The sequence below is a fragment of the Arthrobacter mobilis genome (assembly GCF_012395835.1).
GTDB lineage: Bacteria > Actinomycetota > Actinomycetes > Actinomycetales > Micrococcaceae > Crystallibacter > Crystallibacter mobilis.
Genome location: NZ_JAAZSQ010000028.1, coordinates 1406 through 42883 on the forward strand (window position 1 = coordinate 1406; position 41478 = coordinate 42883).

Sequence of the window (41478 nt, forward strand, 5' to 3'; positions counted from 1 at the left end):
GGGCACTGCCCCGTGATCCCCACCGAGGATAGTCTGCATCCGCTTCAGCCTCTCTTTGTCGCCGCGTTCCCTGCGGCGGTCTTCACGCACTTGTTTTCCGGAATGGTCCGGCTGCCTCAGACGCTGGAGTAGCCGCCGTCGATCAGGATGTTCTCGCCCGTGATCATGCCGGCATTCGCCCCGGCGAGAAAGGCGATCAGGGCGGCGACCTCTTCGGGCTGGGCGAAGCGCCCCACCGGGATGAGCTTCTTCATGGCCTCGCCCTTCTCCCCGGCCCATGCCTGCTTGCCCAGCGGTGTTTCCACCACCGTCGGGGAGACGGCGTTGACCGTCACGCCCTGGGGCGCCCATTCCATGGACAGGACCTTGGTCATCCCGACCACCCCTGCCTTGCTCGCGCAGTAGGCCACGTGCTGGTCCAGGCCGATGACGCTGGCCTGCGAGGCGAGGTTGATGATCCGGCCGTATCCCTTGTCCGTCATAACCCGGCCGGCCGCCTGCGCCATCTTGAAGCTGGCGCTGAGGTTGACGCCGATGGTGGCTTCCCACATCCGCTCGGACAGCTCCAGGGCCTTGTCCAGCAGCACCACGCCTGCCGAATTGACCAGGATGTCCACGGTCCCGGCCACCAGGACGGCCTCGTCCACGACCTTCTGCGCCGCGCCTTCGGCAGTCAGGTCCTGGGCAATGCCGTGGTGGCCGCCGCCGGGCAGTTCGGCCATGGCGGCAGTGACCGAGTCGCTGAGGTCGACGCCGACGATCCTGGCGCCCCGTTCGGCGAAGTACCGGGCCACCGAATTGCCGATGCCGCTGGCGGCGCCGGTGATGATCGCTACCTGGCCGGAGAATTCCTGGTCCACGCTCATCCTTCGTAGCTGCTGATCGCGCCGACCTTCACCGCGGAGGCGCTCTCCGGGTCGAAGGTGTAGGTCAGCCACTCGCGCACCAGGCGCCGGGCCAGCTCGACGCCGACCACGCGCTGGCCCAGGCACAGCACCTGCGCATCGTTGCTGAGCACGGAGCGCTCCACGGAGAACGAATCATGGGCCGTGACGGCACGGATGCCCTTGACCTTGTTGGCCGCGATGGCCACGCCCAGCCCCGTGCCGCACACCAGCAGGGCCCGGTCCGCCTTGCCTTCGGCCACCAGCATGGCCGCGGTGACGGCAATGTGCGGGTAGTCGGTGTGTCCGTCGGCGTCCACCCCGACGTCGGTCACGGACGCGACCGCGGGGTTTTCCTGCAGGTCCCGTTTCAGGATTTCCTTGTAGTCGAAGCCGGCGTCGTCGGAGCCGACGACGAGGCGGAGTTTGCCATCCATGGGATCAGTTCCTTTCAGTACCGTCAGCGACGGCCGAGTGCGGTCACAATGAGGCCCAGCGAGGTCGCTCCCGCATCGGGAGTGCCCAGGCTCTTTTCGGCCAGCGGCCGGGCGCGGCCCAGCCGAGGTTTCAGGTTGGCGGTGGCCGCTGCCGCCTCGGTGGCCGTCCGGGCCGCCGCCTGCCAGGCCTCGGGCAGGGGGCTGCCGCCGCCGACCGCGGTACGCAGCCGCTCCGCAAAGGGCAGCAGCGCATCGACCAGCGTCTTGTCGCCGATGGTCGCCCGGCCCAGGTCGGTCATGGCCGTGGCGAAGGCCTCGACGGCCTCCACCGCGGCGGTTTCGGCGTAGTCCTGGCGCCCGTCGGTGAGGCTGGCGCCGGCCGCCTCCAGAGCCGCTCCCCACAGCACGCCGGAAGTCCCGCCGGCCGAGGCGGCCCAGGCCTGGCCGGCCTTGGCCAGCAGCCACGCTCCCCCGGCGCCGTCCGCGGCGGCGGCCTCGGCGGCCGCCAGGGCCGCATCGATGCCCTTGACCATGCCCCGGCCGTGGTCGCCGTCGCCGGCGACGGCGTCGATCCGGCCCAGCATCTGCTCGTTGGCGTGCAGGGTCTGCTGCGCCGTGCGCAGCCCGGCCAGGACCACCTCGGCCAGGCCGAGGGCTGCCGGGGTGGCCTGCGGTGCCTGCTCCTGCTCCGCTTCCCCGCCCGCCTGCTGCTGCGCCGGGACCAGCGCGGCCGTGGCGGCGCGCTGCTTGCGGTAGGCGGGCGTGTACGCGTCGGCGGTCCAGTAGGCCTCCAGCTCCTCCGTGAGCCACATCAGGGTCAGCGAGCAACCGCCCATGTCCAGGCTGGTGACCAGTTCGCCGACCTCCGGGTCGACCACTTCCAGCCCGGCTTCCGCCAGTTCCCGGGACACCGTGTTCCAGAGCAGGAACAGCTCCTCGTACTTGGTGGTGCCCAGCCCGTTCAGGATCACTCCGACCCGCTGCCCGGCCTGGTCCGGGGCCTCCTTGAGCAGGGAGGAGACCAGCAGCCGGCCGAGCTCATCGGCCGTCGGCAGCGGCTCGTCGCGGATGCCCGGTTCGCCGTGGATTCCCAGGCCCAGGCCCAGGTGCCCCTCGGGGACGGTGAACAGCGGCTTGTCCGCCCCGGGCATGGTGCAGCCGGAGAATGCGACGCCGAGCGTGCGCGTGGCGGCATTGGCCGCCCGCCCGGCCCGTTCGACCTCGTCGAGGTCCAGTCCCGCGGCGGCGGCCGCGCCCATCACCTTGAAGACCGTGAAGTCGCCGGCGATGCCGCGGCGCTTGTCCTCTTCCGGGGCGGAGGCGATGTCGTCGGTGACCACCACGATGCGGGTGTCGATGCCCTCCTTGCGCAGGCGCTCGGCCGCAATGCCGAAGTTCAGGTTGTCGCCGGCATAGTTGCCGAAGGTCAGGACCACGCCGCGGCCCTGGTCGGCGGCCTTGGCCACCGAATAGACCTGGGCGGCGGACGGGGAGGTGAAAATGTTGCCGACGACGGCGCCGGCGGCCAGTCCCGGTCCGACCAGGCCGCAGAAGGCCGGGTAGTGGCCGGATCCGCCGCCGACGACGACGGCGACCTGCGGTTCGCCGGACCGGAGGCCCACGGCGCCTCCGGGCACCCCGCGCAGCCGGTCCGCATACAAGGAGAGGAAGCCGGAGAACTGCTCTTCTGCGAACTCGGCCGGGTCATTGAATAGCTTGGTCAAGGAAAGCTCCGTGGTGGTCGTTGCTGCTCTGGCCTGCCGGCGGCTGGCCGGGGTCCCAGGCCTGGCGCGGCCCGGGACCCCGGCGAAGCCTGCCGCTTACTGCTGCTTCTGGCCCGGAAGACCCTCGTAGGCAATGTTTCCGTTCTTGAGGTTCTCGTCGATCATCTGCGGAAGCTGCTCCAGGAATGCCTCGCGGTCGGTGACCACGTTCTTCATGGCCGCGTCCACGTTCTCCTTGGTGATGGCGGGCATGATGTACTTCGGCGTCGCCTCCACGGTCTCGCCGCGGGCGATCTTGGCCGCCACGGCCAGGCCCGTGGCCATCTCCACGGTGCCGTGCTGCAGCGAGGTGCCGATGAAGTCCCCGCTCTTGACCGCCTTCAGGCCGTCCTCGATGCCGTCGATGCCCACGATCTTGACGCCCTTGACGCCTGCCTCGTTCAGGGCCTGCAGGGCGCCCAGGCCCATGTCGTCGTTCTGCGCGATGACGCCGTCGATATCGGAACCGAATGCGGAGATCCAGTTCTTCATCTTGTTCACGGCCTCGTCGCGCTTCCAGTTGGCCGTGTCCTTGGCCAGGACCTTGATGTCCGGGTTTTCCTTCAGGACCTTGTCGATGCCGGCGCCGCGGTCGATCTGGCCGGAGCCGCCGATCGGTCCCTCCAGAATGACCACGTTGCCCTTGCCGCCGAGGGCCTCGACCATCATCCGGGCCTCCTGCTCGCCGGCGGCGACGTCGTCCGGCTGCACGGAGCCGGCGAGCTTGTCGCTCTTGAGCGCGGAGTTGACGTCGATGACCGGGATGCCGGCCTCTTCGGCCGCCGCGATCTGCGGCTGGAGGGAGTCGGCCTGGACCGGGTTGACCAGGATGGCGTCGACGCCCTGGTTGATGTACTGGTCCACCTGGTTGGCCTGGGTGGCCACGTCAAGGTTCGCCGAGTTCCACAGCATTTCGATGTCGTTGGCCTTGGCATAGGCCTCCATGCCTTCCTTGCCCTGGGTGACGAAGGAGGACATGTCGTAGACGGTCACACCGATGGTGACCCTGTCGCCGCTGCCGCCGGTGCCTCCGCCGCCGCCGGCGGAGGTGTCGCCGGCGCCGCAGCCGGCGAGCGCCAGGGCCGCGGCGGCACCGAGGCCGGCCATCTGCAGCATTTTCCTTGCACGGGTGATCTTCATGTGGGGTTCCTTGTTCCTTTTTTAATGTGGGAGCTGAAACTTGTGGTCCGGGGAAACTGCGGGAGGTCTAGCTGGTCCGGCGGTGTGCCGCCCAGACGTCGATGGCGACCGCGAGGACGATCAGCACGCCCTTGATCACGTCCTGCCAGTACGAGGGCACGATCAGCAGGTCGAGGCCGTTGTTCAGGGTCTGGATCAGCAGCAGGCCGATGGCGGTTCCCCAGACGGTGCCCCGGCCGCCCATGAGGCTGGCGCCGCCGATGACCACGGCCGCAATGGCGTCCAGTTCGTAGCCCTGGCCCAGGTTGGGGGCGCCGGAGATGACCCGGGAGGCGAGCATGAGGCCGGAGATGCCGGCCAGCACGCCGCTGATGGTGTAGACGCTGAAGAGGATGCGCTTGGACTTCACGCCGGCGATTTCGGCCGCCAGGCGGTTGCCGCCGACGGCGTAGACGCGCATGCCGTAGGAGGTCCGTTTCATGATGATGGCGAACGCGATGATGCACAGGATCATCAGGATGACGGGAATCTTCAGGCCGAGGATCTCGGTGTTGGCGATGGAGCCGAAGTTCGCCGGCAGGCCGTTGATGGGCGCGCCGCCGCCGATGACATAGGCCGCGCCGGAGGCCAGGGTCAGCATGCCGAGGGTGGCGATGAAGGGCGGCACGTTCATGCGGCTGACCACGAAGCCGTTGACGGCGCCGGCCGCCAGTCCGACGGCTACCGCGACGACGACGGTGAGCAGCAGGTTGCCTGCCGAGGCCTTGGCCACGTACGCGCCGGCCATGGCGCTGGCGGCAATGATGCTGCCGACCGAGAGGTCGATGCCGCCGGTGAGGATGACCAGGGTCTGCCCCAGGGCGATCAGGGCGAAGGGTGCGGCCGCGATCAGGATGGTGGTCATGTTTTCCACCGTCCCGAAGCGGGCGCTCTTGTAAAGGAAGAACGCGACCACGAACAGCATGACCACGACCATGGCGTGGCGGACGGCGAATCCCTGGAGCCATTGCCAGCTGAACCGCCTGCCCGGTTCCCCCGGGGCTGCCCCGGCCGCGGCGGGCTCGAGCGTGGTGCTTCGGTTAGTTGTCATTGTTCTCGATGTCCTTCTTTGTGGAGGCTTCCAGTCCGGATGCCAGCCGGAAAATCTTGTCCTGCGCGGAGGGCTCCAGCAGTTCGGCCTTGCTCAGTTCCCCGGCGACGCCCAGGCCGCGCATGACGAGGGCACGGTGGGAGAGGCTCAGGATCTCGGGCATGTCGCTGGAGGCCATGACTACCGCCATGCCCTGGCGGGCCAGATCCACGATGATCCGGTAGATCTCGCTGCGCGCCCCGACGTCCACCCCGCGGGTGGGCTCGTCCAGCAGCAGCACGTCCACCGGACCGGTCAGCCACCTGCCGAAGACCACCTTCTGCTGGTTGCCGCCGGAGAGCGTCTCCATGGTCTGCCCGAGGCCGCGGCTCTTCAGGTTCATCGACTTCATGATGTCCCCGATGCTGCCGGACCGTTTCCGGTTGTTGATCCAGCCCGCGTTGGTGAAGGACTTGATCCGCGGCAGGGAAGCGTTGTCCAGCACGCTCATGGACAGCACCGCCCCGGCGCCCTTGCGGTCCTCCGGCACGAGGGCGATTTTGGCGGCGATGGCGGCCGCCGGGTTGCCCAGGGCGACCTTGCGGTTCCCGACGGCCACGGAGCCGGCCGGGGCGCGGCGCATGCCGAAGATGCTCTCCATCAGCTCGGTGCGCCCGGCACCCACCAGGCCGGCCAGGCCCAGGATCTCGCCCCGGCGGACCGAGAAGCTGACCGGGGCCGTCCCGTCGCCGATGACCAGGTCCTCGACCGTCAGGGCGACCTCGTCCTGCGGGGTCCCGATCTCGGGGAACATGTCCTCGAGCTCGCGGCCGATCATGGCCTCGACGATGTCGTCGTCGCTGAGCTGCTGCAGCGGCTTGTCCTCGACCAGGTTGCCGTCCCGGAGCACGATGACGCGGTCCGCCATGGCCCGGATTTCCTCCATCTTGTGGGTGGTGAACAGCATGGCCACGCCCTGGTCGCGAAGCGACCGCACGACCGAGTAGAGCCGCCCGACCTCCTGTTCGGCGATCGCGCTGGTCGGCTCGTCCAGCAGCAGGACCTTCGCGCCCCGGCTGGTGGCCTTGACGATCTCGATGATCTGGCGGATGCCCACGGGCAGGGAGCCCATCCGCACGGTCGGGTCGATCTCCAGTCCGAACGGCTTCAGGTACTCCCGGGCCTGGCGGATCATCGCGCCGCGGTTCAGCAGCCCCACCGGCGAGCGCAGCTCGCGGCCGACGAACAGATTCTCGTAGACGGTCATTTCCGGGATCGAGGCCAGTTCCTGCGGCACGATGGCGACCCCCAGCCGGTGGGCGGCCTGGATGTCCCCGGCGTGCAGGTGCTCGCCGCGGACCTCCACGGTGCCTTCGTCCGGCTTGTACTGCCCGGAGGCGATCTTCATGAGCGTGGACTTGCCCGCGCCGTTTTCGCCGGCCAGCGCGGTGACGGTGCCCGGTTCCAGAACCAGGGAGACACCCTTCAGGACCGGGATGCCGCCAAAGCTCATGCGGATGCCGTGGCATTCGAGCATGGCGGTGGACACCGCCTCGGTGCTGTGCTTGGTATGCATGGGATCTACCGCCCCGGCCGCACGATCGTTTTCAGGCTGGCGGGTTTGGTCGAATCGGCCAGGGCCTGGGCCACGTCCTCGATGCCGTAGACCCCGGTGACCAGTCCGTCCAGGTCCACGCGCCCGGTCCGCACCAGTTCGATGGCGATCGGCCAGGTGTTGGCGTAGCGGAAGATCCCGGTGACCACCAGTTCCCGGTTCTGGATCAGCGACAGCGGCAGCGCGACCTCGTCCGCGCCCATGCCCACCAGGACCACCCGGCCGGCCGGAGCCACGTTGCGGATGCCCGTCAGGATCGCCGGCGTCGCCCCCGAGGCTTCAATGAACGCGCCAACCTCCAGGCCAAGGTTCGCCACGTCGTCGGTTTTGGGATCGATCACGCGGTCTGCGCCGAAGGTGAGGGCCCTGCGGCGGCGCTCGTCGTCGAGGTCGGAGACGATGACCTCGGTGGCGCCGTAGGCCTTGGCCACCTGGGCGCAGATAATGCCGATGGGGCCGGCGCCGGTGATGAGCACCTTCGCCCCGGGCGTGACCTGGGCCTTCTGCATGGCCGCGATGCCGACCGAGAGCGGCTCCATCAGGGCCGCCGCCTCGTCGCTGATGCTGTCGGGCACCGTGAAGGCGAAGTGGGACTGGATCTTGACGAACTCCATGAAGGCCCCGTCGACCGGCGGCGTGGCGTAGAAGCGCATGGACGGATCCAGGTTGTAGCAGCCGGCCAGGGACTGCTTCGAGTGCGGGTCGGGCCGCTGCGGTTCGATCGAGACGCGCTCCCCCACCCGCGAGGGGTCCACCCCGCTGCCGGCGGCCACAATGGTGCCGGCGGCCTCATGCCCCAGGACCAGCGGGGACTCCACCACGAAGTCGCCGATCCGGCCTTCCTGGAAGTAATGCACATCCGATCCGCACACGCCCACCGCGGAGACCCGGACCAGGACCTCGTCCGCTTCCAGCGCAGGCAGGGGCCGCTCTTCGACCACGACTGACTGCGGTTTGACCAGAACACTGGCCTTCATGGTTTCCGGCAAGACTGCTTCCACCGATCGACTTCCCTTCGTACTCAAGCCCCCGCCCGCAGTCCTGCGGAATGAAGTCCTGCGGACCGCGGCGGCCGGTTCTGCAAAAGTATGACCCGGATCTCATCATATGTGCAAGTGCTTGCTCATATGAGCAATTTCTGGGAAGGTAATCTAGCAACCGGACAGGTGGCGATGGAAAGACAAGAGATGACAATGGCACAGCTAGGACCCGACGCCCTGGTGCGCACGGCGTACATTGCCCAGCAGCATTTCATCGAGGGAAAGACCCGGATCGAGATCGCTGCCGAAACGGGCCTGAGCCGTTTCAAGATCGGCCGGATCCTCGAGCAGGCCGTGGCCAGCGGCATCGTCAGGTTCGAAATCGCGAGCCCGTCGTCTTTGGACCTGGAGCTGTCGGTCCAGCTGCAGAAGGCCTACGGCCTGGAACGCGCCATCGCCGTCAACGTGCCGGCCGAAACGCCCGAGGCCATCCAGCAGCACCTCGGCGGGACCGCCGCCGATTTGCTGTCCGAGATCCTGACCGATGACGATGTCCTCGGCCTGACCTCGGGCCGGACGGTCAATGCGCTGGCCCGCTCCCTGCGTTCCCTGCCGCGCTGCGAAGTCGTCCAGCTCGCGGGCATCGCCGGCCCCATCCAGGAGACCGGCATCGAAACCATCCGCCGCGTCAGTGCCGTGGCCGGCACCAGGCCCTGGACCATCTACGCTCCGCTGATCGTCAGCGACGCCGCGACCGCCCAGGGGCTGCGCAGGCAGCACGAACTGATGGATACCTTCGCGCAGTTCTCCCGCGTGACCGTAGCCGTGGTGGCCGTCGGCAGCTGGTCACCGCCCGATTCCCAGATGGTCGAAAACCCTGCCCTGGGCAGCCAGGACCGGGATGCCCTGATCGCCCGCGGCGTCCGGGCGGAGGTGTGCGCAACCCTGGTGAACGATGCCGGGCGGGTGATCGAGGACGTCGATGACCGCTGCATCGCCATTCCGGAGTCCCAGTTGCGCCGGATCCCGCACGTCATCGCGGTGGCCGGCGGCGAAGCCAAGACCCAGGCCATCCGGGCCGTGCTCGTCTCCGGGCTCGCGCATTCACTGATTACCGACGCAGCGACCGCCCGCAGGCTGATCGGGATGGCCTGACCCCCGCTGCCTGTCAGCTGTAGTCCGGGGCCGGCGGCAGGCCGAAGAAGTCTTCCAGCGTCGGCTGGCCGCTGAGCCGGAACTCCGCTTCGAGTTCTGGGCCCACGTAGCGCAGGTGCCAGGGCTCGTAGCTGTAGCCGGTGACCGCGCCGTAGCCCTTGGGGTAGCGGAGCACGAAGCCGTACTCGTCGGCGTGCTCGGTGGCCCAGCGGCCGGCCGGGGTGTTTTCGAAGCATTCCTCCAGCGCGCAGGTTCCGCTGGGGTTGCCGATGTCCACCGCCAGCCCGGTCTGGTGCTCGCTGAAGCCGGGCCGGGCGGCGAGGGTGTCCGCCACCTCCTGCCCGTACTGGCGCACGTAGCTGTTGTAGAGGCTTTCCTGCTGGGCGTAGGAGCGGTAACCGCTGACCAGCGTGATGGACACGCCTGCCGCCTTGGCCGCGCGGGTGAATTTCTTGTAGGCGTCGGCGGCGTCGCTGCGCACCAGGATGCCCGTGATCCTGACCAGGTTGGCCGGCCGGTAGGTCTGCGGGGACAGCGGGCGCTGCTTGTTGACTATTACGTGCCGGCTGGAGGCCGTGTCGATGTCGTAGTCGGCCGGTGCCGCCACTGCCGCGCCGGGCAGGCTCCCGGCTCCGACCAGCAGCACCGCCAGCAAAACCGTCAACCGCCTCATGCCTGCCCCCATCCGCCGATCCTCGTTGACCCGGAAGTCCGAGGTTATTCGCCCCGGCGGCCGAGCGCAACGCTTTCCCATCGGGAACGGCAGCGCGGAGCCTCCGGCGCGAAGAACAGGTGTGCCTCGTAACGGCCCTGTAACGGGACCTGCCGAAACTGGACGCCTCGTGGCTTGTAGCTGCCGGATCTGCCGAACAGCGGAGCCGGCGAAGCCGACAAAGATAGGTGGAAAGATGTTCGATCCTGACGTGGAGTCGCTGGACCGGCTGGGCGAGCCTCCGGACTATGTCTGGGACTACATCCCGGCCGGTCCGCCACCGGACGGGCGGGAACGCAGGGCCGTCGGATGGACCATCGCCCTGAGCCTGGCGGAGGACCAGTTCCGATCATTGGCACGACGCCTACCGTTCTTCGACTATGCGGCTGTCGGTTTCCTCAACGAATTGGTCGATCCATCGTTTAGGTATGGAGAATTCCCCTCCATCGGAATCATCCTTTACACAAATGAACAGGAGGCAGCCGAGGTTCCTGCCGTTGATGCTCTCCGTCCGGTCAGGGTCCGGGACGCCTATTTCCAAGTCGTTGTGCGGCGCGGCCGGCGTGAACCCCACCATTGGCCGCAGGCCGCTCCTCCGCTCACCGCAAACGGGCAGTTGGCATGCTGGGCAACCAGCCGGAACGGGCAAGTGCAGGGATGGCTGACCGCAGCCCATGCGGCAGCAGGCCTGGGGAATGTCGTGGACTGGGCAACCGAGTGCACCGATGCAGCCATGGTTGATGTTGGTTGGGCGCCGCCCCAGGCCCTTCAAGCGGTTACCGCCTACACGGTGTCAATCAACACCGGTGCCCATCTGCATCTCGGTCAGCCCCCTGCTCCGCTGCCTGTCCGGGCAAAAGTCTTGGACATTTCCAGCGACTTCAAGATGTACAAGGACCCGCGCTTCCCCGTGCGGTTCAGCCTGTCGGCAGCAGGTCAGCCAGGCAATTCCGGGGCATTCATCACCGAAGCGGTTTCCGGCGAGCCCATGGGGATTTATCTGGGCGGCTTCTGGCCTCTCGGCACGCCCGCCGCCCTGCCCGCACTCGGTTACGGTCTGGCTATCTTCCAACTGGAAAAAATGATGGATCTGCAGGTGTTCCCATGAGCGAAAACCCCGCCCGCGGCCGGACTCTGGCCATCCTGGTTGCCGAGGAGCAAAAGGAACTTGCGCCGCCCCTGCCGCCTACATCAGGAATGGCACAACAGCACGGACCGGGGCAGTGGCTGCGAAAGTGGGTCGTCAAGGACAAGAAGCTGGACCTGTCCAGCGTCCAGGAACAGCTGGAACGGGTGCAGTCCGAGGTCGGGGAGATCCTCGAGGGCCTGGACACCGAATCGAAACACGGATTCGGTCTGGCCGAAGTGGAAGTCCAGGTGGGCATCTCGGCCTCCGGCAATCTCGGCGTCGTCAGCGCAGGCGTGGAAGCGAGCCTGACCCTCATCTACACGCGCTGATTCACCGAAATGTCCTAGACGTTCCAGCCAATGACCGCGGGGGTGCGCTTGTCCCAGCCCAGGGTGCAGATCCCGGCGGTGCCGAGCACGAAGCGGCGGCCCTCGACCGGGTCCAGCTGCAGCCAGCGGGCGGTCAGGATCCGCAGGAAGTGACCGTGGGCCACCAGCAGGACCTTGCGCTGGCCGGGCGTGGCCGGCACGGACCCGACCGGCTCGGTGGTTTCGGTCTGCACCGCCGGCGGGGCGGACGACGGCGCCGGGCCGGCGGAGCCGTCCAGCACCCTGGCGATCACGCGGTCGGCGCGTGCGGCCACCTGCGCCAGGGTCTCGCCGCCCACCACTCCGTGCGTCCAGATCAGGTAGTCCGGGTCCTTCCGGCGCAGCGCCGCGCTGCTGACGCCCTCGTACTCGCCGTAGTCCCATTCGTGGGCGTACGGGAGGACCTCCGCGTCCGGGAAGCCGGCGAGCTCGGCCGTGCGGCGGGCGCGCTTGAGCGGCGAGGTCAGGACGGTATCGAAGCCGATGCCGGCCAGCCTGGCGCCCGCCTCGACGGCCTGCCGCAGGCCCGCCTCGGTCAGCTCCAGGTCGGTCAGGCCGGTGTACTGGCCGGAGCGGGACCACTCGGTCTCGCCGTGGCGCAGCAGCCACAGCACGGGGTAGCCGTGGTCCGCGGCGGCGCTCACGGCTGCCCGGCCCCGGCGGAAGGCCCGTCCGAGGTCCCGGCGGACTCGGGCTGTTCGGCCCACCACGCCAGCAGCTTCGCCTCGGCCGCCGCCGGCTCGAGCGGGCCGTGCTCCAGGCGCTCCTCGAGCAGGAACTTGTACGCCCGCCCCACCAGCGGGCCCGGCCGGATCCCCAGCAGCGCCATGATCTGCTGCCCGTCCAGGTCCGGCCGGACGGCGTCCAGTTCCTCCTGCTCGCGCAGCGCGCCGATGCGCTCTTCCAGGTCGTCGTAGGCGAAGGCCAGGCGCTCGGCCTTGCGCTTGTTCCGCGTGGTCACATCGGAACGAGTCAGCCGGTGCAGCCGCTCCAGCAGCGGCCCGGCGTCGGTGACGTAGCGGCGCACCGCCGAATCCGTCCAGCCGGCGTCCCCGTACCCGTAGAAGCGCATGTGCAGCTCCACCAGCCGGGACACAGCCTTGATCGTGTCATTGTCGAAGCGCAGCTTCTTCATCCGCCTGGCCGTCAGCTTCGCGCCGACCATGTCGTGGTGGCGGAAGCTGACCGCCCCGGAGGGGTCGAACCGGCGTGTGGCCGGCTTGCCGACGTCGTGCATCAGGGCCGCGAACCGCAGGACGAAATCCGGGCCCGGCACCGGGCCGTCCTCGCCGGTCTCCAGGCCGCAGGCCTGCTCCAGCACCGTCAGCGAGTGCTGGTAGACGTCCTTGTGCCGGTGGTGCTCGTCCAGCTCCAGCCGCAGCGCGGCAACCTCGGGCAGCACATGGTCGGCCAGGCCGGTGTCCACCAGCAGGTCCACGCCGGTGCGCGGGTCCTTGCCGTTGATCAGCTTGATCAGTTCGTCCCGGACCCGTTCGGCCGAGACGATGGTGATCCGGTCGGCCATGTCGGTCATGGCCCGGGCCACTTCCTCCGCCACCTCCACCTGCAGCTGGGAGGCGAAGCGCGCCGCGCGCATCATCCGCAGCGGGTCGTCGGAGAACGACGCCGAGGGCTCGCCCGGGGTGCGCAGCATCCCGGCGTGCAGGTCCCGCACGCCCCCGTACGGGTCCACCAGTTCCAGCGAGGGCAGGCGCAGGGCCATGGCGTTGATGGTGAAGTCGCGGCGGAACAGGTCATCCTCCAGGGACGTGCCGAAGGCCACCGCCGGCTTGCGCGAGTCCGCATCGTAGGCCTCCGCACGGTAGGTGGTCACCTCCAGCGTGTGCCCGTCCTTGCGCAGGCCGATGGTGCCGAACTCCCTGCCGATCTCCCAGTAGTGGTCGGCCCACCGCTTGATGACCCCGATGGTGGCATCCGGATCCGCGTCCGTGGTGAAGTCCAGGTCCGGCGACACCCGGCCCAGGAACAGGTCCCGCACCGGCCCGCCCACCAGGGACAGCTGGTGGCCGGCGTCGGCGAAGAGCTGGCCCATTTCGAGGACAACATCCGGAAGGTCCAGGGCGGACAGCTGCGGCTGCGAGGCCGGGTCAAAAAGGTGAACCATAGTCCCTTAAGGGTGCCAGAAAGCCGCCGCGGCTGTTCAACCGCCCGGTTAACAAACACTTCCGCCGCGCGCCCCAGCCGCCGCCGAACGGATTAAATATCGTTAGAGTGGACTGCATGGCATATCCGGTTCCGAGCGCCCCGAAGCGCACCCCGCTGACAGCGTCAGTGGGCAGCGCCGCGCCGTCCGGACACCATGCCCTGCCCACCGTGGAAGAGGTCTCGGCCGGCGGCGTTGTGGTGGATGTCTCGACGCCGGAGCTGAACGTGGCCATCATTGCCCGCTTCAACCGCGGCGGCCGGCTCGAGTGGTGCCTGCCCAAGGGCCACCCCGAGAACGACGAGACCAACGAAGAGGCGGCGGTCCGGGAAATCGAGGAGGAGACCGGGATCAAGGGCCGGGTGCTGGCCACCCTGGGCAGCATCGACTACTGGTTCACCGTCAGCGGGCACCGCGTGCACAAGACGGTCCACCACTTCCTGCTCACCGCCACCGGCGGGGAACTGACCATCGACAACGACCCGGACCATGAGGCCGTGGACGTGGCCTGGGTGCCGCTGGCCGAGTTGGGGAAGCGGCTCTCCTTCCCCAACGAACGGCGCATCGTGGACCTGGCCCGCGAGGTGCTGCCGGAATTCCTCTGATGTCCGACGCCCAAACCAACAGCACCGCCAAAGCCAGCGCCATCATGGCCGCCGGGACCATGGTCTCGCGCGTGCTCGGGTTCGTGCGCACCTCGCTGCTCGCCGTCGCCATCGGTGCCAACACCACCATGGGCGACATCTTCGAAAAAGCGAACACGATCCCGAACATCATCTACCTGCTGCTGGCCGGCGGCATCTTCAACGTGGTCCTGGTGCCGCAGATCATCAAGGCCAGCGAAAACCGCGACGGCGGCGCGGACTTCGTCAGCCGGCTGCTGGGCCTGACCCTGCTGGTCATGAGCGGCATCACGGTGGTGGTCATGCTGCTGGCCGGGCCGATCATCCGGCTGCTGACCAAGGACTGGACCGGCCCGATGCTGGAGCTGGGCACGGTCTTCGCGCTCTGGTGCCTGCCGCAGATCTTCTTCTACGGGCTCTACGCGGTGGTGGGGCAGGTGCTCAACGCGCACAACCGCTTCGGCTGGTACATGTGGGCCCCGGTGCTGAACAACGTGGTGGCCATCGGCACGCTGGTGCTGTACATCTCGCTGTTCGGCGCCTTCTCGCGCGCCCGCGACGACCCCGATCTGTGGACCGGGGCCCAGACGATGGTGCTGGCCGGCGGCACCACGCTGGGCATTGTGCTGCAGGCGCTGATCCTGCTCTGGCCGCTGAAGCAGCTGGGCCTGGGCCTGCACCCGAAGTTCGGCTGGCGCGGCCTGGGGTTCGCCCAGGCCGGCAAGGTGGCGCTGTGGACGCTGGGCACCATGGTGGTGGGCAACTCCGCCTACCTGCTCTACGGCACCATCGCCTCCAGCGCCACCGCCGGCCGCCTCGGCCTCGAGGGCTCGGGCCCGGCTGCCTCGGTCCCGGGCGAGTACGCGCTCAATACCGCGCAGCTGATCTCCCTGCTGCCGCATTCGGTGTTCGTGCTGTCCATCGCCACCGTGCTGTTCAACCAGCTCTCCCGCTCCCAGGCCGCCGGGGACCTGGACGAGGTGCGCCGGACGATCAACTCCGGCCTGCGCACCATCGGCGTGGCCACCGTCTTCGGCGCCGCCGCCATGGTGGTGCTGGGCGGGCCGCTGGGCCGGCTCTTCGCCGGCTCCGGGGCGACCGCCGCCATCTCGGCGGCCACCCTGGGCCAGGTGCTGACCATCCTGGCCGCGGGCATGCCGTTCATGAGCATCTACTTCTTCCTCAACCGCGTCTTCTACGCCGAGGAGGACGCGCGCACGCCGCTGATCATGCAGTCCATCCTCTCCGGCGGCTGCGCGCTGCTGGCCCTGGTCCTGGCCGGCGTGGTCCCGGCCACCCAGGTGGTCTACGGGCTGGCCATCCTCTTCGCGGTCTTCAACGTGTTCTCGGCCCTGCTGGCGCACTTCTTCACCCGGCGGCGGCTCGGCGATTACGGCGCCGGCGCGGTGGTGGACACCTACATCCGGCTCGGCTACGCCGCGCTGGGCGCGGGCCTGGCCGGGGCGGGCGTGCTGTGGCTGCTGGGCGGGTACGACGGCGGCGGGTTCGCGATGCGCTCGATCCCCACCGCGATGGTGGCCATCGCCGCCGTCGGCACGGTCATGGCCGGGGCGTACCTGCTGCTGCTGCGGCTGCTGCGGGTGCGCGAACTGGACGACTTCCTGGCCCCGGTGCTGAGGCGCCTGCCGGGGCGCAACGCCTGAGCGGCAGCACGGCCCGGCCGGTGCCAGCCGGTAGCATGTAAACAAAATACCTAGCGGGACGCGCAGCGCCCCGAAACCCCCGGGAGGAACTTGTGCCGCAGCCAGTCGAGGTCGGGACTTTGCTCGGGGGCCGTTACAAGGTAACGGCCCGCGTGCTGGCGTCCGCCGAACACGACCTCGTGCTGGACGGCGTGGACGAGGTCCTCAACCGCCCGGTCAGCATCCTGGTGGCCTCCCCGGACAATGCCAGCCAGGTGGCCATGAGCGCCCGCGAAATCGCCACGGGCGAGCGCGAGGGCAATGTCCAGGTGCTCGACCTAGGCAATGCCGAGGGCAACACCTACCTGGTCACCAACCAGGCCGAGGCCGCGGACCTGCTGGACCTGGTCATCCAGCAGGACGCCCCCTACGTGGAGCCGTTCTTCACCGAGACCCTGGGTTCGGAGATTTTCGGCCAGGCCCGTTCCACCGAGCCCCAGTACTACGAGGACGAGGAGGACTGGGAAGAGGAGGAGTACCACGAGGAGGAATCCGCGCACCGGCCCTCGCTGCGCGAACGCCTGAGCCATCTCGAGCTGCCCAGGTTCGGCCGCGGCGGCCAGGCCGGTGCCGCCGGAGCTGCTGCCGCTGGAGCTGCTGCCCCCGGGACTGCCACTGCCGGCGCCGGGCCGGACACGGACCCGCAGGCCGCCGTCCCGTCCCCGCACACCTCCCGGACCCGCCCGGTGCCGCCCCAGCCCGCCGGGGCGCCGAGGGCCGCGGCCGCCGCGCCTGCGGTGCCGGCACCTCCTGCGGGCAAGCCGAAGGTCACGCTCTGGACCGACAGCCACCCGGACACCGGCGGGATCCAGGTGGTGGCCAAGGCCTCACCGTCCGACAGCGGGGAGTACGTCCGCCGGGCCGCCGCGTTCCCTGCCGCCGCCCGCCCGGCCGCGGCCGAACCTGCCGGGCCCGGCTATACCGGGGACGAGGACTACGACCGGGACGAGGAAAACCATCCCCGGTCGCCCCGGCTCCTGGTCGGCGGCGTGCTGGCGGCGCTGCTGGTCGCGGCGATCGTCGTCGCGGTCAGCCAGCTGAACGTGTTCCGCGGCGCCCCGACGGCGAACGAAGCCAACAGCCCGGCCGCCAACGAGACCGCGGCCGGCGCTCCGGCGGAGGAGGGTGAGGCCGCCGTGGTGGAGCCGGAGATCGCCGGCCTGTCCCGGCTGGTACCGGACATGCCCGAACTGGACCAGGAGAACGACGGCAAGCTGCCGGAGGCGATCGACGGCAATCCGGCCACCTACTGGGCCAGCTACCAGTACGCCACCGAGGCCTTCGGCGGCTACGCCTCGAACATGGCCCTGGTGGTCGAACTGGAGGAGGCCTCGACCATCGAGTCCATCCGGCTGACCCAGCTCAGCGGCCGGGGCGGACAGTTCTCGGTGCTGCTCAACGACGAGCCGAGCCTGGAGGGCGCCAAGCAGGTGGCCCGGGGCAGCTTCACCGCGCAGAACACCACCATTCCGGTGCCGGAGGAGGACGGCCAGGCCCCCAAGGCCCAGTACGTCATCGTCAACTTCACCCAGCTGCCGCAGCTGTCCAACCCCGGCAGCGCGCCGCCCTTCGGCCTCCGGATGGCCGAGATCGAAGTTTCCTAACTGGTCGGCGGCCGTGCCGTCACAGGGCGGAACATGGACACCTGCACGGGCAGGGGCGGAATAAGCTGGTGACTCCGGTGGTTGTGAGGGGTGGCCACCGGCCGGGAAGCTGCCCGGGCAGCCGGCCCCTGCCGGGAAACAGATTGCACAAACAGGAAGAGGTTCACAGACTGTGACCACAGAAATATCCGCGTCCGTGCGCGACGTGATCATTGTCGGATCCGGTCCTGCCGGCTACACCGCTGCCGTGTACACGGCGCGCGCCAACCTGAAGCCGCTGCTGATCGCCAGCTCCGTGCAGGCCGGCGGCGAGCTGATGAACACCACCGACGTGGAGAACTTCCCGGGCTTCCCGGAGGGCATCCTGGGTCCGGAGCTGATGGAACAGTTCCAGAAGCAGGCCGAGCGGTTCGGCACCGAGATCCTGTTCGAGGACGTCACCTCCCTGGAGCTGGACGGCGAGATCAAGAAGGTCACCATCGCCACCGGCCAGACGTTCCTGGCCCGCGCCGTCATCATCTCCACCGGCTCCGCCTACCGTGAGCTGGGCCTGGAGGACGAAAAGCGCCTCTCCGGCCACGGCGTGAGCTGGTGCGCCACCTGCGACGGCTTCTTCTTCCGCGACCAGGACATCGCCGTCGTCGGCGGCGGCGACTCGGCCATGGAGGAAGCCCTCTTCCTGACCAAGTTCGCCCGGTCCGTCACCGTGGTCCACCGCCGCGACAGCCTGCGCGCCTCCAGGATCATGCAGGACCGCGCGCTGGCACACGAGAAGATCAGCTTCGCCTGGAACTCCGAAGTCACCGGCATCAGCGGCACGGACAAGGTCACCGGGATCACGCTGCGCAGCACCGTGGACGGCACCGAATCCGAACTGGCCGTGACCGGGGTCTTCGTGGCCATCGGCAACGACCCGCGCGTGGACCTGGTCAAGGGCCAGCTGGAGCTGACCCCCGAAGGCACCATCGCCGTCGAGGGCCGCTCCTCCAGGACCTCGCTGCCGGGCGTCTTCGCCGCCGGCGACGTCGTGGACCCCACCTACCGCCAGGCCATCACCGCCGCCGGCTCCGGCTGCGCCGCGGCCATCGACGTCGAGCACTTCCTCGCCGCCCAGCACCACGCCGCCGTTCCGGCCGCCGAGCCGGCCACCGTCTGAGAACCACTGCCGAAAGGGAGCACATCATGAGCACTGCCAAGGAAGTAACCGACGCCAGCTTCGATGCCGACGTCCTCAAGGCCGACAAGCCGGTCATCGTGGATTTCTGGGCGGAATGGTGCGGCCCGTGCCGCATGCTGACCCCCGTCCTGGACGCCATCGCCGCCGAGCACGCCGGCAAGGTCGAGGTGGTCAAGCTCAATGTCGACGACAACCCGGCCACCGCCTCCAAGTACGGCATCACCTCCATTCCGGCGGTGTACGTCTTCAACAACGGCGAGGTGGCCGCTACCTCCATCGGCGCCAAGCCCAAGCAGATCCTCGAGCGGGAATTCGCCGAATTCCTCGGCTAGGCACCATGCACTCGAACGATCCGGCGCCGGCCAGCCTGCGCCGCACGGATTCGAGCCGGCGCGTAGTGGCCTTGCGCGAAAGGCTGCTGCGCGCCGGCGTGTCCATGGCGTACCTGGCCCCGGACCAGGTCAATGATCCGGAACGGTTCGACGACCATGTCGACGCCGCGGTGCGCACCTTCCAGCAGTCCCGCGGCCTGATGGTGGACGGGGTCGCCGGGCCCGAGACCGAGCGCGCCCTCGCCGAGGCCCAGTACAAGCTCGGCGACCGGGTCCTGGCCCGGCCCGCCGCAGGCGCCGAACCGCTGCGCGGCGACGACGTCACCGAACTGCAGCGCCAGCTGTCCTACCTGGGCTTCTACTACGGGCATATCGACGGCGAATTCGGCGAGCGCACGCATCTGGCCGTGCGCGAACTGCAGCTGAACCTGGGCCTGGAAATGACCGGGGTCTGCGATGCGGTGCTGATCGATGCCATGGCCCGGGTCAACCGCACCATCAGCTCCAGCCAGGCCTTCTCGCTGCGCGACTACGAGCGGCTCAACCAGACCACCGCCGCCCTGGCCGGCAGGGTCATCTGCCTGGCTGCGGGCACCGGCACCACCCGGGCCGCCGGCCGGCCCGACCAGGCCGGCGGCGGGCCGCTGACCGAACAGCTGGTCGCCACGGACGTTCTCCGGCGGATCCGGACCATCCTGGGCAGCCTCGGCGCCGAGGTAAAGGTCGTCGAGGTCCCGGAAGGGACGCCCTCCGGCACCCGGGTGCGGCTGATCCAGGAATCCCAGGCCAGCCTGTGCGTGTCCCTGCACTGCGACTGGCTGGAGCAGACCGCCGCCAGCGGGGCCTCGGCCTTCTACTGGGGCCGGACGGAAACCGGCGAGATCAACTCCCCCATCGGCCACCGCGCCGCCGAGCTGATCCTGAAGGAAATCACCGCCAGGACGGGCCTGCCCAGTCTGGGCGTGCACGGGCGCCGCTGGGACGTCCTGCGGCTGGCCACCATGCCCTCGGTCCACCTGGAGCTGGGTTACCTGAGCAGCGCCCACGACGCGCAGCTGCTGGCGGATCCGATCATCCGCCAGATCATTGCCGACGCGGTGGTGATCGCCATCCAGCGGCTGTACCTGCTGGAAGAGGACGACGAACCCACGGGCACCCTGGCCCTGGAGGATGTGCTGCGCTTCAACCCCGAGCGCTGAGGACACCGCCGAGGAGGGCATCCATGGGCACGGACCCGGTCAGGGCGTTCGTGGAACAGCTGGCGGCCACCGGGACCGGACCAGACAGCACCAACTTCTTCGCCGGCCCGGACAACGCCGTGCGCCGGCGCAACCTGGAGCTGTACCTGCGGCAGATGCTGGAGCGGGCGCCCCGGGTGCTGCTGCTGGGCGAGGCGCCGGGCTTCCGGGGCATGCGCATCACCGGCGTGCCGTTCACCAACACCGCCATTCTCCAGGGCCGGGGCAACCACTTCGGACTCTTCGGGCCGGGACAGGGCTATGCCCTGCCGGCCGACGCTCCGCCGGTGGCCCCGGAACCGACCGCCACGGTGATGTGGGAGGTGCTGGCGGAGCTGGATTTCCTGCCCCTGCTCTGGAGCGCCTACCCGCTGCACCCGCACCGTCCGGACCGGCCGCTGTCCAACCGCACCCCGTCGGCTGCCGAGGTCCTGGCCGGGCAGCCGCTCTGGCTCGCCCTGGCCCGGCTGTTCGCGGTGCAGGTGGTGGTCGCCGTCGGCAATGTGGCCGGGCGCAGCGTCCGCGCCGCCGGCCTGGAGGCCCCCAAGGTGCGCCACCCGGCCCACGGCGGCAAGGCCAGGTTCCGGCAGGGCCTGCAGGAACTGCTGGCCGCCGGCCTCAACGGTTAGCCCGGGCAGGCTTGTGCCCCCTGGCCCTCCGGGACGCCGGCCGGCACCGGGACGGCGCCCTCCCGCCGGGTCTCCCGGAGGGCCAGGGCCGCCTGGACCAGCGCGGCGTGGGTCAGGGCCTGCGGGAAGTTGCCCAGCTGGGTGCCGGTGGCCGGGTCCATCTCCTCCCCGTACAGGCCCAGCTCGCTGGCCCGGCCGAGCAGCTCCCCGAACAGGTCCACGGCTTCGGCGCGGCGGCCGGTCCGGGCCAGGGCCGCCACGAGCCAGAAGGAGCAGGGCAGGAAGGCCCCCTCGGTGCCGGGCAGGCCGTCGCGGCCGGGCGGGTACCGGTACAGCAGCGGCCCGCCGGCGGAAAGTTCGCGCCGGACCGCGTCCACCGTGCCCCGCATCCGGGACGAGCCGGCCTCCTCGAAGCCCAGCGCGGGCAGGATCAGCAGGGCGGCATCCAGGTCTGCCGAACCGTAGCTGCGGGTGTAGCTGCGCCGGACCGGATCGAACCCCCTGGACCGTACCTCGGCGGCGATGGCCTCCCGGGCGGCCTGCCACCGCCGCTGCCGGCGCCCGCCCAGGCGGTGGCTTTGCCCGATCCGCAGCGCCCGGTCCAGGGCCAGCCAGCCCATCAGCTTCGAGTGCACGTGGTGGTCCGCGTCGCCGCGGATCTCCCAGATCCCGGCGTCCGGCTCCTGCCACCGGCGGGCCACCTGGTCGGCGAAGCCGCGCATCGCACGCCAGGTCTCCGAGTACAGCCGGTGCCCGTCCTGCACGAAGGCCCAGGCGGCGTCCAGGACCCAGCCGTAGCTGTCGAGCTGGTGCTGGGCGGCGGCGCCGTTGCCCACCCGGACCGGCACGCTGCCGGCGTAGCCTGGCCAGCCCTGCAGCTCGCGCTCCCGGGGCACGTGGCCTCCGGTCAGGGTGAGCAGCGCCGGCAGCCGCGGGCGCTGCAGCCGGCTCGCGTGCAGCAGCCAGCCGAGGAAGCTGCGGGCCTCCCCGTCCATGCCGGCGGCGAGGAAGGCGCCGACGCCGATGCTGGCATCGCGCGGCCAGGCGTACCGGTAGTCCCAGTTGCGCAGCCCGCCGGGGTGCTCGGGCAGCGAGGTGGTCGGGGCCGCCACCGGGGCCCCGGAGGGGGCGTAGGTGAGCAGCCGCAGCGTCAGCAGGCTGCGCACCACCTCCTCGCGGAAGGGGATGTCCGGGTCGATCCCGGAGGTCCAGGCCCGCCAGAGCGCTTCGTCGGCCTCGACCAGGGCCCAGGCCGCTGCCGGGTCGACGTGGACGAGCGGTTCGCCGCAGGCCACGGCGAGCACAAGCACGAGCGGGCGGCCCGGCTCCACGGTGACCTCGGCCGGCCGGCCCGGCTCGAGGTCCAGCTGCGGGTCGCAGCCCAGCGACAGGGCCAGCGGCCCCCACTCGCACACCAGTTCCCGCCCGCGGCGGATCCTGGGCCGGCGGTGGTGTTCGCCCAGGCGCGGGTCGAACTCGATGACGGCCCGGACGGGGGCGCCCTCGGCCGAGAGCCGCCGCACCAGCAGCGTCGCCGGCAGCAACTGCCCGGCCACCTCGGCCACCATCGCCTCGGTCAGGACCAGCCGGCCCTCCCCCACCGCCCACACGGTCTCCAGGGTCGCGCAGTGCCGCAGGTAGCGGCGGCTCAGGCGCTGCGCGGGCAGGGCGGGCCCGGCGCGGAAGGTGCCCGCCGCGGGGCCGCCGAGCAGGCGGCCGAACACCGGCTCGCCGTCGAACGCCGGCGCGCAGAACCAGTCCACGGCGCCGTCGCCGGAGACCAGCAGGGCGGTGCGGGTATCGCCCAGCAGCCCGTAGTCCCCGATCGGGACCGGCGGCCCCAGCCCTGCGGGATGAACCTTGGCCATGGCCGCTCACCGTGCCTGCAGCAGCAGCCCGAGGACGGCGCCGTAGAGCAGGTGGGCGCCGACCGCCACGGCCGGGGTCTGGATACCGTAGTTCAGGGCAAGCAGGCCGGGGGGCTCCAGCACCGACCTGCTTGCCGGCCCGGCCCGCTGCGACGCCATCCGCGGGTGGACCCCCGGCAGCAGCGGCAGGATCACCGTCAGCGCCACGGCCACATGCAGCAGGCCAAGCAGCGCGCCGAGCCACCAGGTGCTCCGGCCCAGCAGGGCGAAGGTCGCCGCATAGCCGAGCGCGAACCCCTGTCCCGCGGCCAGGTGAAGGAAGAACCCGGCGACGCGGGCCTTGTCGGGGTCGGCCGTGACAAGGGTGCCGAGCACGAGCGGAAGGTCCAGGCGCGTCAGCCCCGCCATCTGCGCGCCGATCATCACCACGGTCAGGACACTCGTGGCCAGCAGCCCGAACAGGGCCCACCCGGACCAGTCCATTTCAGCACCCCCGGAGTCTCTAAAAAGAGCTTATCTTGATTTTAGAATCCGCCGCAGGCATGGTCAAGCCCCCGTACCAAGGGTGCGGGGGCTTGATGCGGGCTACGGCACGACGTCGTAGAACAGCTGGCCGCCGGCAGCCCGGACGCCGTCGGTTGGCTTGTGCTCCGTGATCCTTCCCGGCGGCATCAGGTGGCCCACGTCGACGCCGTCGAGCAGGACCGCGTGGTCGGCGATCAGGCGCCGGTGGCACCGCCACCACACGGTCTCGCTGCACATGATGGCGGTCCGCCGCGCCGCCGCCTGGGCGAGCACCCCGTTGAGCGCCTCGATGAATTCCGCCGAGCGCATGTGGGCGGCATAGGCCCGGAAGGACTCATTCCGCAGGGCAGTGTCGGGCGAGTCCGCCGGGAGCTTGCGGAAGCCGCCCAGCCGCTGCTCCCAGCGGTAGCCGATGCCGGCCTCCGGCAGCCACTGCTCCAGGCTGGCCTTGCCGAAGTGCGGGTGCTTGCGGCTGCCCGGGCCGATCCGGACATCGACGACGGCGGCGACCTGCGCCGCCTGAAGCAGCTGCCGGAACTCCTCCTGGCCGGCGGCCCCGTGGCCCACCGTAAGCAGGAGCGTACGTGCTGCCGTCATGATCCCGCCCCTGCTTCGCTCGCGGCGAAGGCTTCGGACGCCTGCAACGGCACGGTCAGCGCAGGTGGTCCCGCTGCAGCGCCGCATTCGCCGTCCGCTCCGCCGCCAGGGAGGCCAGGAGCCGAAGCCGCTCCGCGGAGGGCGATCCGGGTTCGGCGGTGTAGATGAGCAGGACGAGCCCGGGTTCGGCGGTGAGGGCCAGTTCCTCATAGGCCAGGACGAGCTCGCCCACCTCGGGGTGCCTGAACCGCTTCGTGCCGGTACCGTGGGTGCGCACATCGTGCGCGCCCCAGAGCCTGCGGAACGTCCCGCTCTGCGTGGAGAGCTCGCCGACAAGGTTCTGCAGGCCCCGGTCGTGGGGGTCGCGGCCGGCCTCCGCCCGCATGATGGCCACGCACATCTGCGCGAAGACGTCCCAGTCCGGGTAGAACTCCCGGGAGGCCGGATCCAGGAACTGGAAGCGCGCCAGGTTCGGGGTGCGGCCGCCGTCGCCGATCACGGGCGAGTAAAAGGCGCGGCCCAGCGCGTTCAGGACGAGCAGGTCCTGCTGCTGGTTGCGGACGAAGGCGATGCCCTCCGTGATCGCGTCCAGCGCCCACTGCAGGCTGGGGCGGGAGGCGGCCTGCCTGGCCGCCCGGCGGCGGGTCCGGCCGGAGGTGGGGATGCCGTCGGCGGCGCGCGCGAGGTCGAACAGGTGCGCACGCTCGGTGTCGTCGAGGTTCAGGGCCCGCGAGACCGCGTCGAGCACGGAGGAGGATGCGCCGGCGATCGCGCCGCGTTCCAGCTTGGCGTAGTACTCGACGCTCACCCCGGCCAGCATCGCGACCTCGGTGCGCCGCAGGCCGGGCACGCGCCGCTTGGGGCCGGCGGGGAGCCCGGCCTGCCCGGGCGTGACCTTGGCCCGCCGCGACATGAGGAATTCGCGGACCTCGTCTCGATTGTCCATATGGTCAGGATAGGTCGGCCCCGGCAAGACTGGGGTGCCCTGTCGGTACACCCCTCGGCAGTGGCTGCCACTGCGCGGCCGGGCGCCGTTTACTGAAATGGTGCCCCGTCCCTCTCCCCTGCCGTAGCGGCCCCCCGGGCGGCTGCTTCCAACGTTGCTGCTCGTGCCGGCGGTGTTCGGCCCGATCTCGATGGACCTCTACCTGCCGGTACTGCCCGCGCAGACGGCCGAACAGGACGCCGCGACCTCTATTCCGGCGGGGCCTGTTCGCGTTCCTCGCAGCGATCGGCGCGGCCATCCTCGCCGGAATCGCGCTCATCTACCGCGAAACCCTGCCGGCGCACCACCGCATCATCGGCGGCTTCGCAGAGTCCGGACGCGACTTCCGCACCCTGCTGGCAAACCGCGTGTTCACCGGTGCCGTGCTCGTGCAGGGATTCGTGAACGCCGCCCTGTCCGCCTACCTCGCCGGGGCAACCTACGTGCTGCAGGACATCTACAGCCTCTCCCCGCAGCAGTACGCGCTCGCGTTCGGCCTGAATTCGGCCGGGTTCATGGTCTTCGGCTACCTCGCCGGCCGCGCAAGCGAGCGGTGGAGCGTGACGGGCACGCTCGCCGCCGGACCGGTCCTGTGCGCGCTCGGCGCCCTCGGCCTGCTCGCCGCGGGACTTTTCGCGCTGCCGCTGGCCGCCGTGATCGTATCGCTGCTGGTCATGGTCAACGGCGTCGCCGCCACGATGCTGCCGCTCGGCGTCGTCACCGTCGTCTCGGTCGCCCTTGCCGCCGCGGCGCACGCGGCGCTCATGATCCGCTGCAACGCGCCGATGCGAGCGATCGGCACGCGGGCCGGGCACCTCCGCGTGCCGCTGGCCGAGGGCACGTCATCGTCACCCACGACGTCGCCTTTGACGGACTCGAGCCCTTCTCCGGCATCCACCTGCACGGCGGGCCCGCACCGGTGAGCGGTTTCCTGCCCGAACTCATCGCGCTGTTCATGGGCGCGGAGATCAACCCCGGCGAGGTCTTCGGCCTCACCCTGCCGCCCGGGCAGGCCGCCGAACCCTACCAGGCCATGGACGAGCGCCGCCAGGGTCCTGCTCACCCCCTCCCCCAAGCCTCGGTCACCGTAACTCTGTGACTCCAGAAGTCTGGAACTCCGCGACCCGGTGACTCCGGGACTCTGTTGGGCGCGGCCCTTCGAGTCCTCCGCGCTGCGAAACGAAAGGTGCCGCCGCAACATCGTGTTGCGGCGGCACCTTCGGTTTCGTCCGGCTGCGGGCCCTAGCCGATGTGGGCCGGCGCGTCCCCGGGCATGCCCCCGGGGACGCTGACCGTGAACACGTTGGGTCCGCTGCGGGTGACCCTGACCCGGTCCTTCGGGGCGTTTGCCTGGGAGGATACGTGGGTGATGGCCGCGTCCAGCGTGTGGTCGATCGTGGAGTGGTCCCAGATCTTGAGGGTCATCGAGTGCGATTCAAAGCTCATGCGCCGTTGCTTCCTTTGAGAGTTTCCCGGCCGCCTCCTCGCTGAGGCAGCGGCATCCACCCTATCCGACCAGGCGTCCCCGGCAGGTCAAAGTGTGAGCTATGGCACAGCTTCGGCCGGGCCGGGTACGTCGTTATCACGTTCCTGCTGATCGACAAGGCCGGGCGCCGCGTACTGACCGTCCCGCCGCAGTGGCTGTGCGCCGTCGTCCTCGCGATCATCGGACTGTGGGCCGGCGCCAGCGCCCGTTGTACTCATCCTCTTCCTGGTCTTCTCGTTCTTCAACGCCGGGTACAACACGTTGACGAACGTCTACCCGGGCGAGGTCCTCCCGACCGAGATCCGAGGGATCGGAACGGGTTTCGCAGCCGCCGTCAGCCGGGTCGGGGCGGGCATTGGCATCTTCCTGCTGCCGATCTCGATGGAGAGCCTCGGCTCCGGCCCGACCATGCTGATCGCCGCCGGTGTCGCCCTCGCCGGTGCTGCGCTCTCCCAGTGGCTGGCCCCGGAGACAAAGGGTAAGACCCTCACCGAAGCGGCAGCAGGGTACTCACATTAACGGCGGCGTTGCCCGTTGGTGAAGGCGTCGCCCGTTCCGTTGCCGTTCATCGAAGGCCAATGAATTTCGTGCCGGACGTTCAGTCCGGCACCAACCAGTCCGGCACCAAATTGGCCACCTCAGGGACAACTCGGAGGAGACAGCATGGCGCCCAGCAACTACCCCGGTTGGTCTCGGTCCCCTTTTCCTCAAGCACCCGGGTCATCCGCCCGATCCGGGTAGGGCGGGCCGGGCCGCTCCAGTCGATCACCGTACTATCTGCGGGGAAGGACCGCCGAGCCCTGCGCGGCATAGAAGGCGGCGCTCCGGCTCAGCGCCTGCGTCGCCTCCGCCAACATGCGCCCGTAGTGGAGGAAGGCGTGGAGCACACCGTTGAACTCCTCCAGCCTGTGCGGAATCCCGAGCTCGGCCAATACCGCGGCGAGGGCATGGCTGTCGTCACGGAGCGGATCGAGCTCGGCCGAGACAATGTAGCAGGGCGGCACACCCGCGGCCAGGTCGGCCGACAGGCAGTCGATGTACGGGCTGCGGAGATCCTCGGCCGACCGTATGTACATTGCCGAATACGCCTCCAGGTCCTCCCGTGTGAGGCCGTCCCACGGTCCGCCGAACAGACGGCGCGACGCTGAGTCCGTGAGACCGTACATGCCGTAGTAGAGGAGGAGCGCCCGGATGCCGCCCGCCCCCGAGAGCTCGTCCCGGAGGTACAGGTACGTGCCGAGAGCGAGGCTGGCCCCCGCGGAGTCGCCCGCGAGCGCCAGGTCGCCGCCGTCGATGTGGTGGTCCGCGCCATGGGCGCGGAGGTACTCCACGGCGGCCGCGCACTCCTGGATCGCGCTCGGGAAGCGCGCCTCGGGCGAGAGCCGGTAGTCGACGCTGACGACCGCTGCGCCCGTTTCCGCGGCGAGGACGCGGCAGATCCGATCGTGCGTGTCGACGCTTCCCATCAGGTACCCGCCGCCGTGGATGTAGACGATCGCCGGGAGGCTGCCTTCCGCCGAGGGGGAGTAAATGCGGATCTTCACGCTGCCGAAGGGGCCCCCCGGCGCCGTCGTGTCGACGGTCTGCGCCATGCCAGGCCCGCCCTCGTTCCAAAAGGCGCGCTCGCGCGCGTAACTGGCCCGGATGGCGTCGACATCGCCGGCAGCACTGGCCGGGGAACCTGCGGTCAGCTCGTCCTGCTTGTCCAGCACAGCCCGCATCTGCGGTGTCAGCCGGCTGAGGACATCGATCTTGTTCATGTACGGTTACTCCTTCTTGCCATTCCGAGGCGGCGACGGCAACGAGACTCCTTCGGGTGTGCTTGGATGCCCAGCACCACGACCTCGCGGGTGCGCTTCATGGTGTGGCAGGTCATGCGGGCAGGCCGTGCACCGCGGAAGGGGCAGTTCCGCAGTGCCGTACTATCGATTGGCACGTTTTAAAGGGCTGGCACGTTGGCCAGCAACTCGCGGGTGTAGCTGTGCCGGGCATTGTCGAGCACCTCGTCGGTGCTTCCCAGTTCCACGATCCGGCCGCTCTGCAGGACTGCCATGCGCTGGGAGATGTGCCGTGCCAAGGCGATGTTGTGGGTAACGAAAAGCATGGACATGCCCGATTCGTGCTGCAGGCTGCGCAGCAGATCGATGATGGAGGCCTGCACGGAAACATCAAGGGCCGAGGTGACTTCGTCGCAGACCAGCAGGGACGGGGCGTTGACCAGTGCACGGGCGATGGCGGCGCGCTGGCGCTCGCCGCCGCTCAGGTCGCGGGGGCGGCGGTCCAGGTAGCTTTCGCCCAGCCGGACCTGGTCCAGCGCCTCGCGCACCCGACGCCGCCGTTCCTTCCGGCCCATCCTGCCGGTCATGAGCAGCGGAACTTCCACCGATTCACAGATCGTCCGGCGCGGGTTGAGCGAGGAAAAGGGGCTCTGGAACACGTACTGGACGCGCCGGCGCTGTTCCGTGGTGCGGGCCCGGGTCCCTGCTGCCAGTTCTTCGCTGTCCAGGCAGACCCGCCCGGAGTAATCGTCATTCAGGCCGGCAATGCACCGCGAGAGCGTTGTCTTGCCCGAACCGGATTCGCCCAGCAGCATCATGGACTCGCCCTGCCGCAAGGAGAAACTGATGCCGGCCAGCACCTGGTTGCTGCCGTAGGCCAGCTGCAGGTCCGCCACCTCCAGCAGGTTCCGCCCCTCGCGCCCCTCGGGCACTTCAGGGGACGGGCGTCCTGCCGGATCGGGGACCACGGCCTGCGCGCCGGTGATCGCGGTGACACGGCCGATCTGGCGCCTGCCGGCCAAATCCGGCACGGCGGCCAGGAGCTTGCGGGTGTAGTCGTGCTGCGGCCGGTAAAGCACCTGGTCCGTTGGGCCCTGTTCCACGACTTCGCCGGAGAGCATGACCGCGACGTCGTCCGCCACCTTGGCCACCACCGCCAGATCGTGCGTAATGTACAGGCCGGCGACGCGGTGCCGGTCAGCCAGCTGGGCGATGGTCTGCAGCACCAGCGCCTGCGTGGTGACGTCCAGGCCCGTCGTCGGCTCATCCAGCACCATTACTGCCGGCCGGCAGGCGAAGGCCATCGCGATGCCCACACGCTGCTGCTGGCCGCCGGATAGCTGGTGCGGATAGCGGCGCTGGTACGCGGGGTCGTTCTTCAGGCCCACTTCGGCCAGCACCTCGGCGGTGCGGGCCCGGCGGTCCGCGTCCGACGACCCGTAACCCTGGATCTGGAGGACCTCCAGGATCTGGTCACCGATCCGCATGGCGGGGTTCAGGGACAACGCCGGGTCCTGGGGGACGTAGGAGATGGCACCGCCGCGCAGTTTGCGCCGTTGGGATTCCGGCAGATCCAGCAGGTTCCCGGCCTGCCCGGCACCGGCCAGCTGGACGGAGCCCGCGGTGTGCACCAGCCCCTGCCGGAAGTGTCCCAGGCACGCCAGCCCGGCCGTGGTCTTGCCGGACCCGGATTCACCGACCAAGGCAAGGATTTTGCCTGGCCGCAGCTCGAAGGACACCCCGTGGAGGATCTCCTCGCCGGATGCCGTGGCGACCTTCAGCCCTTCCACGCTCAGGACAGGGGTGGTGGTCATGGTGTCTTCCCGGACCGGACTGCTCATTTGCTTGCTCCCGTGTTGGAGTTGGCCGCGGCACGGGCCAAGGAATCAGTGATGAGGTTGGTTCCGACCGTCAGGACGGCGATGGCCAGCACCGGCAGCAGGACGCCCCAGGGCTGGACGACCAGGGCGATCCGGTTCTCGTTGATCATCAGGCCCCAGTCCGCGGTGGGCGGCTGCATGCCCAGTCCCAGGAAGGAGAGCGAGGCCACGGCGCCGATGGAGTAGGTCATCCGCAGGCCGAGTTCCACCATCAACGGGCCTGTGATGTTGGGCAGCACGTCCTGGACGAGGATCTTCCACTTCGGCACGGCGTACATTTCGGCGGCGCGGATGAAATCCTCGGTGATCACGTTTACGGTGGCCGAGCGCGTTACGCGGGCGATCCGCGGCGCGTGGGTAATGCCGATGACGGTCACCAGGACCCAGCCCTGCGGGCCGAGCACGGTGATGGCCAGCAGCGCGAAGACCAGCTGCGGCAGCGCCAGCAGGACATCGTTGCTGCGCATGATGATGCCGTCCACCCGGCCGCCCCGGTACGCCGCGGTCATGCCCACGAGCACTCCCAGCGCCATGCCCAGCAGGGTGGCCAGGGCGGCGTACATCAGCAGCCGCAGGCCCCCGCCGAGGAAGCGGGACAGGACGTCGCGGCCAAGGTTGTCGGTGCCCAGCATGCCGTCGGGCTGGAACGGGCGGCCGGCGAATTCGGTGCTGGTGTACCCGGTGGCCCATGGCAGCAGCAGCGGCCCCAGCAGTGCCAGGAGGACGACGGCGGCGGCCAGGCCGATGCCGACCTTCGCCTGCCGCTGCCGGATCAGGCGGCGGAAAAGCCCGGGGGGAGTTTCGACTTCGCGGGCAATGATCTGAGGTGAATCAATTACGCTCATCGGGCGCCCCCTGTACGCAGCTTGGGATTAGTCAGGATTCCGACGGCATCGGCCAGCAGGTTGACCACGATGTACACCGCGGCGACCAGGATCGACAGGGCCTGGACCACCTGGACGTCGCGGTTGGCCACCGCGTCCACGAGGGCCTGGCCAATGCCCGGGTAGCGGAAGAGGAATTCCACCACCACGACGCCGCCGGCCATCCAGGCCAGCTGGATGGCGACCACCTGGGCCACCGGCGAGAGAGCGTGCGGCAGTGCGTGGCGCAGGATGACCTGGCGCTCCGGCACGCCCTTCAGCCGGGCCATTTCCACATAGCCGGAGTCCAGCACTTCGAGCATCGTGGCCCGCATCATCCGGGCGATATACGGTGTGACCATCAGTACCAGCGTCATGACCGGAAGTACCAGTTGGAGCGGGTAGTTCCAGACGGCTTCGCCCGGCGGAGCCATCGTCACCGACGGCAGGATGGGGAACACCGTCGTGGAGAACAGCGTGACAAGCGCAATGCCGATGACGAACTCCGGCAGGGCAGCCAGGACCAGGCTGGTGCCGGTGACCACGTGGTCCCCGGTGTGGCCGTGGCGGAGCGCGCTGTAGGTCCCCACCAGCAGTCCGGCCGGAATGCTGATGATGCTGGCTGCCGTCAGCAGCACCAGCGAGGCAGCGATCCGTTCGCCGAGCAGGTCCGCTACCGGACCGCCGGAGGCTGCCGAGACCCCGAAGTCTCCGGTGAGCAGGCCGCCCAGCCAGGACAGGTAGCGCTGCCATGCCGGGTCGTTGAGGTTCATTTGCTCGCGCAGGGCGGCCAGCCGCTCCGGTGTGGCCTGCTGGCCCAGGATGGCCTGGGCCGGATCACCGGGCAGCAGCAGGGTGGCCACGAAGACCAGCACGGACACGGCCAGCAGGATCAGGACGCTGGTGGCCAGCCGGCGCAGGATGATCGAGGTCATGACGGGGTACCTCCTAGCCAGACACGGCGGAATTCGAAACCGGACAGGGCCAGGCCGGTACGGTTAGGTACCAGTCCGGCGACATACTGCTGGTAGGCGTCCGCCTGGTTGGCGTGGCCCCAGATGATGTAGCCGCCTTCGTTGTATTCGATTTCCATGGCCTTGCCGATGAGTACGTTGCGTTCGGCCGCGTCCACGGTGCCCGTGGCCTGCTCAATCAAGGCGTTGAACTGCGGATGGTTCCAGTGCGTCTCGTTGAACGGTGCGGTGGGCAATGTGCTGGCGGCAACCTGCGGCAGGTAGTTGCGGGTGTAGTAGAAGTCCTGCGCAAAGTCCCACTGCAGGTAGCTGTCCCCGAAAAAGGTGGTGGTGTCCACCTGGCGGATCTTTACGGTAATGCCGGCGGCAGCCGCCTGTTGGGCGAAGACCTGCGCCGCTTCCACGGCCCCGGACTGAATGGGCGCGGTGACAAGCTCCACCGTGAGCCCGTCGGCATAGCCGGCTTCGGCCAGCAGTTCCTTGGCTTTGGCGATGTCCTGCACGCGCTGGGGCAGGTGGGAGGGATAACCCGGGTCGAAGGGCGAATACATGTCATTGCCCAGGCTGCCGTTGCCGCTGAGCACCTGCTCGATCATCTGCTCGCGGTCCACTGCCAGGCGGAAAGCCTGGCGGACGCGGACATCGTCAAACGGGGGCCTGTCCACGCGCATGGTGAAAGGCATCCAGGCACCCGTTTCGGACTTGAGGATGCTGATCCGGGGATCGGCCTCGATGACTTCCAGCAATGCGAGCGGAATCTGGCCGATGGCGTCCACCTGGGTGGAGAGCAGGGCGTTGATCAGTGCGTCGTCGTCACTGAAGTTCAGGATTTCCAGCTCGTCCAGGTAGGGCTCCCCCTCCCGCCAGTAATGCTCGTTGCGGGCAAAGACGCTGTTTCGCCCCGGGGAAAAGGACCGGTATTTGAAGGGGCCGGTGCCCACAGGGTCGGCCGGGTCGTAGTCCTCCGGGACGATGCCCAGCGTGTACTGGCCCAGCGAATCATCGAACGTCGCGCTGGGGCTGCTGAGCCGGAATTCCACCCTGTGCTCACCGAGTACGGCCACTTCATCCAGGATGGCCAGCGCCGCGGCCCCGCTCTTGGGATCGTCCGGATTAACAATGCGCCTGAAGCTGGCCGCAACGTCGCGTCCGGTCATGGGACGGCCATCATGGAATTTCACGCCCCGGCGCAGATCCACCGTCCAGATCCGGGCGTCGGCGGACGGCGTGACCCGGGTGGCCAGCAGCGGCTTGAGTTCGTAGTTTTCGTCCCGGTAGAGGAGCGGTTCGTACAAGTTCACCACCCGGGCAATGTCGGTGGTGCTGACGGAGGAGTGGGCGTCCAGGCTGTCCACCGCACCGCCTCCGGCCAGACCCACCCGCAGCCGGCCCCCGCGCTGCGGCGGTCCGTCCGGATTGACCAGGACAGCGGCCGGATTCGCCCCGCAGGCTGCCAGCAGGCCGCCGAGTCCGATAACCATTCCCAGACCCAGCACCCGGCGGCGGGTCGGATGGAGCGCAGCCGGGCCAGGCGGCAGGCTGCGCGGAGAAGATGCTTCCACGGATCCTTCTTTCTCAGAGGGAGCGGCTAGGAGGTGACTTTCCTGCCGATCCAATCCGGTGCCTCGCCTTCGAGGCCGGTTCTGAATCTGCTGATGCTGTCCAGGACGGGAACGGGAAACGGGGTGCTGCGGCCCGAGTTCTGGTCCACATGCAGGGCCAGCAATTCTTCGGTGGCTATGACCTGTTCCCCGGTGCGCATCTCGTGGGCCAGATGAAGCTTCTTCGCCCCGGCACCAACAATCCGGGTGGTTACGGTCAGCTCGGTCCCCAGCCCTGTCTCGGCCAGGTACCGGACATGCGCCTCAACGGTATAGAGCGAACTGCCGGCCGCTGCCCGGTATGCCTGGCCCATCCCCAACCGGTCCATGACCTGGTCGGTGGCGAAGCCGAAGACCAGCACGTAGAACGCCTCCGACATATGCCCGTTGTAGTCGATCCAGTCCGGCTGGACCGTGCACCGGTAGGCCGGCAGTGCACTCACCGCCGTACCCGTCATGGCTGGTCCGCCTTGAGAGCCGCCAGCACATTCCGGATCGCAATGATCGCCTCGTCCCGTTCGGCCACCAGCTCGGCAACCGACCGGCCATCGGCCTCCTCGTCGCAGCCGGCAATCACCGCGTCACGCAGTCCGGCGGTCAGCTCCGGCGCGTCCAGCCGTGTCCACGGGGACTTCAGGGACGGGCCGAAATGATCGAGCATGTGGGCCATGCCGCCTTCGCCCCCGGCCAGATGGAAGGTGAGCATCGGGCCCTGGATGGGCCAGCGAAGCCCCGGTCCGTCCGTGATGGCCAGATCGATTTGTTCGACGGTCGCCTCGCCGTTGTCCACCATGTGCAGCGCCTCGCGCCACAAGGCCTCCTGGAGCCGGTTGGCAATGAACCCGGGCACTTCCCGGTCCATGGTGATCACCGACTTGCCGATGTGCTCGTACCAGGCCGAAGCCCATTTCACCGCTGCCGCCGAAGTGTTCTCGCCGCCGACTACTTCCACCAGCGGGATCAGGTAGGGCGGATTGAAGGGGTGGCCAACCACCAGCCGGGACGGGTTCGCTGCTGCCGTGGCCATTTCCGTCATGCCGTAGCCGGAGGTCGAGGAGGCGATAACGACATTGGGTGCGGCCACCGCATCGATCTGCGCGAGCAGGGACTGCTTCAGGTCCAGGACCTCCGGCGCGCTCTCCTGCACGAAACCGGCGCCGGCCACGGCCTCGGCCAGGTCCGCATGGACGCTGATGTTGTCCTTCGACGCCGTCGGCGCCAGCCCCAGCTTCGTCAAGGCCGGCCAGGCGGCGTCGGTGAGCCGGCGCAGCTTCACTTCGGCATCCGGCGAGGGGTCCCACGCCTTCACCCGGTAGCCGCGGGCCAGGAAGTAGGCGGCCCAGCCGCCGCCGATGGTGCCGATCCCCACACAGGCGACCGTGTCGACGTCGTTCATCTCCAGGGGCGTGAATTCTTCGGTAGTCATGGCGTCAGGCTTTCTTCTCGAGCTGGAGGATTTCGCGGGCCTCGTCCGGGGTGGCCACCGAGGAGCCGAGGTCATGGATGATCTGGATGGCACGTTCGGTCAGCTGCGCATTGGTCGCCTTCACGCCCTTGCTCAGGTAGAGGTTGTCCTCCAGCCCTACCCGGACGTGCCCGCCCAGCAGGACGGACTGCGCCACCCAGGGCAGCTGGTCACGGCCGATGGCAAAGGACGTCCACTGCGCGCCCTCGGGCAGCATGTTGACCATCGCCTGCAGCAGCCCGGCATTGGCCGGCGCGCCGTACGGGATGCCCATGCAGAGCTGGTAGAGCGGGGGCGGGGCAATCAGCCCCTCCTCCACCATGATGTTGGCAAACCACAGGTTCCCGGTATCGAAGATTTCCATCTCCGGCTTTACGCCAAGGTCCCGGATGCGCTCGGCGCCCTCGCGGAGCATGTCCGGGGTGCTGATATAGACCTGGCTTCCCTCGCCGAAATTAAGTGAGCCGCAGTCGATCGTGCAGATTTCCGGCCGCAGTTCCTCCACATGCGCCAGGCGCTCCAGGCCGCTGACCAGATCCGTTCCGGGCAGCTGCTTGGTTGGCTGCCCGGGGTCCAGGACCAGGTCTCCCCCCATGCCGGCGGTCAGGTTGATGACCGGGTCCACGTCGCTCTCGCGGACCAGGCGGACCACCTCGCGGTAGAGCGCCACATCGCGCGATCCCCGCCCTGTTTCAATGTCGCGCACATGGATATGGACTACCGATGCGCCCGCCCGGGCGGCCGCGACGGCATTGTCCGCGATCTGTTCGGGGGTGACGGGTACGTGCTCGCTCTTGCCGGTGGTGTCTCCGGCGCCGGTGAGGGCACAGGTGACAATAACCTTGCGGTTCATGCAGGACTCCCTTGCGATAGGACGATATTGCGGTCAATGAAACTTTCGATATGGCTGAACATCTGATCCGGAGGCAGGATGCCGGTCAGGACCTTGATGCCCAGGCCGTCGATCAGGCTGGTGAGCTCCATGGCCAGCTGGTCGGACGGTACATCCACGAATACGCCCGCCTCCTGGCCTTGGACGATGGCGTCCTCCACGGTCTTGTACCAACGCCGATAGCCCTGCGCATGGTTCTCTCTCCCCGACGTGTTCACAGCCACGTCCGCCCAGGTCTGCAGCCAGATGGAGAATTCCGCGTTGCCCCGCTCACCGGCCGGGAGCTGGAGTTCGATCAGCCGCTTGAGCCGGCGGACCGGATCCGTGATGGAGTGCAGTTCGGCAATCTGGCGGTCAAAGGCCAGCTTGATCGAGTAGCGCAGCGTTTCGGCGAAGATTTCGCGCTTCGTTGGAAAGTAGTAGTGGACGGCGGCCGTGCTCATGTTGCAGGCATAAGCGATGTCGGCGATGCGCACCGCCGAATACCCGCGGCGGGCCAGGAGCCACCAGGCTGCCTCGATGATCGCGCGCCGCTTTTGGGCGTGTTCGTTGTTCTCCGGGTGCCTCGTCGGAAGGATCTTCGCCGAGGGCGGAACCGAGGGCCCGTGCGCCTCATCCGAACCTGACAGCAGCCAGTTCACCGTTACACCCGTGATGTCCGCGAGGTTGGTCAGCTCTTCCGGGTGGAAGCGACGCGTCCCGTTGAGCGCCTTGGAAAGCTTGGTTTCATCCAGGCCCATATGGTGCGCGACTTCCCGTTGGGCCATTCCCGAGTTCCGGATGGACATCCGGACGCGCTCTGTGACCTCGGTCTCATTTATTGGCATGGACCGAAGTTAGCCCAAGTTTGCGATAACAGCAATACGTTTCTGACTAAAAGTCAGATAATTGCGATTGTTGCGCCAAGGGTCGAAGCTCTGCAGCCCTCCCCCACGGCGGCCTGATCGACGGAAACTTCGGTCGGCTGATGGCAGCTATGATCATGGCGCGGAGCCGGCGCGGCCGTCCCTGGCCGCCGCAATTTGTGACGGCACGGCGCCGCATATCACCACGTTCCCGGCACCATGAATGGCTCCTGGCATGCCCGATGGCGGTGCCGGCAATTACCCTGCCCCCAAGGCCAACCGCGTGAAGCCCCGCGGCAGCAGAGGGGGTCCGGTAGCACTGCCCGAATTGCCACTGATTGCTAAGTATGCTTATCGTTGCGCAAGAACACTCACTAGGAGGCAATCATGATCGGTTTCATCATCGCCGGGCTCGTCATCGGGGCACTGGCCCGTCTGGTCAAACCCGGCAGGCAGAAGCTCAGCTTCGTGGCGACCCTGCTGCTCGGGCTGGCCGGGTCGGTGATCGGCGGGCTCATCGCAAACCTGCTGGGCACCGGCGACATCTTTGAGCTGAACGTCGTTGGATTCATCGTTGCCGTCATCGCAGCAGTGCTGCTGATCGGCGTGGCCGAAGGCATGTCCGGCCGCCGCAGCGTCCGGCGCTAACCGGAGCCGGCGCCGACTGGACTCCAGCGACTCGGGGAGACGGACCTGCCAGGTCCGTCTCCCCGAGTGCGTGCGTTGAGCCAGTTCAGCCTTCGTCGCAGAGCAGGTGGTACCAGCTGTCGGCGAGCACTTCGAGCGCATGGTCGCGGTTGGGCTCGAGCTGCGTGAAGGCGAGCGTTCCGTGGAGGTGGCGCGTCTCCTTGGAAAAACGGCCGGCCAGCTCCAGGCCGCGGACGATGTCGGAGATGACCTCTTCATGCCATCCCTCGACCAAGGCCCGCACCTCGCGATCGACCGCTGCGGCCTCGTCCAGCACGTCGAGGTACGGGCGGAAGACCGGCCAAGCAATGGACCCCGCGCGACATCGCCGAATACAACGGCATCGGCGGCACCTCGCCGGTGATCGTGGGCGGCCCCAAGACCGTTGCAGACGAACTGATCTCCTGGATCGAGGAGACCGGCGCAGACGGCTTCAATATCTCCCATGCGGTCAAGTTCCGGGACATCGAGGACTTTGCCCGCTGCGTCGTGCCCGAGCTGCAGGCCCGCGCGGTCATGCGCACCTCCTGCGATGGTGACACCCTCCATGAAGGCCTCTTCGGCCCCGGACGGAGCCGGTTGCCTTCGGACCACCCCGGCGCCGGCTATCACCGCGCCCTTACCGTTCAGCCCCCCGCAAACGCGGTAGGCCCGGCAGAATCCTTATGCAGTTCACTCCAAACATCCTGAGCAGCCGCCACGGAGAAGGCTCGCGGGCGTCGGCCCCTTGCCCGACGGTCCTCCCCACTTTCGAAATCCGCTCCGAGGGATGCTCCGCGGAGGCAGCAGTCGAAAAACGACGGCAGGGCGGCTCTGTTACGGGGCCGGGTCGGTGAACCTTTGCCGGTAGGAGGTGGGGGTGGTGTGGTAGGCGGCGGCGAAGTTCTGCCGGAAGCCGACGGCGCTGCCGAAGCCACAGGTGCGGGCGATGCGCGCGACCGGCCAGTCGGTGGTCTCGAGCAGCCGCCTGGCCTCGTCCAGGCGGCGGGCGAGGATCCAGCGGGCCGGGGTGGTGCCGGTGGCCTCGGCGAACCTGCGGGTGAAGTTGCGCCGGCTCATGCCGGCATGGGCGGCGAGTTCCTCGACCGTGAGCGGCTGGCCGAGGCGGGCGATCGCCCAGTCCAGGGTGGCCCCGAGGTGCCCGGTGCCGCCGGGCTCGGGCACCGGCCGGTGAACGTACTGGGCCTGGTCGCCCTCGCGGTGGGGCGCCACGACCAGGTGCCGGGCGATTTTGGCGGCCGCGGCAGAGCCGAGGTGCTTACGGACGAGGTAGAGGCAGGCATCGATCGCCGAGGCGGTGCCGGCGGAGGTGAGCACGTCGCCGTGGTCGAGGTAGAGCGCGGAGTCGGTGACCGTGACGGCGGGGCGGCGGCGGGCCAGCTGGGGCGCCGAGGCCCAGTGGGTGACGGCGCTGCGCCCGTCCAAAAGTCCGCTGTCGGCCACGGGAAAGGCGCCCAGGCATAGGCCGGCGACGCGGGTGCCGTCCGCATGGGCGGTGCTGATCAGATCGGTCAGGAACCCGTCGGCCGGGGGCAGGTCCGCCGGCCAGGACGGGAAGACCAGCAGGTCGGCGCCGGCGACGGTCTCCGGTCCGGCAACATCCTGGAGTGAGAGTCCTTCGGCCGTCCGGACGCCGCGGCCGTCTTCGGTCCACACGGTTGTCTGCCACCCGGTGGCCAGGTTCTGGCGGGTGACCTCGCCGAAGACCATCAGCAGGGAGGCCAGGTGGAACATGGTGATGCCCTCGAAGGCGTGGACTGCGATCTTCATCTTGGCCTGAATCCATCCATAGACGTCTTTTGTGCCACTCACGCTACCGGATGCCGCACCGGCAGACTAATCCGTGGCAACCAGCCCCACACCACCGAGGAGAACACAATGAGCGCACCCCGCCGGGCCCTGATCCTGGTCGACGTGCAGCAGGAATACTTCGACGGGATCCTGCAGATCCAGTACCCCTCGCGCGAGCAGTCACTGGCCAACATCCTGCGCGCCATCGACGTCGCCAACCGGCAGGACCTTCCCGTCGTAGTGGTCCAGCACCAGCTGCCCGAGGGTGCGCCGGTCTTCGCGGCCGGCTCCGCCAGCTGGGCGCTGCACCCCGAGATCGAAAGGCGCGCCACCGCGTCCTGGAAGCGGGTGACCAAGGACAAGGCCAGCGTCTTCGCCGGCACCGACGTCGCGCAGTGGCTTACCGACCGGCAAATCGACACGATCACGATCGCCGGCTACATGACCAACAACTGCGACATCGGCACCGCCGCCGCGGCCGAAGAGCTCGGCCTGGCCGCCGAGATCCTCTCCGACGCCAGCGGCTCGCCCCACCTGGCCAACGAGGCCGGCCAGGTGCCGGCCGAGCAGCTGCACCAGACCCTGCTGGTGCTGCTCCAGTCCAACTTCGCCGCCGTGGCCGACACCGATACCTGGGCCACCGCGGTCGAATCCGGTCAGGCCCTGCCCAAGAGCGACCTCGGCACCTCCGCCATCCAGGGCCGCGCCGCATTCGCGGACACCGCCTCCCTGGCCGGCGCCTAAAACCCCTGCCTGCCGCGGCGCCGGGGACAGTGCGCCGCGGCAAGCCCCGGCCGAATATGCAGGTGGAGGCCCTAAGGTGGCCACTCTTTCCGTGAGCTTTGAGGAGTCTTTTGCATGATCCCCGCACCGCCTTCGGGCACCGCCCCGTTCGCCCTTTCGGTGCTCGACAACGCGCATACCGGCGTCGGCCAGAGCGTCCAGGAAGCGTTCGGCGAGATCATCACGCTGGCCCGGCTGGCGGAGCTGCGGGGGTACCACCGGTTCTGGATCTCCGAACACCACGGCATGCCCGGGGCGGCGGCGCCGTCGCCGCAGATCATGCTGGCGCGGCTGACCGGTGCAACGGACCGGATCCGGCTCGGGGCCGGCGGGGTGATGCTGCCGAACCATGCGCCGCTGGTGATCGCCGAACAGTTCGGCATGCTCGATGCCCTCGCCCCGGGCCGGATCGATCTGGGGCTGGGCCGCGCCCCCGGCACGGACCTGCCCACCGCCGCGGCGCTGCGCCGGCATCACGAGGCCAACGACAATTTCCCGCAGCAGGTGCTGGAACTGCTCGGCTTCCTCGGCGACGACTTCCCGGAAGGCCATCCGTACCGCAACGTCCACGCGGTGCCGGGCCCATGGCAGGCCGGCCAGAACCGCGTCCCGCGCCCCGGGACGGCACCGGAAGCGTGGATTCTGGGCTCCTCGCCGTACTCGGCCCGCCTGGCCGGACAGCTCGGGCGGCCCTACGCCTTCGCGCTGCAGTTCGGTGATGCCGATGCGGTCACGGCCCTGGAGCTGTACCGGGAGAGTTTCCGGCCCTCCGAGGTGCTGGAGAAGCCGTACACCCTCGTCAGCGTCGGCGCGGTGGCCCACGACGATCCCCACGAAGCCAGGCGCCAGGCTGCCTCATCGGCCATGGCCATGCTGCGGATGTTCCAGCGCAAGCCCTACAGCCTGCTCCCGCCGGAGGAAGTCGAGGCCTACCCCGCCACCCTCCCGGAGCAGCAGATCCTCGACACCTACACCCGGCGGTTCCTCAACGGCACCGGACCCGAGGTGGCCGCAGCCCTCGAACACCTCCAAGCCCGGACCGGGGCCGACGAAGTGATGCTCACGGTCATGGGCCACTCGCGCCAGGCCCAGGCCCGCACGCTCGAGCTGATCGCCGACCACTACGCACTCCCCCCACGGTAAGGCCCGGGCATGACTCGCATGAGCGCTCTCGGCAGGATCCGCGGCGGCTGCGCGAAGACGCCCACTTCCGGGACGGAGAACGGAGGCGGGAGCCGCCGATCAGCATTGAACAGCAACTGACCAGTCTCATACGAGACAGCCGGTGCATAAGCCGGTGCCGTAACGCGACAGTAAAACCTGAGATTGTGCACGGGTCTGAATGAGGGGCTGGTGCTCTAAGTTTGGGCCTATCGCGTCCCGTTACTGTCCCGTTTGAGCCCCCTCCAACACTCCACTACCCCTACCGGCGTCAGCCTCCTGTCAGCGATGGCCCCGGCCGACATATTCACGGTTATCGACTCTTCATGGTTGTCAACGTAGCAATGGCTGGGGACTGTTGGCATTGAGTGTGCGGTAGATCCGTCGGGCGAGGTGGCGTTTCACGCTTCGACGGATTTCTTTCTTGGTCCGTCCTTTTGGCCGGCTGTTGCGGTGTTTGTGGCGGGCGTTCCGGGGGTCCTCTTCTCAGTCGTTGAGGTCGCCGATGCGGTGGACCTTCAGCGAGTTGGTGCTCCCGGTGGTGCCCGGCGGGGAGCCGGCGGCAATGACCACCA

The 41478-nt window shown here is 68.9% G+C and carries 43 protein-coding genes; 17 read left to right on the forward strand and 26 right to left on the reverse strand.

From position 1 onward, the window contains the following. Positions 1-116 precede the first annotated feature (116 nt). From HGG74_RS19055 to HGG74_RS19085, 7 genes are all read right to left on the reverse strand, one after another. A complete protein-coding gene (locus HGG74_RS19055; protein ID WP_168488964.1) occupies positions 117-866 on the reverse strand; it encodes a GolD/DthD family dehydrogenase in 750 nt (249 codons plus the stop codon). Beyond that, positions 863-1321, reverse strand: a complete 459-nt coding sequence (locus HGG74_RS19060; protein WP_168488965.1) for a ribose-5-phosphate isomerase — start codon at positions 1319-1321, stop codon at positions 863-865. The genes HGG74_RS19055 and HGG74_RS19060 overlap by 4 nt, the downstream gene beginning before the upstream one ends. Before the next feature lie 23 nt (positions 1322-1344). Next, positions 1345-3045, reverse strand: coding sequence for a dihydroxyacetone kinase family protein (locus tag HGG74_RS19065; RefSeq protein ID WP_168488966.1), 1701 nt, complete (start codon positions 3043-3045; stop codon positions 1345-1347). A gap of 96 nt (positions 3046-3141) precedes the next feature. Beyond that, entirely contained in the window at positions 3142-4224 is a 1083-nt protein-coding gene (locus tag HGG74_RS19070; protein WP_168488967.1) for a substrate-binding domain-containing protein, read from the reverse strand. Positions 4225-4291: 67 nt separating this feature from the next. Next, a complete protein-coding gene (locus HGG74_RS19075) occupies positions 4292-5314 on the reverse strand; it encodes an ABC transporter permease (protein WP_168488968.1) in 1023 nt (340 codons plus the stop codon). Further along, positions 5304-6869 carry a sugar ABC transporter ATP-binding protein gene (locus HGG74_RS19080; protein WP_168488969.1) on the reverse strand — a complete coding sequence of 522 codons (1566 nt, stop codon included), beginning with the start codon at positions 6867-6869 and terminating at the stop codon, positions 5304-5306. Before HGG74_RS19080 ends, HGG74_RS19075 begins: the two co-directional genes overlap by 11 nt. Before the next feature lie 5 nt (positions 6870-6874). Then, a complete protein-coding gene (locus HGG74_RS19085; protein WP_168488970.1) occupies positions 6875-7885 on the reverse strand; it encodes an NAD(P)-dependent alcohol dehydrogenase in 1011 nt (336 codons plus the stop codon). Positions 7886-8101: 216 nt separating this feature from the next. Between HGG74_RS19085 and HGG74_RS19090 the strand changes: the two genes are divergently transcribed. Beyond that, positions 8102-9043 (forward strand): sugar-binding transcriptional regulator, encoded by a 942-nt coding sequence (locus HGG74_RS19090; protein ID WP_168488971.1) that lies wholly within the window; start codon positions 8102-8104, stop codon positions 9041-9043. A 13-nt stretch (positions 9044-9056) separates the two neighbouring features. Here HGG74_RS19090 and HGG74_RS19095 read toward each other — a convergent pair whose 3' ends face one another. Beyond that, the gene (locus HGG74_RS19095) at positions 9057-9716 is read right to left on the reverse strand and encodes a M15 family metallopeptidase (protein WP_168488972.1); all 660 of its coding nucleotides are present in this window, start codon (positions 9714-9716) and stop codon (positions 9057-9059) included. Between the two features lie 235 nt (positions 9717-9951). Between HGG74_RS19095 and HGG74_RS19100 the strand changes: the two genes are divergently transcribed. Together HGG74_RS19100 and HGG74_RS19105 are read left to right on the forward strand one after the other, a co-directional pair. Next, positions 9952-10863: a hypothetical protein gene (locus HGG74_RS19100; protein ID WP_168488974.1), complete on the forward strand. Its 912-nt coding sequence runs from the start codon at positions 9952-9954 to the stop codon at positions 10861-10863. Beyond that, positions 10860-11213, forward strand: a complete 354-nt coding sequence (locus HGG74_RS19105; protein ID WP_168488976.1) for a Pepco domain-containing protein — start codon at positions 10860-10862, stop codon at positions 11211-11213. The genes HGG74_RS19100 and HGG74_RS19105 overlap by 4 nt, the downstream gene beginning before the upstream one ends. A gap of 14 nt (positions 11214-11227) precedes the next feature. On the opposite strand, the gene HGG74_RS19110 is transcribed toward HGG74_RS19105, so the two are convergent. Continuing rightward, entirely contained in the window at positions 11228-11896 is a 669-nt protein-coding gene (locus HGG74_RS19110; RefSeq protein ID WP_312856912.1) for a histidine phosphatase family protein, read from the reverse strand. Beyond that, on the reverse strand, positions 11893-13377 hold the full coding sequence (locus HGG74_RS19115; protein ID WP_168488978.1) for a CCA tRNA nucleotidyltransferase: 1485 nt from the start codon (positions 13375-13377) through the stop codon (positions 11893-11895). Before HGG74_RS19115 ends, HGG74_RS19110 begins: the two co-directional genes overlap by 4 nt. Positions 13378-13493: 116 nt before the next feature. On the opposite strand from HGG74_RS19115, the gene HGG74_RS19120 reads away from it, so the two are divergent. The 7 genes from HGG74_RS19120 to HGG74_RS19150 all read left to right on the forward strand — a co-directional run bounded on the left by HGG74_RS19120 (position 13494) and on the right by HGG74_RS19150 (position 20722). Then, a complete protein-coding gene (locus HGG74_RS19120; protein WP_205762199.1) occupies positions 13494-14021 on the forward strand; it encodes an NUDIX hydrolase in 528 nt (175 codons plus the stop codon). Then, positions 14021-15703, forward strand: coding sequence for a murein biosynthesis integral membrane protein MurJ (gene murJ / locus HGG74_RS19125; protein ID WP_168488979.1), 1683 nt, complete (start codon positions 14021-14023; stop codon positions 15701-15703). Before HGG74_RS19120 ends, murJ begins: the two co-directional genes overlap by 1 nt. Before the next feature lie 152 nt (positions 15704-15855). Next, positions 15856-17346: an ABC transporter substrate-binding protein gene (locus tag HGG74_RS19130; RefSeq protein WP_312856913.1), complete on the forward strand. Its 1491-nt coding sequence runs from the start codon at positions 15856-15858 to the stop codon at positions 17344-17346. Between the two features lie 172 nt (positions 17347-17518). Further along, positions 17519-18502, forward strand: a complete 984-nt coding sequence (gene trxB, locus HGG74_RS19135; RefSeq protein WP_168488981.1) for a thioredoxin-disulfide reductase — start codon at positions 17519-17521, stop codon at positions 18500-18502. 26 nt (positions 18503-18528) lie between these two features. Beyond that, a complete protein-coding gene (gene trxA, locus HGG74_RS19140; protein WP_168488982.1) occupies positions 18529-18855 on the forward strand; it encodes a thioredoxin in 327 nt (108 codons plus the stop codon). Between the two features lie 5 nt (positions 18856-18860). Then, positions 18861-20054, forward strand: coding sequence for an N-acetylmuramoyl-L-alanine amidase (locus HGG74_RS19145; RefSeq protein WP_168488983.1), 1194 nt, complete (start codon positions 18861-18863; stop codon positions 20052-20054). Positions 20055-20077: 23 nt separating this feature from the next. Further along, the gene (locus tag HGG74_RS19150) at positions 20078-20722 is read left to right on the forward strand and encodes a uracil-DNA glycosylase family protein (RefSeq protein WP_168488985.1); all 645 of its coding nucleotides are present in this window, start codon (positions 20078-20080) and stop codon (positions 20720-20722) included. On the opposite strand, the gene HGG74_RS19155 is transcribed toward HGG74_RS19150, so the two are convergent. From HGG74_RS19155 to HGG74_RS19170, 4 genes are all read right to left on the reverse strand, one after another. Further along, positions 20719-22590, reverse strand: coding sequence for a glycoside hydrolase family 15 protein (locus HGG74_RS19155; RefSeq protein WP_168488987.1), 1872 nt, complete (start codon positions 22588-22590; stop codon positions 20719-20721). The two genes, HGG74_RS19150 and HGG74_RS19155, sit on opposite strands and share 4 nt — an antisense overlap. 6 nt (positions 22591-22596) lie before the next feature. After that, entirely contained in the window at positions 22597-23073 is a 477-nt protein-coding gene (locus tag HGG74_RS19160) for a hypothetical protein (protein ID WP_168488989.1), read from the reverse strand. Between the two features lie 102 nt (positions 23074-23175). Further along, positions 23176-23712 (reverse strand): DUF488 domain-containing protein, encoded by a 537-nt coding sequence (locus HGG74_RS19165; protein WP_168488991.1) that lies wholly within the window; start codon positions 23710-23712, stop codon positions 23176-23178. A 55-nt stretch (positions 23713-23767) separates the two neighbouring features. After that, complete coding sequence (locus tag HGG74_RS19170; protein WP_168488993.1) at positions 23768-24658, reverse strand: helix-turn-helix domain-containing protein; 891 nt, start codon at positions 24656-24658, stop codon at positions 23768-23770. A gap of 407 nt (positions 24659-25065) precedes the next feature. On the opposite strand from HGG74_RS19170, the gene HGG74_RS21255 reads away from it, so the two are divergent. Together HGG74_RS21255 and HGG74_RS19180 are read left to right on the forward strand one after the other, a co-directional pair. Beyond that, positions 25066-25620, forward strand: coding sequence for an MFS transporter (locus tag HGG74_RS21255; RefSeq protein ID WP_205762201.1), 555 nt, complete (start codon positions 25066-25068; stop codon positions 25618-25620). Further along, complete coding sequence (locus HGG74_RS19180) at positions 25617-25796, forward strand: hypothetical protein (RefSeq protein ID WP_168488995.1); 180 nt, start codon at positions 25617-25619, stop codon at positions 25794-25796. The genes HGG74_RS21255 and HGG74_RS19180 overlap by 4 nt, the downstream gene beginning before the upstream one ends. A gap of 143 nt (positions 25797-25939) precedes the next feature. On the opposite strand, the gene HGG74_RS19185 is transcribed toward HGG74_RS19180, so the two are convergent. Beyond that, positions 25940-26143: a hypothetical protein gene (locus tag HGG74_RS19185; protein ID WP_168488996.1), complete on the reverse strand. Its 204-nt coding sequence runs from the start codon at positions 26141-26143 to the stop codon at positions 25940-25942. 301 nt (positions 26144-26444) lie between these two features. On the opposite strand from HGG74_RS19185, the gene HGG74_RS21780 reads away from it, so the two are divergent. Beyond that, entirely contained in the window at positions 26445-26702 is a 258-nt protein-coding gene (locus HGG74_RS21780) for an MFS transporter (protein WP_246263076.1), read from the forward strand. Positions 26703-26956: 254 nt separating this feature from the next. Here the strand turns inward: HGG74_RS21780 and aes are convergent, their stop codons facing one another. The 9 genes from aes to HGG74_RS19235 form a co-directional block, all read right to left on the reverse strand. Continuing rightward, positions 26957-27943 (reverse strand): acetyl esterase, encoded by a 987-nt coding sequence (gene aes / locus HGG74_RS19195; RefSeq protein ID WP_168488998.1) that lies wholly within the window; start codon positions 27941-27943, stop codon positions 26957-26959. A gap of 179 nt (positions 27944-28122) precedes the next feature. Then, a complete protein-coding gene (locus HGG74_RS19200; RefSeq protein WP_246263077.1) occupies positions 28123-29802 on the reverse strand; it encodes a dipeptide ABC transporter ATP-binding protein in 1680 nt (559 codons plus the stop codon). Then, on the reverse strand, positions 29799-30686 hold the full coding sequence (locus HGG74_RS19205; protein ID WP_168489002.1) for an ABC transporter permease: 888 nt from the start codon (positions 30684-30686) through the stop codon (positions 29799-29801). Before HGG74_RS19205 ends, HGG74_RS19200 begins: the two co-directional genes overlap by 4 nt. Next, positions 30683-31639, reverse strand: a complete 957-nt coding sequence (locus HGG74_RS19210) for an ABC transporter permease (protein WP_168489004.1) — start codon at positions 31637-31639, stop codon at positions 30683-30685. Before HGG74_RS19210 ends, HGG74_RS19205 begins: the two co-directional genes overlap by 4 nt. Further along, a complete protein-coding gene (locus HGG74_RS19215) occupies positions 31636-33159 on the reverse strand; it encodes an ABC transporter substrate-binding protein (RefSeq protein WP_168489006.1) in 1524 nt (507 codons plus the stop codon). Before HGG74_RS19215 ends, HGG74_RS19210 begins: the two co-directional genes overlap by 4 nt. 107 nt (positions 33160-33266) lie before the next feature. Then, on the reverse strand, positions 33267-33737 hold the full coding sequence (locus tag HGG74_RS19220) for a thioesterase family protein (protein WP_205762203.1): 471 nt from the start codon (positions 33735-33737) through the stop codon (positions 33267-33269). Next, positions 33734-34705: a 3-hydroxyacyl-CoA dehydrogenase NAD-binding domain-containing protein gene (locus HGG74_RS19225; RefSeq protein WP_168489010.1), complete on the reverse strand. Its 972-nt coding sequence runs from the start codon at positions 34703-34705 to the stop codon at positions 33734-33736. Before HGG74_RS19225 ends, HGG74_RS19220 begins: the two co-directional genes overlap by 4 nt. A 4-nt stretch (positions 34706-34709) precedes the next feature. Continuing rightward, positions 34710-35597 carry a beta-keto acid cleavage family enzyme gene (locus HGG74_RS19230; protein ID WP_168489012.1) on the reverse strand — a complete coding sequence of 296 codons (888 nt, stop codon included), beginning with the start codon at positions 35595-35597 and terminating at the stop codon, positions 34710-34712. Next, positions 35594-36376 carry a TetR/AcrR family transcriptional regulator gene (locus HGG74_RS19235; protein WP_246263079.1) on the reverse strand — a complete coding sequence of 261 codons (783 nt, stop codon included), beginning with the start codon at positions 36374-36376 and terminating at the stop codon, positions 35594-35596. Before HGG74_RS19235 ends, HGG74_RS19230 begins: the two co-directional genes overlap by 4 nt. A gap of 492 nt (positions 36377-36868) precedes the next feature. Between HGG74_RS19235 and HGG74_RS19240 the strand changes: the two genes are divergently transcribed. Next, the gene (locus HGG74_RS19240; RefSeq protein ID WP_168489016.1) at positions 36869-37129 is read left to right on the forward strand and encodes a GlsB/YeaQ/YmgE family stress response membrane protein; all 261 of its coding nucleotides are present in this window, start codon (positions 36869-36871) and stop codon (positions 37127-37129) included. Positions 37130-37214: 85 nt separating this feature from the next. Here HGG74_RS19240 and HGG74_RS19245 read toward each other — a convergent pair whose 3' ends face one another. After that, on the reverse strand, positions 37215-37445 hold the full coding sequence (locus tag HGG74_RS19245) for a hypothetical protein (protein WP_246263080.1): 231 nt from the start codon (positions 37443-37445) through the stop codon (positions 37215-37217). A gap of 89 nt (positions 37446-37534) precedes the next feature. On the opposite strand from HGG74_RS19245, the gene HGG74_RS19250 reads away from it, so the two are divergent. Then, positions 37535-37858, forward strand: coding sequence for a hypothetical protein (locus HGG74_RS19250; protein WP_168489018.1), 324 nt, complete (start codon positions 37535-37537; stop codon positions 37856-37858). Between the two features lie 126 nt (positions 37859-37984). Here HGG74_RS19250 and HGG74_RS19255 read toward each other — a convergent pair whose 3' ends face one another. Beyond that, on the reverse strand, positions 37985-38938 hold the full coding sequence (locus HGG74_RS19255) for a GlxA family transcriptional regulator (RefSeq protein WP_168489019.1): 954 nt from the start codon (positions 38936-38938) through the stop codon (positions 37985-37987). Between the two features lie 108 nt (positions 38939-39046). Between HGG74_RS19255 and HGG74_RS19260 the strand changes: the two genes are divergently transcribed. Continuing rightward, a complete protein-coding gene (locus HGG74_RS19260) occupies positions 39047-39703 on the forward strand; it encodes an isochorismatase family protein (protein ID WP_168489021.1) in 657 nt (218 codons plus the stop codon). Positions 39704-39817: 114 nt separating this feature from the next. Beyond that, positions 39818-40885 (forward strand): LLM class flavin-dependent oxidoreductase, encoded by a 1068-nt coding sequence (locus HGG74_RS19265; protein WP_168489023.1) that lies wholly within the window; start codon positions 39818-39820, stop codon positions 40883-40885. The last annotated feature ends 593 nt before the right edge of the window (positions 40886-41478 follow it).

Excerpts from the sequence above, each read along its gene's own strand:
- HGG74_RS19055 (WP_168488964.1), bottom strand. The coding sequence starts at position 866 with ATGAGCGTGGACCAGGAATTCTCCGGCCAGGTAGCGATCATCACCGGC.
- HGG74_RS19060 (WP_168488965.1), bottom strand. The coding sequence starts at position 1,321 with ATGGATGGCAAACTCCGCCTCGTCGTCGGCTCCGACGACGCCGGCTTC.
- HGG74_RS19070 (WP_168488967.1), bottom strand. The coding sequence starts at position 4,224 with ATGAAGATCACCCGTGCAAGGAAAATGCTGCAGATGGCCGGCCTCGGT.
- HGG74_RS19075 (WP_168488968.1), bottom strand. The coding sequence starts at position 5,314 with ATGACAACTAACCGAAGCACCACGCTCGAGCCCGCCGCGGCCGGGGCA.
- HGG74_RS19080 (WP_168488969.1), bottom strand. The coding sequence starts at position 6,869 with ATGCATACCAAGCACAGCACCGAGGCGGTGTCCACCGCCATGCTCGAA.
- HGG74_RS19085 (WP_168488970.1), bottom strand. The coding sequence starts at position 7,885 with ATGAAGGCCAGTGTTCTGGTCAAACCGCAGTCAGTCGTGGTCGAAGAG.
- HGG74_RS19090 (WP_168488971.1), top strand. The coding sequence starts at position 8,102 with ATGGCACAGCTAGGACCCGACGCCCTGGTGCGCACGGCGTACATTGCC.
- HGG74_RS19095 (WP_168488972.1), bottom strand. The coding sequence starts at position 9,716 with ATGAGGCGGTTGACGGTTTTGCTGGCGGTGCTGCTGGTCGGAGCCGGG.
- HGG74_RS19100 (WP_168488974.1), top strand. The coding sequence starts at position 9,952 with ATGTTCGATCCTGACGTGGAGTCGCTGGACCGGCTGGGCGAGCCTCCG.
- HGG74_RS19105 (WP_168488976.1), top strand. The coding sequence starts at position 10,860 with ATGAGCGAAAACCCCGCCCGCGGCCGGACTCTGGCCATCCTGGTTGCC.
- HGG74_RS19115 (WP_168488978.1), bottom strand. The coding sequence starts at position 13,377 with ATGGTTCACCTTTTTGACCCGGCCTCGCAGCCGCAGCTGTCCGCCCTG.
- HGG74_RS19120 (WP_205762199.1), top strand. The coding sequence starts at position 13,494 with ATGGCATATCCGGTTCCGAGCGCCCCGAAGCGCACCCCGCTGACAGCG.
- murJ (WP_168488979.1), top strand. The coding sequence starts at position 14,021 with ATGTCCGACGCCCAAACCAACAGCACCGCCAAAGCCAGCGCCATCATG.
- trxA (WP_168488982.1), top strand. The coding sequence starts at position 18,529 with ATGAGCACTGCCAAGGAAGTAACCGACGCCAGCTTCGATGCCGACGTC.
- HGG74_RS19145 (WP_168488983.1), top strand. The coding sequence starts at position 18,861 with ATGCACTCGAACGATCCGGCGCCGGCCAGCCTGCGCCGCACGGATTCG.
- HGG74_RS19150 (WP_168488985.1), top strand. The coding sequence starts at position 20,078 with ATGGGCACGGACCCGGTCAGGGCGTTCGTGGAACAGCTGGCGGCCACC.
- HGG74_RS19155 (WP_168488987.1), bottom strand. The coding sequence starts at position 22,590 with ATGGCCAAGGTTCATCCCGCAGGGCTGGGGCCGCCGGTCCCGATCGGG.
- HGG74_RS19160 (WP_168488989.1), bottom strand. The coding sequence starts at position 23,073 with ATGGACTGGTCCGGGTGGGCCCTGTTCGGGCTGCTGGCCACGAGTGTC.
- HGG74_RS19165 (WP_168488991.1), bottom strand. The coding sequence starts at position 23,712 with ATGACGGCAGCACGTACGCTCCTGCTTACGGTGGGCCACGGGGCCGCC.
- HGG74_RS19170 (WP_168488993.1), bottom strand. The coding sequence starts at position 24,658 with ATGGACAATCGAGACGAGGTCCGCGAATTCCTCATGTCGCGGCGGGCC.
- HGG74_RS19185 (WP_168488996.1), bottom strand. The coding sequence starts at position 26,143 with ATGAGCTTTGAATCGCACTCGATGACCCTCAAGATCTGGGACCACTCC.
- aes (WP_168488998.1), bottom strand. The coding sequence starts at position 27,943 with ATGAACAAGATCGATGTCCTCAGCCGGCTGACACCGCAGATGCGGGCT.
- HGG74_RS19200 (WP_246263077.1), bottom strand. The coding sequence starts at position 29,802 with ATGAGCAGTCCGGTCCGGGAAGACACCATGACCACCACCCCTGTCCTG.
- HGG74_RS19205 (WP_168489002.1), bottom strand. The coding sequence starts at position 30,686 with ATGAGCGTAATTGATTCACCTCAGATCATTGCCCGCGAAGTCGAAACT.
- HGG74_RS19210 (WP_168489004.1), bottom strand. The coding sequence starts at position 31,639 with ATGACCTCGATCATCCTGCGCCGGCTGGCCACCAGCGTCCTGATCCTG.
- HGG74_RS19215 (WP_168489006.1), bottom strand. The coding sequence starts at position 33,159 with ATGGTTATCGGACTCGGCGGCCTGCTGGCAGCCTGCGGGGCGAATCCG.
- HGG74_RS19220 (WP_205762203.1), bottom strand. The coding sequence starts at position 33,737 with ATGACGGGTACGGCGGTGAGTGCACTGCCGGCCTACCGGTGCACGGTC.
- HGG74_RS19225 (WP_168489010.1), bottom strand. The coding sequence starts at position 34,705 with ATGACTACCGAAGAATTCACGCCCCTGGAGATGAACGACGTCGACACG.
- HGG74_RS19230 (WP_168489012.1), bottom strand. The coding sequence starts at position 35,597 with ATGAACCGCAAGGTTATTGTCACCTGTGCCCTCACCGGCGCCGGAGAC.
- HGG74_RS19235 (WP_246263079.1), bottom strand. The coding sequence starts at position 36,376 with ATGGGCCTGGATGAAACCAAGCTTTCCAAGGCGCTCAACGGGACGCGT.
- HGG74_RS19240 (WP_168489016.1), top strand. The coding sequence starts at position 36,869 with ATGATCGGTTTCATCATCGCCGGGCTCGTCATCGGGGCACTGGCCCGT.
- HGG74_RS19255 (WP_168489019.1), bottom strand. The coding sequence starts at position 38,938 with ATGAAGATCGCAGTCCACGCCTTCGAGGGCATCACCATGTTCCACCTG.
- HGG74_RS19260 (WP_168489021.1), top strand. The coding sequence starts at position 39,047 with ATGAGCGCACCCCGCCGGGCCCTGATCCTGGTCGACGTGCAGCAGGAA.
- HGG74_RS19265 (WP_168489023.1), top strand. The coding sequence starts at position 39,818 with ATGATCCCCGCACCGCCTTCGGGCACCGCCCCGTTCGCCCTTTCGGTG.